This window comes from Streptomyces bathyalis (genome assembly GCF_015910445.1).
Lineage (GTDB): Bacteria > Actinomycetota > Actinomycetes > Streptomycetales > Streptomycetaceae > Streptomyces > Streptomyces bathyalis.
This window is the reverse complement of record NZ_CP048882.1, coordinates 282,590-340,260: the sequence shown is the minus strand read 5'-3', so window position 1 is coordinate 340,260 and position 57,671 is coordinate 282,590. Positions and strand designations below refer to the sequence as shown.

Here is a 57,671-nt window from a genome sequence, read left to right as displayed (position 1 = left end):
CCGTGGGGCCGGGACCGACCCCGCGGACCCGGCCCCGCGAGACCCCACGCACGACGTAACGGCCTCAGCCTGACCGGCTCCTCCCAGGAACGCGAGGAACAAAATCGACATGAGCCGCAACACTGATGTTCTCGTCATCGGCGCCGGCTTTGCCGGCCTCGTCGCAGCACGCGAGCTGACTCGCAGCGGGGTCAAGGTGGTGGTCCTCGAAGGCCGCGACCGCATCGGCGGCCGGACCTGGACCGACAGTCGACTCGGCCAGGAGCTGGAATTGGGCGGCGCCTGGGTGCACCCCCTGCAGCCGCACGTCTGGGCCGAATTGACCCGTTACGGTCTCGGAGTCGTTCCCAGTCCGGATGCCCGGCGATTCCTTGTGGCCGCCCCGGCGGGCATTCTGGAGCTCACCCGCGACACGGCACTCGAGCTCCTCGAACAGGGCCTTGGCGGGCTGGTCGCCGAGGCCAGGGACGCCTTCCCCTATGCCTTCGACCCGCTGTTCGCGCGGGACCTCGTCACCGAACTCGACTTGACCAGCGTCGCCGACCGCCTCAAGATGCTGCGCCTCGGCGAGGACGCTCGCGTGGTCATCGAGGCGTTCTGCGCCACCGGTTTCCAAGCTCGTCCGGAGGAGGTGAGCCTCGCGCACGTCGCGCGCCTGATGGCCCTGGCCCAGTGGGACGCGGCAACCGACTTGGAGGCCGCCGCCACCTTCAAGATCCAGGGTGGGACGCGGGCCCTCGCCGAGGCGATCGCCACGGACGGGACGGCGACAATCGAGCTCGACACCGAAGTCGTGGAGGTGACGTCACACGACGAGGGCGCCACGGCACGCACCGCCACCGGCGAGGTGTACCAGGCCAAGGCCGTGATCGTGACCGTCCCGCTCAACGCACTGCCGGGGATCACCTTCCTGCCCGAGCTGCCCAAGCCCAAACGGGCCGCGGTCGAACAGGGGCAACCCTCTCGCGGTATCAAGCTGTGGGCGCGGATCCGGGGCCCGGTGGAGCCGTTCACCGGCTTCGCCTCCCCGACCGCCTCTCCGCTGTCCGTCGCACAGTATGAGTACGAGGTGGAAGGCGACAGCGTTCTCGTCCTGTTCGGTGACGACGCGACGCGCATAGGGCCGGAGGACCACGAGGCCGTTCAGGCCGCGGTCCGACGCTGGCTCCCGGATGCCGAAGTGATCGCGGTCGACGGTCACGACTGGACCAACGACCGCCTCTCCCGGGGCACCTGGGCCAACCTGCGGCCGGGGCAGCTCACGAGTGTGATCCCCGAACTCCAGCAGCCGGAGGGCCCTGTGCACTTCGCGGGCAGCGACTACGCCACCGCCTGGCTCGGGTACATCGACGGCGCGATCGAGAGCGCGCTGGTCACAGCGGCCCGGATCCGCGCAGACGTGACGGGCCGCCGTACGGCGGATTAGAAGACCGGCGACAGGCTTCCGGGTGGGCTGCTCCACGCGCCGGCCCCGGGATCCGCTTCTTCCCGCGGGCTGCAGATTCACCAACCCGTGCACCCGGTGTCACCTGTCCATGCACGGGATCCCGTGGAACGGCAGAAGGCCCCTGCAAGCGTCTGGACCTGGACCATCGTCGTCCTTTTTCCTCTACGAACGTAGAAAAACGCGCCCCACAGCGCATCCCGGAGGAACGCCATGACCGCAACAGCTCACCCCCTCGACCAACTGACCGGCGACGAGATCATCCGCATCCGCTCGGTGCTGGACCGAGCCGGTCTGCTGCGGGACACCTCACGGTTCGTCTATGTGGGCCTCGAAGAGCCCACAAAGCACGAGTTGCTCACCGCCTCGGAGCGGCCCGCCCTCGACCGCCGGGCCAGGGTGCTCCTGCACGACACCGCCGGTGCCCCGGGCCAGGACGTCGTCGTCTCCCTGACCCGGCAGAACATCGTCAGCAACAGGACCCTGGACCCCGTCGCGGACGGCCAACTCCCCATCCTGGAAGAGGAGATCGCCGCCGTCGAAGAGGTGCTCGCCCAGGACGAGGAGTGGCTCGCCGCCCTGAAGAGCCGCGGTCTCGACGTGGCACAGGTCCGCGTCGCGCCGCTGTCCGCCGGCGTCTACGCCGACGAGTACCCCGAGGAGACAGGCCGCCGGATCCTGCGCGGCCTGGCCTTCGTCCAGGACCACGACCGCGACCATGCCTGGGCCCACCCCGTCGACGGCCTGGTCGCCTACGTCGACATAGCTGCCCGTACGGTCCACCGGATCGTCGACCTCGGTCCCGTCCCGGTCCCGGCCGGGTCCGGCAACTTCGACGACCCCGCGGTCACGGGCCCCGCCCGAACCACCCAGAGGCCCATAGAGATCACCCAACCCGAAGGCCCCAGCTTCGCTCTGGACGGCAACCTCCTCACCTGGGAGAACTGGTCGCTGCGCATCGGCTTCGACGCCCGCGAGGGCCTCGTCCTGCACCAACTGGCCTTCCACAACCGGGACAAGGGCCGCGAGTACCCGATCATCCATCGGGCCTCGATCGCCGAGATGGTCGTGCCCTACGCCGACCCGTCCCCGGTCCGCTCCTGGCAGAACTACTTCGACACCGGCGAATACCTGCTCGGCCGGTCGACCAACGCCCTGGAACTGGGCTGCGACTGTCTCGGCGACATCACTTACCTCGACGCGGTCATTGCCGACGAGTCGGGCCGTCCATGGACCCTGCCCAACGCCATCTGCCTGCACGAAGAGGACTACGGCATCCTCTGGAAGCACAGTGATCTGTGGACGGGCTCGCACGAGACCCGCCGCCAACGCCGCATGGTCCTCTCGTTCTTCACCACCATCGGGAACTACGACTACGGCTTCTACTGGTACCTCTACCTCGACGGCACCATCGAGTTCGAGGCCAAGGCCACCGGCGTCGTCTTCACCTCCGCCCATCCAGGAGGCAACTACCCCTACTCTGCCGAAATCGCCCCAGGCCTCGGCGCTCCTTATCACCAGCATCTGTTCTGCGCCCGCCTCGACATGGCGCTCGACGGCACGACGAACCGGGTCGAGGAAGTCGATGCGGTACGGGTTCCGATGGGCGCCGGCAACCCCCGTGGCAACGCCTTCACATACCGGCACACGCCGCTGACCCGGGAGAGCGAGGCACAGCGCTCCGCCGACATGACTGTCGACCGCGTCTGGCACATCACCAACCCCGCCTCGCTCAACGCGCTCGGCAAACCGGTCGGTTACGTGCTCCACCCGGAGGGCAAGCCGACCCTGCTCGCCGACCCGGGCTCCTCCATCGCCGCCCGCGCCGCCTTCGCCACCAAGCACCTGTGGGTCACCGCCTACGACCCCGCCGAGCGCTACCCGGCCGGCGACTTCGTCAACCAGCACCGGGGCGGTGCCGGACTGCCCGCATACGCGGCGGCCGACCGGGACATCGACGGGCAGTCGCTGGTCGTCTGGCACACCTTCGGCCTCACCCACGCACCCAGGCCGGAGGACTGGCCGGTCATGCCGGTCGACTACACCGGTTTCAAGCTGAAGCCGGTCGGCTTCTTCGACCGCAATCCGACGCTGGACGTCCCCCCGAACTCGCCCGCCTCGCACGGCGGCTGCGACAGCAAATGCCATGAGTGAACTGCTTCCGGCGGCCGGCCTGGCGGGGGCGCTTCTCTGCCTGGCCGGTCATTTGCCCGGGCCGGTGCACCGGTGGGGACCGCAACTGCTGTCAATGGGCGGCATGGCGCTGATGGCCGGCGGCAGGGTGTCTCCCGGCACCTGCGCAGCCGGGGCCGCATGCCTGTGGAGCGTCGTCCGGGCCTGTGCCGCCCGCCGAGGCTGGACCGGGTCGATCGACCTCGCCGCGATGACACTGCTCATGGCCCTCATGAGCGATGGCATCACCTCTGGCGGCTCGCATACGCACGTGGCCGCCGTGGCGGGTGACCCACCGGGCGCGGCGGCCGTGCTGACCGTCATCGTCTGGGTCACCGCCAGAGCAGGTGGGATCATGTTCCGGCGGTTGTCGAGCACTTCATCCACTGCGGAGGCGATTGCTTCGCCGGCACGCAGAGCCCGGGCGTACCGGGAGTCAGGGGCCGCACTCATGATCGTCAGCATGGCGGCCATGCTCGTCTGATCCTCGTACAACGGCGATGAGGAGAATCACCGGATGCCGAAGATCGTCGACCATGACGAACGCCGGCGGCTGATCATCGAGTCGGTCTGGGCGCTGATCAGCCGCCGCGGCCTGGCCGCCGTGACCATGCGGGAGCTGGCGGCCGAGGCCGGCTTCGCCAACGGAGGGCTCGCGCCGTACTTCCGCGACAAGGACGAGATACTGTTGGCCGCATTCCAGTACGCGTGCGCCGCCACCGAACGCCGTCTCGCGCCCGCCATCGCCGAATCCCGCGGGCTGGCCGCCCTGCGTGGCCTCTGTCACGAACTGATGCCGCTGGACGACACCCGGCTGCTCGAAGCGCGGGTCGTGATCGCGTTCTGCGACCGTGCCCTGTACGCCCCGGGCATGTCGTCGGCCTACCAGGCCACGACCGCCCGTTGGCGGACGCTGATGCACAACTGCCTCGCACAGGCCAGGCTCCTCGGCGAGGTGAGGACTTCCGTCCCTGACGAGCGCATCGTCGAGACTCTGGTCGCCGTCGTCCTGGGCTTCCAGGCCAACGCGGTGCTGACACCGGCAGCCACCACGCCCGAACGGCAACTGGAGGTTCTGGAAGGGCTGCTGGATTCATACGTCTGAACGGAAGAACAGACGGATCGTAGGGGCTTCGATCGCGGCGACGGTCGAAGCCCCTTCCTGCCCCGCGGGCTTCGTCAGCAGTAGACCGACTGGATTTGCAGGTACGACTCGAGCCCCTCGGGGCCGAGTTCGGTGCCGAGGCCACTCGCCTTGACACCGCCGAAGGGAGCGACCGGGTCGGGCAGGTAGCGGTTCACCCCGATCGTTCCGGTGCGCACCCGTCGGGCGACGGCCGCGCCTCGTTCGGGATCCGAGGTCCACACGGTTCCGCCGAGGCCGTAGTCCGAGTCGTTGGCGATCCGGACGGCGTCGTCGACATCGTCGTACGGCAGCACGCAGAGCACCGGCCCGAAGATCTCTTCCTGCGCGACGCCGAATCCGCTGCCGACGTCTGCGAAGACCGTGGGCTCGATGAACCAGCCCTTGTCCAGGCCGACGGGGCGTCCGCCGCCGGTGGTGATCCGGCCACCCTCGCTGCGTCCCTTTGCGATGTGACCCTCTACGCGCTCCCGCTGGTGTGCGGTGGTCAACGGCCCGATGAGCGTGTTCTCGTCCATCGCGTCGCCCACGGGCAGGGTGCGGGCGAGTTCGGTGACGAGGTCCACGACCTCCGCGTAGCGGCTTCGCGGTGCCAGGATGCGGGTGCTGAGGAAGCAGGTCTGGCCGTTGTTGGTGAGGGTCGCGCGGATCAAGTCCTCCCCGATCGTCGCCGGGTCCAGTTCGGCATCGTCCAGGATGATGCCCGCGGACTTGCCACCGAGCTCCAGAGTGACCGGGCGCAGCAGGCGCCCGCAGGTCTCGGCGACGACCCGGCCGGCCGGCGTGGAGCCGGTGAAGGCGACCTTGTCCACGCCGGGGTGGGCCACGAGATGTGCGCCTGCCTCCCGGCCACCCGGCACAACGTTGAGTACTCCGGCGGGAACACCCGCTGCCTCTGCCGCCTCGGCGACCAGGAACGAGTCGAACACGGCTTCCGGGGACGGCTTGAGGACCACCGTGCAACCCGCCGCCATCGCGGGTGCGATCTTGAACATGGACAGGACCTGCGGATAGTTCCACGGCACGATCGCCGCGGCGACGCCCACTGGGACGTGGCGCACTTCGATCGAGCCCCCGAGCAGCCCTCCGCGGACCTCGGAGAAGTCCGTCGTGCGAGCCAGCCCGGCGTAATAGCGCAGCACCTCGGTCGGATATCCGGCCTCCAGTTGCCGGGACATGCTGATCGGCATGCCGTTCTGAAGGCTGACGAGCTCGGCGATGCGGCCGGCCCGCGCCTCGATCTCCGTGGCGAAGCGTTCCATCACCTCGGCCCGGCGTCCTGGCTCCCAACCGGACCAGCCGCCGCGCTCGTCGAAGGCCCGGCGCGCCGCGTCGACCGCGGCATCGACGTCCGCCTCGAGCGCCTTGGGCACGCTGCCCAGTGCCACCTCGGTGCTCGGGTTGACGGGAGTGATGACGTGGCCGGTGGAGGCGCCCACCCACTCCCCGCCGATGTAGAAGTGCTCGTAGCGACATTCCTGACGACCCATCAGTACTCTCCTGCGATCCGGTGCACGCTCGGGTTCGGCACTTTGCTCGACCTTCGCCGGGCGCATCGCCCGCCGGGTGCCCTTCGGTGCACGGGCAGCCACCAGGGAATGCATGGGATCCAGGTACCGGTTCCGGCAGATCACGTCACTGGCGGTTTGCCGGCCTGATGTTGCGGTGCGGACGGCCGCCGCAAGCGTGGGGGAGTGTTGACAGGCCCAACCCGGAGCGGTCAGCCCCAGGCCCTCATCATCGTGCCACGGCCTCAACTGCCCACCGCGCTCGCCCAGAACCAGGCCCGGGAGATGGGCGCCGAACTGGCGGGACGGCCGCTCGGTGGGGCCCTGTTTACGGTCAGCCACATGCTGCCCTTCGCGGTGAACTTCCTTTCCTACGCGGTCGGATTCCTCACGAAGCTGTTCGTACGGCCCGGGTCACACGAGCGGCACGGCAAGGAACACCGCGGACTGCGGGCCGAGATCGCCGAGGGCTTCGTGTGGTTGTGGCGACAGCATCTGATGCGGGCGCTGGTCGCCCTGACCGGCGCGGTCGACCCGGTCCTGACCGCCCTGACGCTCGTACTGATCGTGCGGGCCCCAGACGAAGCCGAGCACCAGCACACAGCGCTCACCGGACCCTTTCATCAGGGTGATGGCGGCGGTCGTACTCGGCGATGCCATGCATTTTCTGGTGGCTACCTGTGCACTTTCTGGCGGCCCACGGTCGACGTCGTACGTGAGGGTTGGCGAGGTAGTCCCGCACCCGAGGCCGCCCCAGGCACCGACCAGTCCGCACATCCTGCCTTCCCAAGGGGAAACGCATGACCGTCAAGGCTGACGTCGCCCATCGCAACGCCCGCATCCACACCCTTGATCCTGCCCAGCCACTGGCCTCGGTCCTGCTCGTCGCCGACGGCACCCTCGTCGCGATCGGCGGCGAGGAGTTGCTCGAACAGGTCGAAGGCGCCCCCGAGATCGTCGACCACGGCGGCTCGGTCCTGATGCCCAGCCTGGCCGACGTCCACAACCATCACATGATCGCCGGCCGGGCTGATCTTTACGAGCTGCAACTCGATGCCAGCGCCGATCTCTCCGTGGTTCTCGATGCCATCCAGGACTGGTCAGCCGACCTCGCACCCGACGCCTGGGTCGTCGGCGGTGGCTGGGGCATCAGATTGATCCCGGAACTGTCCGACTTGAAGGCTCTCGCCGCCCTCGACGAGGCCGCGGGAGGGCGCCCCGTGCTACTCCGCGACGACAGCTGCCACAACCGCTGGGTCAGCTCGGCCGCACTTGCGCTCGCCGGCATCGACGCGGCCTTCCCCGATCCCACCGGTGGCACCATCGTCCGCGACCCCGCCACCCGTGCACCGGTCGGCTTGCTCTTCGAGTCCGCTGTCATTCCCCTCGAGCACGCCTACATCGCCTCGGCCCCCACCACCGTGGAGCAAGACGCTGCGGCATGCCGACGGGGCATCGAGATCCTGCACACGTTCGGGGTCACCGCTTTCCAGGACGCTGCCGCCTCCGCCCAGATGCTGGCGGCGCTCAAGCATCTCGACGACACCGGCCGACTCGACGCTTGGGTCGTGACCTCACTTCAGATCAACGACCATGTCCTCGGTACCACCCCGATCGGGCAAGAACTGATCGACCGACGTGAGACCTACCGCAGTCCCCACCACAGACCCGACTTCGTCAAGATCTTCCTCGATGGCGTCCCGCCCGCAAGGACCGCGTCGTTCCTCGAGTCCTACCTGCCCGACGACGTGCACGGCGGCGGATGGCGCGGCAACACCATGATGAGCCTGGCAGATCTCACCGGATGGCTCCTGCGCGTCGCCGAACAGGGGCTCTCTGCGAAGATCCACAGCACCGGCGACGGAGCGGTACGCATGAGCCTGGACGCCATCGCAGCTGTCCGTGCGGCAGGGCACGCCGAGCCCCGGTTCCAGATCGCTCACGGCCAGTACATCGCCGAGGAGGACCAGCCCCGCCTCGCCGAACTCGACGTCATCGCGGACATATCACCGCCGCTGTGGTACCCCGGCCCGATCCACCAGGCTCTCTGCAACTGCCTCCCTCGTGATCGCGCCGAGCGGCTCCATCCCAACCGGAATCTCCTCGACGCCGGTGTCCTCGTCGCCGGTGGCTCGGACTGGCCGGTCGTGCCCGCCCCGAACCCATGGCACGGCATACAGGGCTTGGTGACCCGCGCCGACCCGACCGGGACCTTCCCGGGGCACGTGTGGCCGGAACAGGCGATCACCCTCCACGAGGCCGTATACGCATACACCCTCGGCGCAGCCCGGGCGATGGGCACCGACGACGTCACGGGTTCGCTCGAAACAGGTAAGTCCGCGGAATTCATCGTCCTCGACCGAGATCCGTTCACCGTCCCCGTCGACCAGGTGGGCCGCACCACTGTGATGCAAACCTGGTTCGCTGGACGCAAGGTCTACGATCGCCTGCCTGCCGCTTGATCGTTCATCGCAGCAACCGGCCTGGCCCCCGAGTATCTACAGCAAGGACCTGCTCCGGACCGGCCCGCAGGGGCACTGCAAGTGCGCATTCCCAGTGCACTGCCCTCGAAGTCCTTGCGCCATAGGAGATTCCTTCAACCGCGCAGGACGACCCCCTCGCCGTCAGGCCGGATTGCGTTCTCTGCGTCGTTCTCTGCGTCGTGTGGGGCGTAGGTACCGGAGGGAAATCCTGCTCAGGTCAGCCCCTGACTGAGGGCTTTCTCTTTCACTGACGACAATTCGATAAGGACCCGTCCATGACCACGAACGACCCAACTTCCGCCCGGCTTACCAGCAGGGGCCGCCTCGCCTTCGCCAGCGGTGTCGGCTCCGCCGTCGAATTCTACGACTTCGCGATCTACGGAACGGCCACCGCGCTCGTCTTCACTGACACGTTCTTCCGCACCGACAACGCATGGTTGAGCACCTTTATGGGTCTTGCCACGTTCGGCATAGGATTTCTCATGGGACCGATCGGTGCGGTGCTCTTTGGCTGGGTGGGGGACCGCTACGGTCGGCGGCGCGCGCTGATGCTCACCTTCTTGGGAATGGGAGCAGCCACGGTGCTGATGGGGCTCCTGCCGACGTACGCACTGATCGGCGTCGCGGCTCCGGTCCTGCTCGTGATACTCCGGCTCATCCACGGACTCACTGCGGCAGGTGAGATCGGAGGTGCGGCGGTGTTGGCGATCGAGCACGCCCCTGCGGAAAAGCGTGCGCGGTACGGCGTATTCGTTGCGCTCGGCGCTCCCGTCGGTACGATCCTGGCGAATATCGCGTTCGCACTCGTGCTCTTGGCGCCCGCCGAGAGCGTCCAGAACTGGGTCTGGCGGTTGCCTTTCCTGTTCGGTGGAGTCGTGCTGCTGATCGGCCTCTGGCTTCGGAAGGGCGTGGCAGAGAGCCCGGTGTTCCAGGAGATGATGCGCGAAAAGAAGGGCCTGCTTCAGAAGCAGGCCCCACTGTTGCAAGTCTTCCGTGTCAATTGGCGTCGGGTACTCCTCGGCGCAGGCGTGAGCATCGGGATCAACTCCATGGCGTTCGTCATGTCCATCTACATGCTTTCGTACGCCACCGCGCCTGCGCCCGAGGGTCTCAGTCTGCCTCGCCAGCCGATCGTCATCGGGAGCATCGCCGCGCTGCTGTTGCACGCCGCGGCGAACGTCCTCTCCGCATTCCTGTCCGACCGGATCGGTCGCCGCCCGGTGATGATCGGTGGCGCGGTGGCCTCGATCGCCGCCGCGCTGTTCATCTTCCACCTCGCCGCGCACGGCACGCTGGCCTCCGTGAACGCCGCGATGGCGATCGGCTTCGCCGCAACCGGTCTGCTGTTCGGCCCGTTGTACACCTACTTCACCGAACTCTTCCCACCCGAGCAGCGACAGACGGGCCTGGGCGTCGCATTCCACGCCGGCGCGGTGCTCGGTGGGGGCATGGCACCCATGATCGCCAACCGGATCGTGGCCACCACCGGCCAGGCGGCGAATATCGGTTACTACCTCGCCGGGGTTCTCCTCGTTTCGCTGGTGTGCCTGATCGTTCTGCCGGAAACGGCACCTGCGCGGACGCGCCGGACATCGACCGGACCTTCGGCGTCGGTCACCTCGATCGACGGAGCGCCCAGGGTATGACCGGTTGGCGATCGGTACTGGACGGATTTCGCTCGCCTGGACAGAACGGGGTAAAGAGAGCAGGGCATTCGAAATCCGTTCATAAGCCTCCTGATGGGTGCAGCGGTCGTCGACCTCGAAGAACTCACCGACCACCTTGAACACCGCGACGCGGACCTCCAGTTACATGACGGCCCGTCAGGCGCGAGGCCAGGTGTGCGGTGCACGCTCAGGTAGCGGTTTCCGACACCAGGGCGGCCCCGTGTCCTCCGCCTGCCCGCCACCGGCCCCGGAGTAGCGAGGTCACGATCGCCAGCGACTTCATGGCGCACTCGTACCCCTCTGCCATACGCGAAAGTTACGGCGCGAAGAGCAGTCGAGGGCGAATCGTGACGGTCGTGACATCGATGGTTATCTGCACAGGGGGGCGGCGGGGCGGCGCCAGCGGCCTGAAATCAGCTCCAATTCTTCGGACGACGAAGGCTTCTGCCGGTGGCCGGGTCGGCCGCGGCAACTGGTACGTGACTGCGCGAGGCGTCCGCGGCCGATAGTGAAGGAATCCGGGAGGAGCCGAGAGTGCTCAGTGCGACTACGGGGCGTGTCGGTGCCACTGGTGAAGAGTCGCTGTCGGAAACAAACGGTATTCGGGGTCTCGGTACGGGTCTCCGCCACCGCCCCGAGTGTCGGTGCGGGAACGAGCAGGGGTGGACATGTGCGCGCAATGCGTCGGCAGCCAGGATGACAAATCGTTCGGTTAGCGTCGGATATCCGCGGTCATCGTCGCCCGTCCCCGTCCTGTCGCTCCTTGCTGACCGGTCGCACGAGGAGGCCCGTGTCCGTTCCGCGATTCCCTTACGCCCTGCGCCATTCCTTCGATCCCGCTCGCAGGGGCCCGCGTTCCGTGCCGACTTGGCTCATTCACCCTCTGGTTTGGCGTTCTGCCCCCGTCCCGTGGATGGCCATGCTTCGCGGTGCCTTGAGCGCAGGACCACTGCTGGCGCTGGGAGTGATCACGGAACACGTTGGTCAAGCAGTCGCGGCCGGAATCGCCGCGATGCTCGCCGGCGTCAACGACCGGCCCGGCACACGCCGAACCGGCGTCGTGCATATAGGACTGCCGGCGATGGCCGGTGCTCTTGGAATGCTGTGCGGCGGTCTGCTCGCGGAGGCGGGGAGCCACTGGGGTGCTGTGCCCGCGCTCTTCGTCGTGGGCCTGTTCTCCGGCGCGCTCAGTGTGGCCGGCCCTGTGTGGTCCGCGGCAGCCATGCAGTTGCTGGTCGCCACGGCGATCGGCGCGGGGATGCCGCTGCCTGGCCCGGCATGGCTCAATGCGGGATGCTTCCTGGGCGGCGCGGCCTGGCTTCTGTTGCTCCGGCTCCTCGTCCGCAACCCGTGGCTGCGGCAGGCGACGCCCGGTGGCGGCGAACGGGAAGCCGTCGCCGGGGTGTTCGACGCACTCGCTGATGCTCTGCACGCTCTCGGAGGGCCGGAAGCGGAAGCTGCCCGTCGCCGACTGACCGCCGCGCAGCAGCACGCGGATGAGGCACTGCGGCTGATGCGGGCGCTGTCCTGGCCGGTACGGCTCACCGGTCGGGATTCAACTCGGGCTCAGGTCCTCATTGAACGCCTCGGTGCTGCGACCGCGCTGTGCGAAGCGAGCATCGCGCTGCTGTGGGAGGGCAGGCCGGTGGCCAGTCGTGTGGCTGACGGGCCCCGTCGGCTTGCCGCGGCGGTCCGTGCTCAGACGGCACCCGGCGCGCTGGCGAGCCCGCTCGCCGATACGGCCCAGCGCGATGCCTTCGACCGTGCAGTGCTGGAGGCGGCGGTGACGTTCGACCGTACGACGCCGGGCCGAACCCCTCTTGAGTACGGGGCCGGGCCGTCCCCGGCGGGCGACTGGTCCGGGCTCGTCCGCCGCTCCCGGCGCGCGGTGGACCTCCTGTCCGGCCGAAGCACGCGCTCTGCGCCCGCCCGTCGATGGCGGGACGTCTTCGGGCCCGTCGGGCGGGAGTACGGGCTGCGCGTGGCCCTCTGCGTCGCGGTCAGCGCCACCGTCGCACTGGCACTCCACCAAACCCACTGGTACTGGCTGCCCGCGACGGCCGCCTTCCTGGTGAAGCCCGACATGGGCCCGCTCTTCTCCCGAGTGGTGAACCGCATCGCCGGCACGGCCACAGGCGTCCTGGTCTTCACGCTGACCACGGCAGGACTGTCTGGCGCGTGGTGGCCGGTCGCGGTGGCCGCGGCCGGTGGAACGCTGATCCCGGTGGCGGTCCGCAACTTCGGATTTCAGACGGCGGTGGTCACCATGCTGGTCCTGTCGTTCGTGCACTCGTTGGGGGACAGCGAGGCGGCAGCTGCCCGACTGGTGGACACGGCGCTTGCCTGCGCGATCGTGCTCTTCGTCGGCCACCTTCCGCACCTCGCGAATCCACGGCTGCGGGTAGGCCACCGCTTGGCTGTCGCGCTGCGTTGCACGGAAAGGTATCTGTGCCATGTGCTCGACGGATCAACTACCACGGGCAGCAGCCCCGTTGTCTCATCCGCGAACAGGGATCCCGCCGACGAGGGCAATCGGCTGCGGAACGCCGCATACAGGGCGCTCGCCGAGGCCCGCATCGCCGCGGAGACGGCCGCAGCTGAACTTCTCCGACCGCAGCATGGGCAAGGACACGACTGGCTTGCCGTGATGGCACGGGCAGAACGGATCGCTGATGCCGCCACCGCGTGCGCGGTGCGCCTCGAGCGCGGTGTGCCACGCCCATCCAGGGCCGAGGCACAAAAGGTGACCACTGCGCTCGCGGCCATGGCCGATGCGCTGTCGGACGGCCGCGACAGCCCAGTACTCACACTGCCCCAGGCGCCACGGGGGTGCCATTCGCTGCGCGAGGTCATTACGCAGCTGCAAGGCATCAACGAGCTGACAACGGCAGCCTGACAGCGTGTTGGCCTCCTCATCGACTTCTTCACAATGCAGAGCTCCTGCAGTTCCACGGCTGCCTCTTGCCCGGTGCCCAGCGTCGTCCATGGCATCAGATGGATCGACGGCAAAATCCGAAATTGGATTCGAGGCGGGACGTCAACCAGAGCGCACAAAGGAAGTGCTGACCGGTGGGGTCGCCGGAGAACGGGGCACCACCCCGGCGTGCGATCAGCGGGTGGCGAGGAACTCAAGCGTGTCGATCACGCGGTTCGAGAAGCCCCACTCGTTGTCGTACCAGGCGACCACCTTGACGTGGCGGCCGTCGACGCGGGTGAGGGCCGAGTCAAAGATCGATGAGGCGGGATTGCCCGTGATGTCTGACGAGACGAGCGGGTCGTCCGAGTACTCGAGGACGCCGGCGAGCGGCCCCTCCGCTGCGGCGCGGTACGCCGCCAGCACGTCGTCGCGCGTCACGTCACGGGCGACGGTCGTGTTGAGTTCGACGATCGAGCCCACCGGGACCGGTACGCGGATCGAGTCACCCGACAGCTTGCCGTCGAGGTTCGGCAGCACCAGGCCGATCGCCTTGGCGGCGCCGGTCGTGGTCGGCACGATGTTGACGCCGGCGGCTCGGGCGCGACGGGCGTCGCGGTGCGGACCGTCCTGCAGGTTCTGCTCCTGCGTGTAGGCGTGCACCGTCGTCATGAACCCGTGCTCGATACCGGCGAGTTCGTCGAGGACCGCTGCCAGCGGCGCGAGCGCGTTGGTGGTGCAGGAGGCGTTCGAGACGATCGTGTGCACGCCTGGGTCGTAGGTGTCGGTGTTGACCCCGAACGCGAGCGTGACGTCGGCGCCGTCCGACGGCGCACTGACGAGTACCTTCTTCGTGCCCGCGTCGAGGTGGGCCCGGGCGGCCTTGGCCGAGGTGAAGCGGCCGGTGGCTTCCAGGACAATGTCGACGCCGAGTTCGGCCCACGGCAGCTGCGCCGGTTCGAGCTCGGCCAGCACCGTGATCCGACGGCCGTCAACGACGAGGGCTTCCCCGTCGACTGTCACTGGGCGCCCGAGCCTGCCCGCCGTGCTGTCGTAGGCGAGCAACCGGGCGAGAGTGGCGGGCTCGGTCAGGTCGTTGACGGCGACGATTTCGAGGTCGCTGTCGCGCTCCAGCAGTGCGCGCAGCGCATGGCGTCCGATGCGGCCGAATCCGTTGATGGCGATGCGAGTCATGAGTGATGTCCCTTCCCTTCCACGCCAGGCTCGCCCGCGGCCAGCGCCGCTGACAGTGGCGGGATCGCCACGGTTCAAAAGGATCCCGCCACGCGGTGCCGGGCGGGCTACTCGCCCCGGGTGAACGTGCGCCGGTACTCGCTCGGTGTGGTGCCGAGGATGCGCTGGAAGTGCAGGCGCAGGTTCGCGCCGGTGCCGAGCCCGATGTCGGCGGCGATCTGTTCGACGCTGCGCTGCGAGCGCTCGAGCAGTTCGCGGGCCAGGTCGATACGGGCGCGCATCACCCACTGCATCGGCGTGTAGCCGGTCTCCTCGACGAAGCGCCGGGAGAACGTGCGCGGCGAGACCCCCGCCTGCCGCGCCAGTAAGTCGAGGGTGAGGGGCTCGCCGAGCCGGTGCAGCGCCCACTCTCGGGTAGCGCCGAACCGCTCGCCGAGCGGGTCTGGGACGCTGCGCGGCACGTACTGGGCCTGGCCGCCGCTGCGGTAGGGGGCCGCAACCAGACGCCGGGCCGCGTGGTTGGATGCGGCCACTCCGAGGTCCCCGCGCAGGATGTGCAGGCACAGGTCGATGCCGGAGGCGGCGCCGGCCGAGGTGAGCACGCTGCCCTCGTCGACGAACAGCACGTTCTCGTAGACCTGGACGAGCGGATACCTGGCCACGAGTGCCCGCGTGTAATGCCAGTGCGTCGTGGCGCGCCTGCTGTCGAGCAGGCCTGTGGCGGCGAGAGCGAATGCGCCTGTCGAGATGGCGGCGAGCCGCGCGCCCCGGTCGTGGGCGGCGATCAGTGCCTCGAGGACGGCCTGCGGTGGGTCGTCGCGGTCCGGGAACCGGTAGCCGGGGACGAACACGATGTCGGCCCACGCAAGCGCGTCGAGGCCGTGGGCGACGTAGTACGCGAGGCCGTCGCCGCCGGCCACGAGACCGGGTGTCGCCCCGCACACCCGCACCTCGTACGGCATGCTCGCGCGGGTGGTGAAAACCTGCGCGGGAATTCCGACATCGAGCGGCTTCGCACCCTCGAGCACAAGGACGGCGACGCGACGCAGGCGGGGTGCAGGCACAGGGAGAGGTTACGTGGGGCGTGACTTCGATACGCCCGCTGCGCGGACCCGGGCAAACGACACATCGGCCGGGCTGTCTCCCACGTCGTAGTCCACCGCGTGGGCCTCTCGAAAGTCGAGTCTGTGGCCGCCATCAGACTGCCCCCCCTGCCAGGGCGAAGCATCGAGCACGCCGAGCACGGCGCTCGTCGGTGGCGGCCTGGGCCAGCCTCCGGTCAGAGTGTTGTAGCGCCGTGCTGGGCGGCCGGATGGGGCTCAGTCTCCTGTCGGGCGGTGATCCGGCCTCGCAAGTCTTTCATCCCCCATGCTGGGTCGTCTTCGCTGAAAGCGAGCAACGCCTCCAGCACGTCAAGAGCCGTATGTGTCAGACGAATTGACATCCCGTCAGGCGGAACCCGAGCCCGAGAGATGAGTTCCCCTACCGATTGCACACTGCGCAAAGCCCGCGGCCCGGGAGTCTAATCCAGCGTCTTGACCACTAGTTCCGAGGATGGCGGAGCCAGAGGTCGTGGCCCTGTTTGCCCGTGCCGGACACCGCGACAGCCTCTGCGACCGGTGGGTAGCTGCTGGCGACGAGGGTGTACTCGCCGTCGATCAGGTCGGCGAAGTCGTACTCCCCGTCTGGGCCCGTGGTCGCGGCGCAGACCATGTTGCCGGCGGCGTCCAGCAGCGTGACCTGGGCGTCGGCGAGCGGGCGGCCCTCATTGACCCGCACGGTGCCGCTGATCCTGGCGCGAAGCTGCAGTTCGACGTCACACCAGGTGTGGCCGCCGGCGACCTCGACCGATTCGGCGGCGGGACGGAACGCGGGAGCGCTGAACGCGAGGGTGTAGTGCCCTGCGGTGAGCGCCGTGAAGGCGTACCCTCCTTCGGCGTCGGTCTTGGCGGTGGCAATCACCTTGCCGCGGGTATCGGTGGCCACGATCACGGCGTCGCCGACCGGGAGGCCGTTGGTGCCGCGTACCGTGCCGGTCAGTCCGCAGGAGCCGCTGAGCATCAGGTCGAAGTCGACCGGCCCGTCGCCAACCACCAGGCTGGCGGCCTGCGGGTCGTGGTGATCGGCGGCGGCGATCAGCACGTAACTGCCGCTCCCCGGCACCGGCAGCATGTACCGGCCGTCGGCCTCAGTGGTTGTTCTGACGAGCTGGTGCCCGCCGCCGTCGATCAGGGTCAGCGTCGCGGATGTCACTGGTGCACTGTCAGCATTCTGGACGAGGCCGCGGATCTCGCTGACGCCTTGGTGGTTTACGGCGAGGGGCAGGCCCGGTGCCTTCTCGGCGTTCGGCGCCCTGGTCTCGGCCGGATGTGGCGCGCGCCCGTTCGGATCGCCGTCCGCGGGCGTCTCGCGCAGCCCCTCGCCCTCGACATCGACGTTCGGCAGAGCACGGCCGAGCCACTTGGGCAGCCACCAGGCAGCCCTCCCGAGTAGCGCCAGGGTCGCCGGGACGATGGCCATGCGCACGATGAACGCGTCGAAGAACACGGCGACGGCGAGCCCGAAGCCGATCATCTTCACCATCGACTCGCTCGACCCTATGAAGCCCGAGAACACCGCGATCATGATGACGGCTGCGGCAGCGACCACGCGGGCCCCGTGCCGGAAACCGGTGACGACGGCCTCACGGGGCGGTTCCCCGTGGATGTACGCCTCGCGCATCCGCGTCACAAGGAAGACCTCATAGTCCATCGCAAGGCCGAAGACGACACCCACCATGAAGATCGGCATCATCGACATGATGGGACCGGTCTCCTCCACCGCCATCACATCGGCGAGCCAGCCCCACTGGAAGACAGCGACGACGGCGCCGAACGCGGCGAGCACGGAGAGCAGGAAGCCGAGCGCGGCCTTGAGCGGCACCAGGATCGAGCGGAAGACGACGATCAGGAGCAGGAAGGCGAGGCCGACGACGAGCGCCAGGTAGGGCAGCAGCGCATCGTTGAGTTTCTGCGAGACGTCGATGTTCATCGCGGTGCTGCCGGTGACCAGCACCTCCCCGCCGGTGTCGGCCTTGATGGCGCCGCCCGCGTCGCGGACGGCCTGTGTCAGGTCCTCCGTCTCGGTGGAGGAAGGCTTGGAGTCGGGCACCACCGTGATCATCGCGGTGTCGCCGGCCTTGTTGTACGTCGCCGGGGTCACGGTGACCACGTTGTCGAGGCTCTTGACGGACCGGGTCACCTCTCCGACAGCGGCTTTCGGGTTGTCGGCGGACTTCGCGTCGACGACGACCATCAGCGGACCGTTGAAGCCGGGCCCGAATCCTTCGGACAGCAGGTCGTAAGCCTTGCGCTGCGTGGTGGACGTCGGCTGCGAGCCGTCGTCGGGCAGGCCCAGTTCCAGCGAGACGGCCGGGACCGCGGTCGCACCGAGGCTCACGACGCCGAGCAGCAGCAGGGAGACGGGGTGGCGGACGACGAAACGGGCCCAGCGGGTCCCCATGTTCGGCTTCCCCGTGGCACTCGCGGCCTTCTTGCGCCCTCCGCCCAGCAGCCTGCTCTTCTTGCCGGCCGGCTGCACCTTCCGGCCCGCGAAGCCGAGCAACGCCGGGATCATGGTGAGTGCAATGAGGACGGCGATGACGACTGTGCCGGCGGCCGCGATGCCCATCTTGGTGAGCATGGGGATGTTGACGACGGCAAGGCCCACCAGCGCGATGACGACGGTGAGACCGGCGAAGACGACGGCAGAACCGGCGGTGCCAACGGCCCGGCCGGCCGCGTCCTCGCGTTCTCGGCCCTCGGCGAGCTCGGCACGGTAGCGGGAGGCGATGAACAGGGCATAGTCGATGCCGACCGCGAGGCCGATCATCATCGCCAGCGTCGAGGTGGTGGAGCCCAGGTCCAGCCTGCTGGCCAGCACGGTGATCGTGGAGATGCCTGTGCCCACCCCGATCAGCGCGGTGAGGAGCGGAAGCCCGGCCGCGATCAGCGAACCGAAGGTGATCACGAGGACGACCGCGGCGACGGAGACGCCAATGACCTCGGTGGCGCCGGTCTTGGGCACCGCCTGGAGAGCGTCACCGCCTACCTCCACCGTCAGCCCGGAGTCCCGCGCGTCCTGCGCGGCCTCCTTGAGGGCGTCCCTGGAGGAGTCCTCCAGCTCCATGCCCGAGACCTTGTACGAGACCTGCGCGTAGGCGACCGAGCCGCCCCGGCTCACGGCTTTGCTCCGGAACGGGTCGCTGACGGCGGCCACTTGGGAGTCGTCACCGAGTTCCTTGACGGTGTTCCCGACGACAGCCTTGTGGGCCGCATCCGTCATCTTCTCGCCGCCGGGTGCCTTGAAGACGACGCGTGCGGTCGCGCCGTCGGCACTGGAGCCGGGGAAACGCTGGTCCAGCAAGTCGAAGGCCTTCTGCGCCTCGGTGCCGGGGATCGAGAAGGAAGTGGAACCGGCCGCGGGCGCCTGTGCTGCGCCCACGCCCGCCAGCGCCAGCAGCGCCACCCAGAACAGGGCGACGAAGTGCCGTCGCCGGAAGGCGAATCGGCCGAGTTTGTATAGGAATGTGGCCACGAGGACGTACTCCTGGTCCAGCTCGTTGGGTCTATAAGGCAGGGGGCATGGACCCGACGGCGTGAGCGGCCGCGCGTCAGGTGAAAACGGGCAGGGGTGGGGAGTCCCCGGGTCAGGCGCCGAGTGCGGGGAGGACCACGGCGTCGATGTAGGAGATCAGAAAGGCTTGTGTGGGCGGCTGGGCATCGATCATGGTTCGGGCCGCGAACGCGCCGACCATCATGTGCAGGACATAGTCCAGGGCGGGGTTGTTCGGACGGATCTCACCCCGGTCGACCGCGCGCTGCAGCACCCCGCGGAGGTCTTCCAGCTCCGGCTCGATGAACAGTTCACGGAATGCCTGCAACAGGTCGGGATTCGCGTGCACCGCCATGGACAGTCCCCGCATCAGCGCGGAGTCGGCTTCCATCTGGCTGTCGCCTTGACACACGGCCAGCGCGTGCAGGTCGCCTCGAAGGGACCCGGTGTCGATGTCGGCGAGATGCAGCGGCTTCTGGTGTCGCAATGCCCTGACGACCAGCTCGGCCTTGCCGCCCCACTGGCGGTAGAGGGTGGCTTTGCTGGATCGGGTGCGGGCGGCGACGGCGTCCATGGTGAGGGCGTCGTAACCGACTTCCCGGAGCAGGTCGAGTACGGCCGAGTACAGCTCGCCCTCGCGCTCGGGTGTGATCCGGCTTCGGCGCACCGTTGCTGCTTCAGCCATGATCGACACTCCCCTTCGAACGAAACGGTTTCGTACACCCGGGACTGTAGCGCAAGCTCCGCTCGAAACGAAACCGTCTCGTACCGAGGTGCGGCCGGGTTTCCTGAGGCGCCGCCGGGGGCACCCCCGTCGGACCGCATCGGCTCCGAATCAAGGGCGCAGCGTCGGTGCCCTCGGGAACACCGATCGGAGCTACTCGGTTGGCGATGGCTGGAGTCCCCCGTGGGGTGCGATGCTGGATTCATGGCCGGCGTCCTTGAGCGGCACCGGGACTGGAAAACCGCCTCTCACAGGGAGGCAGCACGATGAGCCCCTCCGACAGCAGCGCCGGGCAGAGCCGCTGGAGCCTTCCGCTCGACCTGACGGGTGCCGACGCCGGTGGAAAGCCGTGGCGGGAGATCGACTGGTCGATGGCCGGGCAGTTCCTCAACCGCTTCCCCGTGGGCATCGCGGTGATGAGCCCCGACCTCAGGTACCTGTGGATCAACGACGCCCTGGAACGCATCGGTGGGGTCCCCCGTGCGGAACGGCTGGGGAAGCGGCTCAGCGACGTACTGCCAGGGTTGGACACGGAGCCGATCGAGGGCCGGATGCGGAAGGTGCTCGAGACGGGACGGGCCGTGACCGATTACGAGTACCGGGGCCGGACCCAGGCCGACCCGGACCGCGAGCACGCCTATTCGACCTCGTTCTTCCGTCTCGATGACGACTCAGGCCGGGCACTGGGCGTCTGCTACATGGTCTTGGACGTCACTGACCGCTGGCGAGCCCGGGAACGGCTCGCCCTCCTGAATGAGGCCGGAGCGCGAATCGGCAGCACTCTGGACGTGACGCGCACCGCCCAGGACATGGCCGATATCTGCGTGCCGTGGCTGGCCGACTTCACCGTCGTGGACCTACTGAGCCCAGTACTGAGAGGTGAGGCTCCGAGCCCCGGTACCCCCCTCGGTACTCGACTGCTGCACCGCTCGGGCCGGGCGACAGTGGCCGAGGACCGCCACAAGGCAAGAGGGGAAGTCGGAGAGACCGTCGAGTTTCCACCGTTCTCACCGGGCGCACGCTCCCTGGCCGATGGCACCTCCTACTTCTGTCCCGTCCTGGAGGACGAGCACAATGACGCCGTCGCAGCCGAGCCCCCCGGCGCCGGGACGGGCGCCGGCCTTGGCGCTTGCTCCTTGATGCTGGTCCCGGTCGGCACGCGCGAAACCACTCTCGGTGTCGCCACGTTCATTCGCTGGCGCCCTCACGACCCCTTCGAGCGGGACGACCTGCTCCTTGCCGAAGAGATCGCCGCCCGGGCCGCCGTCTACATCGAAAACGCCAGTCAGTACGCCCGGGAGCACAGCACGGCGCTCGCCCTCCAGCAGGAGCTGCTTCCTCACATGCTGGCCACCCACCCAACCCTGGAGTTCGCGTCGCGCTACCTTCCCGCTGACGCCGGCGCCGGGGTGGGCGGCGACTGGTTCGACGTGATCCCGCTGTCGGGGGCGCGAGTCGCACTCGTGGTCGGGGACGTGGTCGGGCACGGGATCAATGCCGCCGTCTCCATGGGCCGTATCCGCACTGCGGTGCGCACGCTGGCAGACATGGATCTCCCTCCCGAGGAACTCCTGGCTCACCTGGATGACTTGTTGCTCAAGTTCCTGAGGGAGGAGCCCGCGAGGGAGAAGAGCCGGAGCCAAGCAGCCTCAGTGCTCGGGGCGAGCTGCCTCTATCTCGTCTACGATCCGGTGCTTCGCACATGCGCCATGGCCCGATCCGGCCACCCGCCACCCGGAATCGTCACCCCGGACGGGTCGGTGACCTTCCCCGACCTGCCCCCAGGGCCCCCGCTCGGCCTGGGCGGATTGCCATTCGAGTCCGCCGAATTCGAACTCGCGGATGGGAGCGTCCTCGCCCTTTACACCGACGGCCTCATCGAAAGCCGTGACCGGGACGTGGACTCGGGGCTGGCGCGGCTGCGCACCGCCCTGTCAAGTCCCGGTCTTCCGCTGGAAGAACAGTGCACAGCCGTCCTGGACTCTGTGCTCGCCGACCGCGGTCCCGAGGACGATGTCGCGCTCCTTCTCGCGCGCACCCACGCTCTCGCCGCGGACCAGGTGGCGACCTGGGACCTTCCCGCCGACCCGGCGGTCGTGACCCACGCCCGCGCACTGGCCAGCCACTGCCTCGACCAGTGGGACCTGAGCGATGCGGCCTTCAACGTCGAACTGATCGTCAGCGAGCTGGTCACCAACGCAATCCGGCACGCCTCCGGACCGCTCCGGCTGAGACTGATCCGGCACACCGCACTGATCTGCGAGGTTTACGACGCGAGCAGCACATCGCCGCGACTGCACCACGCGCGCACCACTGACGAGGGAGGACGCGGTCTGTTCCTGGTGGCGCAGATCGCCGAGCGCTGGGGCACCCGCTACACCGGCGAGGGAAAGATCATCTGGGCCGAATACGACCTCCCGACCGCCGACGGAAGTGACCGCACTCCCGGGGGACCTGTACAACCGAGCTGATCACATCCCGCCACCCACTACGCCCGTCGATCCGGAATCATGACCGGCCGAGATCCTCGGGAACTGAATGTGCCCCCCTCCAGACAAGTTGAGGTGCACCCCCAACCGCTGTACAAGCCACTCGGGCACTGACCAACGGGTAGTTTGCATGACGAGGTGAGCTGTGACCCTGCAGCTTGGGACAGAGCCTCAAGCGTGGTAGCCGACGGCAAAGAGGTCACGGCAAGCAGACCTCAGACCGTCTTCAGTCTCCCAGTGAGCGCTCGAAGGCCTCAGCATGGTCGCCCAGGATCTGCGAGGGTGGGGCCGTCTCATCGGCACGCCGACAGGGAAGTCCGCACCCCTCCGGACCACGGCGGCATCCGGGCGTTCATCGTCTCGTGCGCCGGCAGCCTGCGTGACGCACCGCCGGGGAGACCGGCTCGCACGTCAAGGGCCGTACGCATCAGGTGAGGTGACATGTTGTCAGGCGCAAACCTGAGTTCGGCAAGTGGGTTTGCTGCCCATCGACGGCACACTGCGCAAAGCCGACGGATGGCCGACACTCCTCACCTGCCGCCACCTCTGCCACTACCGAGGAGCTTCGCGCTCCGCTGGGCTGCGAGGCGCCGGATGGTCCGCCGAAGCGGTGTGCAGGTGTGGGCATCTCCTCAGGGCGTTCCCGCCAGTGCATCCTCGGCCCCTCCCTCCAGCCACACCAGCAGGTGGGAGGGGCGCTCGGCGTCCATGTACACGGTGTTCGCGGCCACTGCGGTTCTGCGGGCGCGGGCCTCCGGTTCGCCGGTGTTGGTGTTGACGTCGAATCGAGGGAAGTTGCTGGAGGAGATGTCGAGCCGGATACGGTGACCGGCGGCGAAGAGGTTCGCCGTGTCCGGGGCGGTCACTTCGATCTCGTAGATCTCGCCCGGGGTGAGCAACTCCGGCCTCTCGTTGGAGCGGTGGAAGCGGCAGCGGACGATGCCGTCGGTCAGCAGCATGGCGAAGCCGTGCGGGTAGTCGTCGTTCGGCGGGTGGACGTCGAGGAGCTTGACGGTGAAGTCGGTGTCCGGGGCTGTGCTGGATATGTAGAGCCTGGCCGACACCGGACCGGCCAGCACCACGTCGCGCTCCAGCGGTGCCGTCGCCAGACTGACCACGTCGGGGCGGGAGTTCAGCGGCAGATACGGCTCGCGTGCCCCGTAGACCCGGGCGTCGGGTGCGTTCTGGTCGTATGCTCCGCCCGTCATCACCGGCTCGCCCGATGTGATTTGGCCGCCCATGGTCGGTACCGGGTTGCGCGGGTCGAAGTCGTAGGTCACCGACGCGGAGGAAGCCGTAGGCGGGGCGGTGGTGATCTCGCCGTCGGCCGTGAGGTAGAGCGTGATGGGTTCGGCCGACGTCGGCGGCCACTGGGTGTCGGTGCGCCACACGCCGCCGTGCCGCATCCGTCCGGCGGCATCCCGCCCGCCGTCGGAGCCGCCCATCAGGAAGTACTGGACGGTGGGCATCTCCTCGTCGTCCGGGTTCCCGGCGCCTGCCCGGCCCAGCGCGCGGTCGAACCATCGGCGGCGGAACTCCAGATACGACGGCGCGAGGTTGCCGTCCAGCGTCGCTTGCGGGCCGAAGTCCACGTCCCCGGCGTACGTCTCGCATCGATGTCCGTGCGTCCACGGGCCCATCACCAGGTACGCGGGCGCCGACTTCAGCTCCTGAAGTGCGGTGAAGTTCTCGATGGTGGAGCGGACGTACGGGTCGTACCAGCTGCCCATGTGCAGGCTCGGTGCGTCGGGGAAGCGGTCGTAGAAGCCGCGGCCGTAGATCGCGGGGTTGCGGTAGTAATCCCCGAACGTGTCCTGCCGCCACTGCTCCAGCAGGAAGTCCTCGTAGGCGGGCAGGTGCCGCAGCGGCGAGCAGCCCGGCCGCCACGGCATCGCACCGAACCAGCCCGCCACGTCCACCCGTCGCAGCTCCTCGGCAAGCACCCCGTCGGCCGCCGCTTCGGGGCTGTTCGTGGCGTGCCGCAGCGCCCACGTCACCTGCTTCAGCTCGAAGGCTCCGCCCATCCGCATCCCCGCGTCGTAGCCGGAAGAGAAGCCCCCCGAGTCCTGGAACATGGCTGCCAGGCCGGTCACCCCCTCCGCGGCCGCGGCAGCCTGGACGTGCGCGGAGTAGGAAACCCCCGTCATCACGACCCTGCCGTCGCACCACGGCTGGTCCCTGAGCCACGCGATCGTGTCGGCTCCGTCCGGGCCCTCGCCGAGGTACTTCACGAAGGTCCCCTCGGAGTCGCCCCGTCCCCGGCAGTCCTGCCGAACGACGTGGTAGCGGGCGTCAGTGAAGTACCGAGCGGTGTCCTGCGGCTGCGGTACCGGTGCATCACTGCGGTCCTGATCCGACCCGCGCCGCGCGCGCCGGCCGTACGGAGTGCGTTCCAGAAGCACGGGGAGCGGGGTCGCCTCCGGCGCCGGTGAGGCGGAGTAGAGGTCTGCGGCGAGGAGAATGCCGTCACGCATCGGGATGTGCACCGTGCGGCGCCACAGCGCGCCTTGGTGGAGGGGCTCGGGCCTGCGGGCAGGGGTGTCGTACGTGGTCACACCCGGGACGGTAAGCGGTGGACACGACCATGGCGATCACTTGACGTCATCAGGTCAACTGTTCCGCCGGGACGGTGACGGGCCCGGATGCGGGACCTACTGTGCAGCGCAACCCAGGAGGCCCCTCGCCACCGAGACGGCTCTCTCGTACCGATCCTGCTCGGCCCGGGCTTGCCCGGCCCTGAGTTCACTCCCCCCATGTTGATCCGCACGCCGCCGGCTGAGGAGCCGCGCCGTGCCCGCATTCCCGCCGTCCCAGTGGAGATCGCCGTGAAGACAACCGACAATCGCAGCCAGGAGGCACCGGCCGCCGAGTCCGACGAGGGCAGCCGCGGTCTGCGGCTTCTCGACAAGGTCGAGCGGGCGGGGAACGCACTGCCCCATCCGTTCTGGCTGTTCTGGATCCTGTGCGGGATCGTCGCCGTCACCAGTTTCGCGCTGAACGCCGCGGACCTGAAGGTCGAGGACCCGTCCTCGGGCGACCCGGTAGGCGTCCGCAGTGCCCTGTCGGCGGACGCAGTACGGGACCTGATCAGCGGTGCCCAGGAGTCCTTCGTCACCTTCGGCCCGCTCGGCACCGTGCTGATGGTGATGCTCGGTGTCGCCGTCGCCGAGCGGTCGGGACTCTTCGAAGCGCTCGCACGCCGCATGCTGTCCGGTCTGTCCCCGCGCACTGTTGTCCTGGGCGTCGCCTTGGGCGGCGTGCTGGGGAAGTTCCTTTCCGACTCCGCGTACGTCGTTCTCATACCACTCGGGGCGGTGGCATTCCGCGCCGTGGGGCGCTCCCCGATGCTCGGCATGATCGTCGCCTTCGTCTCAATCAACGCGGCAGGCGACGCCAACCCGCTGATCGCCCCCGGCGACGCACTCTTCGCCTCGGTGGCCACCGAGGCCGCCCAGCTCGTCGACCCGGACGTGGTGGTCCGCGCGACGGACAACATGTACTTCACGACGGTGTCCGCGTTCGTGCTCGCCGGAACCATCGCCCTCGTCGTGGACAAGATCCTCGCCAAGCGCGAGCACCATCTGACGCCGGACCCGGACCTGGAGGCAGCCGCTGCACAGCAGGTGGTCGCCGCGAAGGTGGACGACGCCACCGAGGTGCGGGCCCTGAAGCTGACGGGGCTGGCCGTGCTCTGCTACGCCGCACTGATCGTTTCTGCGATGCTGCCCGCCAGCTCGCCGCTCCGTGGCAAGGGGGGCGCTATCGTGGAGTCCACCTTCATGGAGGCCATCTCGGTCTTCCTCACCGTCTTCTTCCTGCTCATCGGCGCGGTGTACGGGCGGCTCACGGGGCGGATACGCGGGAGCCGCGGGATACCGGAAGCCATGGCGGAGGGTGTGCGTTCCATCGCGCCGCTCCTGGTGCTCTTCTTCGCCGTCGCCCAGTTCGTGGCGTTGTTCCAGTGGACCAACATCGCCACGGTAGTCGCGGTCGAAGGCGCCGGCTTCCTCAAGCAGCTCGGCGCGCCAGCTCTGGTGCTGTTCACCGTGCTGATCATCGCGGTCGCCCTGATGAACCTCGTCATCACCTCCGGCTCGGCCCTGTGGGCCCTGATCGCGCCTGCGCTGGTGCCGATGCTGTTGCTGCTAGGCACCAACCCAGCCACCACCATGGCCCTCTACCGCATCGCCGACTCCTGCACCAACTCCATCACCCCGATGAGCACTTCGTTCATGCTGTGCATCGGCTACCTGCAGACCCTCCACCGCAAGGCCGGCATCGGAACCCTGGTCTCCTTCACCCTGCCTGTCGCCATGATCATGCTGGTGGTCTGGGTGCTGCTGTTCTTCGCGTGGTATCTGATCGGGATCCCGCTCGGTCCGGGAGCTCCGGTGCGATGAGCGGCGCCGTAGGCTGAGGCCGTGAGCATCGTCCTCGACCTCGGAGGGCTCGACAGCGCCGATCTGGCGGTCGGGCCGTCCGCGCTGTCGGAACTCATGGCGAGTCTGCACGTGCTCGCCGAACCCGAGCACCACCCGGAGGCCGCCGGCTGGGCGGCCCGCGCGGTCGCGGCGGAACCCGGACTGTGGGACGAGCTGTCGGTGTTCGCGCCCCTGTGGGCACGCTTTCGCTGCCGCCTCTTCTTTCCTCGTACGCTGCCGCTCGCCGCGGGTCTGAACGAGGAACTGGCCGGGATAGCGGCGCTGCCGACGGAGGACTTCACGGCACTGGTGGCCCCGGGGGTGCTCGGCACCCGCGGGGCCGTGCCGTCGATCGGCGAACTGCGTGCCGGCACCTCTGCCGCGGAGGATTACGTGCGCCGTTGTCTGCGCCGCTCGTACGCCCGCGGTGAGCTGGCACGGCAGTTGGTGGCGTCGCCGACGGACATGCGGGACCGGCTGCTGGCGGTGCTGCGCGTCGCCGACGGCGCGTTCTTCGCCGAGGACTGGCGCTCCCTGCGTCCAGCCCTGGAGCACCATGCCCGGGAGGTACGACGCCGACTGGCGGCCCGGCCACCGGCGGCGGTGCTCACCAATCTGCTGCCGACGGCCGCCCGGTTCGGGCCGGGGGAACGGGTGCGGTTGGACAAGCTGCAGATCGACGAGGTCAAGGTGTCTCCGCGCTCGCTCGTCCTGGTGCCGTCTGCCCGGGTGTGGCCGCACTTGACCGTCAAGAACGAGCACTCGTCGTGCGTCGTGGTGCAGTACGCAGCATGCGGCACCACCCCGGCCGGGCAGCTGACCGTGCGGGACCTGCATGACCGGCTGATGGCGCTGGGGTCGCCGGCCCGGATGGAGCTGTGCCGTCATCTGCTGGGCGAGCCCATCACCACCTCAGAGCTGGCAGCCCGGCTCGGGTCCAGCGAACCGCAGGTCTCGCGCACGCTCCGGACGCTGCGCGACGCGGGTCTGGTCCGCTCCACCCGGGACGGCAAGCTGGTGCGGCACCGGCTGGCGACGGACGTCATACGGCGCCTGGGAGACGACGTCCTCGCAACCGTCGCGCGGTGAACCCCGTCCGCAGAAGCACACCAGGGGCGTCGACAGAGACCTCGGCGGAGCTCAGAGGGCGCATGCCACGCGGGTCAAGAGAGCCGGTCGGGTACGGGGGGATGCAGTGTGTCGCCTTAGAGCTCGTCTCTATTGGGGCTGACGTCCGGTGACCTGCGGCTGTGGGGTCATGAAGTGCATGGTGTCGGATGAGCTGTCGGAGTTCTTTCAACGCGTGGTGCTCGAGGACGCAGGGGCCGGGCGGCGCCGGTTCGGCCAGAGCATTGGTCGGCAGTGAGGCCGTTCCCCGACGTCACCAGAGCAACTCACGCTGACGGAGAGGCGGCACCAACCGGTAACGTCACAGGGCTGCGAGCGCCCCGTCCTCGTCGCCCGGAGTTCGAGGGCGCTCTCCGCTTGACTCGGACGGCGTGTCAGAGCGCGTCAGGGGCCGTACGCATCAGGGCGAAGTGACAGGTTGTCAGGCGCCAACCTGACTCCGAGAGATGGGTGCGTACACCGACTGAACACTGCCAAAGCCCGCAACCGCTGGCGAGTTCCACTGCATCTTCGTGCCGACCCGTTCAGGGAGTACTGCCGGAGCAGCACTGGCCGGAGGGCGGCCGACGCTGGGCCGGGGCCACGATACGGGGGATCCGTATCGGATGATCGGCGGCGAGGTCGTCGCGATTGAGATGAGCGTGGCCGGCGCTGATACAAGCTCGCCTTGATGCGAGAGCTAGCCGCTTAGCACACCACCACGTAACTCGGCGTGTCCTGCTTTCGATCTTCGACCGGCGATCAAGCTCGGGCAGGTGACCTACGAGTTACGGTGCCGAGTGAAGGTGACGCTGACGGTCGCGCGAGTACTGCCGGTGTTCCATGAGGATTCGCCGCTTCTCGCTACGGACTGGAATTGATGAAGGAAACGGGCCTGCCGTCAGGTTCGCTTTATCCGGTCCTTGCTCGCTTGGAGCGGGCTGGATGGCTGCGATCCTGCCGCGAAGCCATCGATCCTGGTGCCGAAGGACGGCCTCAGCGGAGGTATTACGAACTGACTCCGGATGGCTTGGTAGAGGCCCGCCGGGAACTCGCCGTTCTTTCTGAGCAGCTACGTCCACCCGGCGGACTGATCGACAAGGGCACCAAGGGGAAGAGACGGCGCTTCGTTCCAAGCATCCCCGAGATCCGCCCCTTGGTCGCGAGTCGACTTGAGGCAGTAGGCCGGGATCCGATGGCGCGGCTGTTCACCGGACCGCGAGGCGGCCGGATATCGACCGCCGTACTGCGTGACGCCACGCACTGGGACGAGGTCGTGGTCCGGCTCGGGTACGAGCACTTGCGTCGACACGATCTGCGGCACACAGGACTGACGTGGATGGCAGATGCGGGCGTTCCCCTCCACGTGCTCAGAAAGATCGCCAGACATGGCTCCCTGAGCACCACCCAGCGCTACCTGCACCCTGATCACCAGTCTGTCGAACTGGCGGGTGCCGCGCTCAACACCCATCTCCTCGCCGGGCGCACAGCTTCTGGTCCCCAAGTGGTCCCCAAGCCGCCTCCACAGCAGCATCTGCGGATCGTGCGCTGATCCCGGAGGAGGCACAGACGAAAGCCCGCTGACCTGGAGATTCGTTCTCCGTCAGCGGGCTTTACCGTGTTGTCGGGACGGCGGGATTTGAACCCACGACCCCTTGACCCCCAGTCAAGTGCGCTACCAAACTGCGCCACGTCCCGGTGCCCGACTCGGCTCGGGACCCGTGCCCCGCGCCGCTCGCGCACGAAGAACAATACATGACGTGCCGAGGTGCTCGCGCACCCATATGGGGCCGGCATAGGGCGGTGGCCTGGGTTTGGGCCGGAGGGCCGAGGGAACTGCGGGCAGGGTCCGCGAAGGTACACCCGAGGTCTGGAGCGCCCACCAGTGAGCCGGTCCCGCATAGTCATCGTCGGAGCTGGATTCGCCGGATACCAGGCAGCGAGGCGGCTCTCACGCAAGTTCCGCGGGGCTGCGGAGATCGTTCTCGTCAACCCGAACGACTACTTCCTCTACCTGCCCATGCTTCCGGAGGTCTCCGCCGGCGTGCTGGAGCCCCGTCGGGTGTCGGTTTCTCTGGCGGGCACCCTGCGCGGGGTGCGGCTGGTGCTCGGTGAGGTGGACGGGGTCGACCTGGCATCCAGGAAGATCACCTACGTGGACCCCGAGGGCAACGGGGGAGAGCTGCGTTACGACCGGCTCGTACTGACTGTGGGCAGTGTGAACAAGTTGTTGCCCATTCCCGGGGTCGCCGAGTACGCCCATGGTTTCCGGGGCATGCCCGAGGCCCTGTATCTGCGTGATCACATCACGCGGCAGATCGCGATGGCGACATCGGAGGAGGACCCGGCCGAGAGCGACGCGCGCTGCACCTTCGTGGTTGTCGGCGCCGGCTACACGGGTACTGAAGTCGCGGCTCACGGGAAGCTGTTCACCGATTCGCTCGCCAAGCAGCACCGCAAGGCCGGCAACGGGCTGCGAGGTGACAGTCTGCCCCGCTGGATGCTGCTCGACATCGCTCCCCGTGTGCTGCCGGAGCTGGACGAGCGCCTGTCGAAGACGGCGCACCGCGTGCTGACCAAGCGGGGCGTGGAGGTCCGGACGGGCATGTCGGTGAAGGAGGCGACAAACGAGGGAGTCCTCCTGGACGACGGCGAGTTCGTCAGGACGCGGTCACTGATCTGGTGCGTAGGCGTGCGCCCCGACCCGTTGGTGGAAGAGATGGGCCTGCCCACGGAGAAGGGCAGGCTGTGCGTCGACAAGTATCTGCAGGTGCCTGGTTATCCGGAGGTCTTCTCGTGCGGTGACGCTGCCGCGGTTCCGGATCTGACGCGGCCGGGCGAGTACACGCCGATGACCGGGCAGCACGCCGTGCGGCAGGGGAAGACGGTGGCGGACAACGTAGCCGCTTCCTACGGATACGGTCAGCGCCGCCCGTACAAGCACAACGACTTGGGCTTCACCGTGGACTTGGGCGGGGTGCAGGCGGCGGCAAATCCGCTGGGGGTGCCGCTGTCCGGGCCGCTCGCCAACGCGGTGACGCGCGCCTATCACTTGGCTGCGCTGCCCGGGAACCGCGTGCGTGTGGCTGCCGACTGGCTGCTCGACGCGCTGCTGCCGAGGCAGGCTGCCCAGCTGGGCCTCGTGAGGTCCTGGTCGGTGCCGCTGGAGTCGTCCTCGCCGGAGTTGGCGCACTCCCCACGGCGGTATCAGGGACCCGAGGGCCGGCGGACAGACAGCCGCAACGCCGGCGGCAACTCCGCTCAGGGGTGAGCGAGATGTCCACAATCGGCGCCTCGTCCACAGAAAGTAGTGACTCAGAACTCTGAGTGACCATCGCGGGCTAGCTTGTCTTCCGTGCCCGGCGAGAGCCGCCGGGTCATACGCGAAGAGGAGGGGCCCATGCACGGGGGGCTGCCGTTCATCGGTGTCAGCGTGCTGGTGTACGGGGTGGTCGGAGCCGTCGTGATAGCGGGCAAGGCCCTGCGGCGCTGCCGGCGGGCACGTCCTGCAGCAACCGCGGCGGCGCAGGGGGTGAGCACGTGGTCCGCAGCGTCACGGTGATCATCCCGGCGCACGACGAGGAAGAGGGCCTGCCCGCCACCCTGGAGTCGGTGCTCAGCCAGTCGGTGCCGCCGGAGCAAGTCATCGTCGTCGATGACGCCTCGCGGGACCGGACCGGAGACGTGGCGCGCCGTTACGGTGTTTCCGTGCTGCGCCCGCCGCAGAATCTGGGCAGCAAGGCACGGGCGCAGAACTACGCACTCCCGCACTGCTCAGGGGAGTTGGTGCTTGCGGTCGACGCCGACACGGTACTGGCGAGGGACTACATCGAGCGGATCCTTCCCGCCTTCGACGACCCTGAGGTCGTCGTCGCCGCGGGCAACGTGCAGACGCGGTTTGCCCGGACGGTCTGGGAGCGCGGCCGTTCGGTGGAATACCTCTTCGGCTTCCACTGGCACGCGAACTTTGGGCCGGTTGGGGCCGCTGGCGATAACCAGCGTCTTCGGAGGTCAGATGCCCTGTGGTGTCATTTCAGTGATGTGCAGGTGCGACCAAGTGTTGCCAGTCTCAACCGGCCTCATGCTGACTTGATGCTGACTTTCCTGATGGATCGTCAGCTTCTCGGTCCACGGCCGAATCGACCGTTGAGCGGAAGAACGGGGGAGTGCTTAGAGGCGCTTGGTCGGATACCTGGCCTCGATGACGTGACCTGGAAGAATGAACGTCCAGGCCACATCGCGTCGGTGGTCGTGGGACGCATGTGGGATCTGCTGGCTGCTTCCAGCGCCAGTCGGATCACGCCTCCCGGTCCGGGCTGAGCAAGATCGTCCCTGTTGGTTACGTGATTGGTCACGAGACACGGAGACAGAGAGAAAGCCCCAGATCATCCCGCACTTATCCGAGCGCCTTCCCCTCGACCGCACGTGCCACTACAGCCAGACCGAGGAAGCGCAGAGGCGTGGCGAGGGATCCGTCCGGGACACCGGCGCGGTCATCCCCGGCTTCACACCCGCCCCGCCGGCGGCTGCCGATCCTCCACCGAACAGAATCACGCCCTCCCGGACCGTCGAGTTGCGGCAGCGCACCTGGACTGCAGAGCCCACCAGGTCGGCCCGTGCGCCTCCTCCCACGAACCCAGACACCGGTACGGCACCGGCGGAAATCCGCTGTGCAGGACATGCAGAGAACGTCGCACACCCCCGCCGACCCCTTCAGCCCCAGACAGCGTGTGACTGAAACGGCACGCAGACCGCGTTTCGCGCGCGTAGCACTGTCATGAGGCCACCTCAATGGAAGTGACAGCCTGTCAGGTGTCACCATGAGTGAGAGAGATGGGTTATCTGAGTGACCGCGCGTTGCGCCGGCCGCTCCTCATGTCCCTGAACTGCGATTACCCGCACGAGATGCTGCCAATGGGCAGACCAGGCTCCTGTGACGACTGCAGTACTCAAGAGCTCGCAACGGATGAAAGTTGGCCCGACATTGTGAAGCGGCGCTAGCCTTATGGCGGCTGGAGCACGGGGCCTTGAGTACAAGGGATCGGGGGACGTCCGCAGTGACACTGCCAGAGGTGAGAGTGGAGACGGTCGCGCTCGATGCCAGCGGCTCACGCCAGATTGGCAACAGGACACGCACCTCTGCGTTACTCGGAGAGCGTGCGGCTGAGGTGCAGGAAGCCATAGCTCAGGCGTCGGCTATCGCTCAGCAGTCGCTTGCGCAAGCGCCGCAACATCAAGGCTGGGGTATCGCCAGTGCAGAGGTGACCTTCGGGCTTGCTCTTGGAGCGGAGGCAGGCGTCATCCTCTCCAAGGCGTCTGCAGAGGCCTCGTTCGAGGTCACCCTCACGTTGGAGCGAACTCCGACAACGTCATGACATCTAAGGGCTATTGGGTGGACCTCTCCCAAGCGGATCGTCGTCTGGGGGCCGGCTTTCTGCTCACACGTAGGTACGTGCTCACAGCCTTGCACTGCTTGTCCAGGCTGGATCCTCTCGACGACAAGGTCGAAATCAAGTTCGCGGATGGGCAACAGGTGAGCGGCCACGTGTGCCGACTGGCCCAGGAAGCTGATCTAGCGCTGGTCGAGATCGCTGAGGTGGACCAAGTCCGCCATCCCCTCCCCGCTGCCGGCATTGCCTCTCCCGGCGACCGGTGGCAAGGCCCGTATCGTCCGGCCCCTGACGACGCCAGACTCAGCGGCATTGTCGATCACGGTCGGACATCTCACAAGTGCGAGCGGGGCGGAGTCATCGAGGCGTTACAGTTGACCGCCGACCAGCATCTCGGGGACTACTCCGGCTACTCAGGAGGTCCTGTTGAGGGCACCGTTGAAGGACGGGACCCTGTTGTGCTCGGCATACTCTTGGAACAGGTTCTCGACCGGTGTTCCAGTGACGGCCGAGCCGCCAACGTACTGATTGCGGCCACTGTGGCCGAAGCTCTACGTCGCTTTGACCAGTTCCACGTGGGGCATCTGATCGACGTTATCCGGCCGCCATCGGGCGCGCCTTCAGTCTCCGGGCCGGGGAATCCAAACGGTGGTACCCAGGAGTACATCAACAAGGGTGAGGCGTTTCTCGTCGCACTGCAGCAGTGGGCGGACCGTGGGCTCATTGACACTGGACAGGCGACCGAGCTCCGGTTTCGCGCGATGCAACGGCTGATCGATGGTGAACTGTGAGGGGCGGCAATGCGTGAGCCTCTGTCTTCGAATGCGGCCGATGGTTGTGAGTCGTGGTCAGACATCATCCCAGCCGGAGAGAGCGCCGCTTGTGGGGATGAGGATGCCAGGAGACTGCTCGCACTCCTCGTTCCGGCCTTTGTAAGCCGCGAAGCGATGGCGTTGGATCCCACGACGCCTGAGCATGCCGCCTACTTTGTTTCGCTGCTGGATGCGGCGGGCCTTCACGACCTCTCCTGCACTGTCATCGATGCCCTGACGCGCTGGACTCGGTCAAACGTTGTTCCGCCTCATCAACGCGGCGCAATAAGCAGCAAGTTGATTATCCTTCTCGTCGACCGTGATGAAACGGACATGGCGCTGAGGCTACTCCCGCTCAGTAGCCTTCCCACCGGTGAGGAGTTGCCGGACCGCCTGGCCGAGGCACGGGCGCTGGCCAACCAGGCAGCGATCATGCTGCGCACAGACAACGCTGCCGCAGCCCACGACCTCGCGACAGCTGCCCGGTCCCGCCTAGGTCAGGACGTGGCCGCCGATAGGGCAGCCCTTGAGACCCGGTTGCTCGCGCTGTCTGTCCTCCTGGAGTCCGGACGGGAGATTCACAGCGCTCCGGATGTGGACGCTGGCGAGGCATTCGTCCGTGAACTGGAAGCGACCGCACGAGCCATCGTTGGGCTTCTGGGGAACGAACACCCCCAGGCACTCGCCGCATTGATCACGTTGGCTTCGGCAGAACTGGGCGTGGCTGACGTAGTCGGTTCGGCTGAGCGTATGGAACGGGCCTCGGACGTACTAGCAGTCGCTGCCCAGAAGGCCTTCGCCAACTACGGCGCGAGACACCCACTCGCCAAGACTGCCCTAGCCGGTCTCGCTCACGCGGCGTACGTAACGGCCATGGCTGTGGACCCCGATGGCGAACGAGTTCGCCAGGCGAAGGAGTTCGTCGAGGCTGCTGCGGCCCGGACTCGTAACGACCTGGCCGGGACACGTGCAGCTGATGTACCTGCTCGCACGGCGGCGCCAGGGGGACTTGGCCCCTTGGCACGTACACGAACAGAACAATTGGTCTCCCCACCTCGCTCAGCAGCTGCGAGTCAAGGGCGGCAGGAGCACCAGTTGTGCTTCACCGTGCTGGGACCGGTCCGTGCCCGCCGCGGCGACCAGGAGATCCCCATGGGCTCGCCGCAGCAGCGCGCTCTGCTCGCCGCGCTGCTGCTGCGCGGCGGTCACACCGCGACGGCCGAGGAGCTGATCGACGCCATCTGGGGCGAGGAGCCTCCGGACCAGGCGAAGGCCGCGCTGCGCACCTACGCGTCCCGCATCCGCAAGGCTCTCGGCGACGACGCGGAGCTGTTGGTCAGCGAGTCCGGCGGATACGCGATACGTCCCGGACGCGCGTACTCCGAGGTGGTCCTGGACCTGGACGTGGCCACCGCGCATGTCTCGGACGCGGAGAAGTCCACGGCGAGCGGCGACCGCCCGGGTGCGCACGAGAGCTACACGGCTGCGCTCGCCCAGTGGAGCGGTGAGGCTCTGGCACATGTGCCGGGGCCCTTCGCGGAGCGGCACCGCAGCCGCCTGACCGAGTGGCAGCTCTCTCTCCAGGAACACGGCATCGACCTGGGCCTGCAACTGGGCTGTCACACCGAGGCAGTCAGTGAACTGACAGCTCTGACAGCCGCGCACCCGTTGCGGGAGCGGCTGCGGGAGCTGCTGATGCTGGCGCTCTATCGCAGCGGCAGGCAGGCCGAGGCACTGGCGGTCTTCGCCGACACGCGGCGGATGCTCGCGGACGAACTCGGCGTCGATCCCTGCGCCGAGCTCATCGCACTTCACCAGCGCATCCTGGAGGCCGACGACGGCCTCGCACTGGCCCCCGACGAACCGGCGGGCCCCGCCACGGCCAAGCCCGCACAGCCCGCTCAACTTCCCGCCACCGTCGCGGACTTCACCGGCCGCGAGGCGTTCGTCGCGGAGCTGAAGGACCAACTCGCCCAGGCGGAGGGCACGGTGATGGCGGTCTCCGCGGTGGCGGGCATCGGCGGGGTCGGCAAGACGACGCTCGCGGTGCACGTCGCGCACGCCGCGGCCGAGTACTTCCCGGACGGTCAGCTGTATGTGGACCTCCAGGGCGCGGGCCCGTCGGCGTCCGAACCGGAGGCGGTGCTGGGGGCGTTCCTGCGCTCGCTGGGTGTGGACGACGCGACGGTGCCGGAGGGGCTGGAGGAGAGATCCGCGCTCTTCCGGTCGCTTCTGTCGGGGCGCCGCGTGCTGACCCTGCTGGACAACGCGCGGGACGCGGCGCAGGTCCGCCCGCTCCTGGCCGGGACGGCGGGCTGCGCGGCGCTGGTCACCAGCCGGGTGCGCATGGTCGACCTCGCGGGCGCGCACCTCATCGACCTGGACGTGATGAGCCCCGAGGAGGCGATGACGCTCTTCACGCGCATCGTCGGCAAGGAGCGCGTGACCGCGGAGCGCCAGGCGGCCATGGCGGTGGTCGGCGCCTGCGGGTTCCTGCCGCTGGCCATCCGCATCGCGGCGGCCAGGCTCGCCTCCCGCCGCACCTGGACCGTCGCCACGCTCGCCGAGAAGCTCGCCGACGAACGCCGGCGCCTCGACGAACTCCAGGTCGGCGATCAGGCCGTCAAGGCCACCTTCGAACTCGGCTACGGACAGCTCGACGCCGAACCGGCCCGCGGTTTCCGCCTTTTGGGCCTTGCCGACGGCCCCGACATCTCCCTCGAGGCCGCAGCGGCGCTGCTCGACCGCCCGGTCGCGACGACGGAGTCCCTGCTGGAGTCGCTGGTCGACGCGTCCCTGCTGGAGTCGGCGGCGCCCGGCCGCTACCGCTTCCACGACCTGGTGCGCCTCTTCGCCCGTGCCTGCGCCGAGCGCGACGAACAGCCGCCGTCCGAGCGGGAGGCTGCCTTCTCCCGGCTGCTGGACTTCTACCTCGCCACGGCCTCCAAGGTCTTCGCCATCGAACGCCCGGGTGAGCGCGCCGTCGACCATCTCGTGCAGCCGCTCACCGACGGCATGTACTTCGCCGACCGGGACGTCGCACTGGCGTGGCTGTTCTCGGAGGCCGACTGCGTGCTCTCCTGCGTTCAGCAGGCCGCCGAGCGCGGCATGCTCCGCCACGCCGCGGACCTGCTGATCGCCATCAAGGACTGCGCCGACTCCGGTGTCCACTCGCTGCGTTACGAGCGCGCAGCCGCGACCGTACGGGACGCGGCCCGCGCGGCGGACGACGTACTGGCCGAGGCCCGCACCCAGATCATGCTCACGCACGTCCACATCGTCGCGGGACGGTTCGACCAGGCCGACGAGGAGGCAGAGCGCGCCACGCTCCTGGCGGAGGCGTCCGGTGACACTCTCGCGGGCTGCTGGTCGCTCAACGACCGCGGCATCATCGCCAATTGCCAGAGCCGCTTCACCGACGGAGAGGCCCATCTGCTCCGCGCGATCGAGGCGTTCCGCGCGGACGGCAACCGTCCCAGCGAAGCGAGCGCGCTGTGCAACCTGTCGCACATCGTCCTCTCCCTCGGCCGCAAGGACGACGCCGTCGAACTGGCACGGCAAGGACTCGGGGTCTACGAACTCCTCGGCCATACGATGCGCATCGCCAACGGAAAGTACATGCTCGGGCGCGCGCTGACGCTCGCTGGACGCAATGCTGAGGGACTGGACGAACTGGACCAGGCCGCAGCGCTCTTCCGTCAGAGCCGTCAGCCACTGTGGGAAGGCGTCACCCATTTCCGCATGGCCGAGGCATACCTGGCTGCCGACCGACCGAGACAGGCAGCAGCTCACGCCGAACAGGCTCTGGCACTGCGGGGTATCGGCGGCGAGTGGATGCGCGGCAGGATGCTCACGGTCCTGGGCAGGGCACTAGTGACGCTAGGACAGCGGGATCGCGCACGTGTGTGCTGGCAGGAGGCGCTGGAAATCTTCGAGGAGATGGGAGCCGCCGAGGCGAGCGAGCCAGGTGGCCTCCTAGAACGGCGCATCCTGACGGGCCACACTGGCGCGGTGGCGTCGGTGGCGATCAGCCCGGACGGCACCTGGTTGGCGACGACGAGCGATGACAACACCGTTCGGATCTGGGACGCAGTCACCGGAGAAGAACGGCGCATTCTGACGGGCCACACTGGCGCGGTGGTGTCGGTGGCGATCAGCCCGGACGGCACCTGGTTGGCGACGACGAGCGATGACAACACCGTTCGGATCTGGGACGCAGTCACCGGAGAAGAACGGCGCATTCTGACGGGCCACACTGGCGCGGTGGTGTCGGTGGCGATCAGCCCGGACGGCACCTGGTTGGCGACGACGAGCGATGACAACACCGTTCGGATCTGGGACGCAGTCACCGGAGAAGAACGGCGCATTCTGACGGGCCACACTGGCGCGGTGGTGTCGGTGGCGATCAGCCCGGACGGCACCTGGTTGGCGACGACGAGCGATGACAACACCGTTCGGATCTGGGACGCAGTCACCGGAGAAGAACGGCGCATTCTGACGGGCCACACTGGCGCGGTGGTGTCGGTGGCGATCAGCCCGGACGGCACCTGGTTGGCGACGACGAGCGATGACAACACCGTTCGGATCTGGGACGCAGTCACCGGGCAAGAGCACGGGAACCAGACCGGCCCCGCCCCCGCGCAGACGGTGGCGATCAGCCCGGACGGCACCTGGTTGGCGACGACGAGCGATGACAACACCGTTCGGATCTGGGACGCAGCCACCGGGCAAGAGCACGGGAACCAGACCGGCCCCGCCCCCGCGCAGACCGTGGCGATCAGCCCGGACGGCACCTGGTTGGCGACGACGAGCGATGACAACACCGTTCGGATCTGGGACGCAGCAGCCACGACCTTGCCTATTCTCATGACAAGGCCCGACGGAGTAGCAGCGAATGCACATGGACGCCCCAGCAGCAAAGCTCAGGTGTCTTGACCAATGTAAACGGCTGATCCGTGGTTGCCGTGCACGTCGTGTCGACGCGGAACAAGTGTGACCGAGCATTACGCCGCAGTCGACGCACGCTTGCGGAATTGGCCGGGCTCGCGTGCCGACGAGCCGCCGTGGCCTCAGACGGATGTGCAGGACATCGCGACAGGCCCTGGCAAAGGAACAGCACTGGGGAGTCGCCCAGGACCGGCCCGAGAACGGCTGAGAGCCGATCGCCACCTGGTTGCCCTGTTGGAGCCGGCGGCCCTGGCACCCGTCTACCGGGAGCTGCGCAAAGCTTCGAGGACGCGAAGAATGAGTCCGGCGCGGCGGACTTCTACTACGGCGAGATGGAGATGCGCCGCCATGACCGGCACAGACCCTGGCACGAGCGGCTGCGCCTGTGGTTGTACTGGGCCGCTCCGCTACGGCCAGCGCGCCCCTTGCGCATTGGGCTGGTTGCTGGGCGCGATGGCCGTCACCGTGCTGCTGATGATGCTGTGAGGCCTGCCGCAGCACACCCCGAAGCAGACGAGCGCCGGCACCCTCGACGGCCGGCGGATCACGATGACCACCGATACCCCAACCCCATCGCCCCGAGCGGTCCGCTGCTTGAGCGGCTCTCCGACAACCGCTTCGAACCCGCCCCGTAGTGATCACCTCGACCGTGTTCCGCTCGAGCAGTAATGAACTGACCACGGTCGGCACCTGCACCGAGATGGCCTCCCGCTTACCCGGCGGGCGGAGGGAGAGAGGGGTTGCTCCTGGTGACTCCAGGGCGTTGACCACGATCCCGTCCTGTCCCATGAGTTCGGTGGACGGTGCGTGACTGCCGCCTGAATGCGACGGCATCCATCATGCCGTGCTCGGTATCGCCCGCCTGCACAACCTCACGTCGGGATGACCACTCAACGAGCAGAGTCATCCGGCACGTCGAGGATGAATTGCGGGGCAGCCCTTAGGAGGGTTGCGTACGTTGGTTAGCGGCCCCATCTTTGAGCCTCCGCGGTGTGACATAGGTCCGCAATCGCTTCGGCCAGGTCAGGTAGGTCACCAAGGTCAATGTTCCGGGGGTAGTTGGCGTAGGTGATGAGTCCCAGTAGGCGGTGGACGATGTCTGCTTCCTGTTCCCGTCTGTTGGAGCGGTGGGAGGCGACCTCCTCTGTCTTGCTCACGTCGGTGCGGAACGGTGCGTCCTCTCGGAGGCACTCCTTGAGGGCCGTCGGCCATCGCAACTGCACTGTTTCGGTCGTCTTCCGGCCTTTCCGGGCTTCGCCGTCCTTATGAATGGTGGAGATGATTCGGGCTTCGTCGGAGCGCCCCACACGCTGTTGCAGATTGGGGATTGCTGCGAGCTGGTCTGCGATGCGCCGGATGGTCCTCGCATGCTGGAGTGCCCACCGACGCTCGGCGCGGCGGCTACGTAGATCACGAGCTTGTTCCACGCGCTCGCTCTGTGTGTGTGGCAGGCGCCCATCGGGGTGGGTGTAAGCGCGGCTGAGTTGAAGATACCGGCGCTCGGCCGACTGCCGGCCGCTCATCTCCGATGCGGTGGCGATGCGTGACCAGGTGATGCGTTTCTCGCGTGCCAACTTCATGAACTGCAGTTCGTCGGCCTCTAGCTTTTCACGGAGTTCCCGGATGACGAGGAGGGACGCGAGGATGTCTGTCTCGGTGGCGTCTGGCTGCCGGAAGCCGCTGGCTCGCGCGCGAAGCGAGTCGTATCGGCGGGCGATCTCGGAGAGTTGCGGTGTCCCGTCGAGATCTTGCCGCGAGCGGTACCGGATCCCGTCCGGGTTCTCCAGCAGGTGGGCCCATGCACGTTCCCGATCCCATTCCGCCTCGGGGCGTTCTGCGCGTGATCGTCGCATCATGACTCCTGTCGTCCTTCAGGCGACGATTCTTGTCGTCCATCGGACGACGTTCTTCGCTCAGCCCGAATCTCGGAGGGAGCGATGGTTGCCCGGCCGCCGGAAGGCTGCTGTTTGACGTCGGCGCAGCCTCCACGCTGGAGACGCCAGTACCGGAGCGCTCGTCGCAGCCCCCACAGGGTCGCTGCGACCGCGATTGCAGCTGCGTACTGCGTGATCGCTGACATGATGGGATCGGACATAAGGCATCGGCACACGCCAGCGGCGTGCATCCCGCTCCTCACATGGAGTTGGTCGGATTCGGCACGGCAGGGTGCACCGGCCAGGCGCCGTTGCAGTGAGCGACGGCCCCGGGCCACAGAGTGTGCCCCGCCCCATTCGGGCATCCATCACATATCAACCATGGCGGGGGACTTCGCTACCCTTCGCCAGACCACACATCATGCGATTCCTGTATGAAATGACCCGGCGGAATGTCGTGTTCGAGATGCTGCACCCATGTGCGTGGCCGTGGGTCAGTAGACCCAGCCGATGTCGCCCAAGATCACTTACGGGACAGGCCTTAGGCGTGAGTGGTCGTCGCACTTGATGGGCTTGTCCTCGCCGTTCTTCGATGCCTCTTCCGAGCACACATGTGGGCAGTTCGTCGATCAGTAGTCGGGTACAAGAACGGGGATGCGCGGCAGCCGGGAGCCCAGCGAGGTCGCGGTGGATCGGGTGCCATCGAGGGTTGTGGTGCGTGATGCCTGTGCTCTTGCACGGGCCCGTCGTTGGACATACGAGAGGCGAAGTGCAGCTGGATGGAGGACTGTCACAGCGGGCAGGATGTTCGCCACTCAACTGAGGTATAGAACCGATGTGTTGGCCATGCCAAGGTGGTGCTGTGTCCACCACGATGCGGTGCCTCGCAGCCCTCCTTCCCGTCGTTGTGCTGGCTTCGGCTTGCTCGGCGACAGCAAGCCCGGATGGGAAGCGACAGCCTCGGGCGGCAAGCTCGCCGGTAGCCTCGACCTCCGGCGGGCTGAGGCTGAGCGCGGCCGTCCAGCAGTTGCCCTTGAAGGCTGCGAGGCCCGGCGGGTACGACCGGGGCAAGTTCAATCTGTGGGTCGACGCGGACCACGATGGCTGCGACACCCGCAAAGAAGTCCTGCTTCAGGAGGCGATCACCAAGCCGCGGCAGGGCGATGACTGCAAGCTGTCGGGCGGCAGGTGGACCAGCTACTACGACGGGAAGACCGTCACACGCGACCGACAGTTGGACATCGACCACGTGGTTCCCCTCGGCGAAGCCTGGGCGTCCGGTGCGTCGAAGTGGTCTGCCGGCCAGCGGGAGCAGTACGCCAACGACCTGGGCGCCCGGGCGACCCTCGTCGCGGTGTCTCTCGGGCCCAACAGGTCGAAGGGCGACCGGGGCCCGGCCGAGTGGATGCCGCCGGCGCAGTCCGCGGCCTGCAGGTACGCGACCGACTGGGTCGCGACGAAGCTCCGCTGGAAGCTGACCGTCGACAGCGCCGAGAAGGCCAAGCTCAAACAGCTCGCCGACGGGTGCCCCGGCGCCAGGATCCGCTTCAAGCCCGCGAACTAAGGCAATTCGTTCGGATCAGAGCGCGGTCCAGATGAAGATGCCGGCGATGTGGAGTGCAGTCGCCCTGCAGGCCAAGATGTCACCAGTCCGTGCAGCAGTCCCAGTTGCCCCGTCGTCGCGACATCCCCACCCGGCGAGCTCTTGCCTCACACGTCGCACGCGCCTGATGATCAGCGAAGCTGGAGACGGGCCATGCCGTGTTGGGTGCCTGCGATTAGCGTGCTGGCTGTGGTGGTCAGAGCTGTTACGGGGGCGTCGAGGTCGATGTCGAAGGCGGGCAGCCAGTCTGTGGCGGGGTCGAGTGCATCGAGTCTCCAGACTTGGAGGACCTTGCCGCCAGTGACGAGGACGGGTGAGCCGTCCGGCGTTGTCGTACAGACGGCATGACTTATCCAGCCGGTGGGGGTAGCGGTGGCTGCGATCATCCTGCAGGTTGCTAGATCCCAGACTGCGACGGTGGCTGAAGTGGTGTCTTCGCTACCCGCTATTGCCACGGCGCGGCCGTCGAGGAGGCGGGTGCCGACGAGGGCGGTAACGGAGGCCGGGCTGAGCTGGTGTGCGTCACGGCAGTTCATGCTGGTGCCGACGCGTCGCCCGTTCGCCAGGTCCCAAATCCTGATGGTTCCGTCGGTGCCGCCGGTGACCACGACTCGTCGTCCGTCAGTCAGCGTGGCGGTGGTGATCGCTGAGACGCCCGGCCGACGCCACGCGCTGCGATGCTCCCACTTCGTTCGTTCCCGGGTTCGCTTGCGCCAGAGTCGGCGACCGTCCGGCAGTCGTACGGCCTCCACAACGTTCTCGTCGCCACCGATGATTGCCACCGTCGTGTCGTCTACTTTGGTGGCGCAGGCCACCCACCCCGTGGCAGGGAGGCGCCGTGCGGGGTTCGCCTTCCCTTCTGAGGTCAGGGTACGTACCCACAGGCCACGACCTGGCGTAGCGATGACGAAACCGTCGTGGCATGTCAACACCTTGTAGCCGGGCTCCAACTCAGCGATCTGTTCTCTTGGAGTCCACACTCGGAGTGTTCCGTCACGATGGCCGCTGACCACGAGGTTCCCGGCAACGACCGCACTGGTCGGGGCTGGTAGCCCTGTCGCGCGGTCGGATTCGCTACCGAATGCTCTCATTTCCCACAATCGTGCTGTGTTCTCGTTCCCTCCAGTCATCACAACCGCTCGCCCATCAGGTAGTTCGGCATAAGCGAGTGACCGCACGGAGTCTGGGTGAGCGGTGAGCGGCCCCTCCCGACAATCTCCCGTCAGCGCGTCCCACACGCGGACTTTGCCAGAGTCATCGCCGCTGATCACGACCTCACCGTCTGACGTGGGTGCGCAGATGAGAGCCGAGAGGGGTGTGTCGTGTCCCGCGAGATCGCTGCCTGCCGCTCGTCCGGTAGCAGGTTCCCACCGCCTGATGAGGCCGGAGTCGCCGCCAGTGAACAATGCGTTCTTTCCCCAGGCGAGATGCATCGTCCGGCGGGGGTCGCCGGGAAGGGTGTGGGGGAGTTGTTGGCCTGTCTCAATGTCCCAAAGCTGGACCGGTTGGCTCTCGTTAGCGATGGCCACCGCCACGTGACCGTTTGGTAGAGAACCTGCCGCGATCGTCCAGAAATTGGTTCCGCCACCGACTTTGAAGTTGACCTTTTCGCCGACCAGACGGCCGGTCGTCCCATCCCAGGCACGGATTGTTTTTTCCCAGTCCGCAACGAGCACGACCAAGCGGCTCTGGTCTTCTGTCCAGACAATTTCTGCGGGTTTGGTGACGGTTTCCTGGTCCTCGAAGGCAACGGCGTCTCCAGAGACGGGGTCCCAGATTCTCAGTCCCTCCCCCCAGGCGTGAGCGAACATGAGGTGGCCGCCGTGGGGCAGGCGGACGCACTGCACGCACCGCGTGCCCAACACGCCGTGATTCGGCAGTAGCCCTGGCAGTTCGACGCTCTCGTTGCTCACAACGTCGACCACACGTGTCTCGCCGTCGATGTCGTTGCTGACGGCCCAGGTCCTGCCGTTCGACAGAGACGCAACGGAGACGTTGAGGACGGCGGATCGATGCCGGGCCAGGGTCGTGTGTTCGGGCTCTGAATTCCACAACGCCCACGAGCTGGACCACGATGCCAACTGTCCACGCTCGTCGGAAGCGTAGGCGAGTTCCGTGGCGCCGAGTCGCCGCGCGGCGAGCGCGAGATAGGCGGGCCGATCAGCCATACGGCGGTCTCGAAGGTGGTGTGCCGCACGCCGGTAGGCGGCGGCGGCGGTCTGAGCGTCGTCACCCCGGGCCGCATCCAGGCAAGCAAGCAGGTCCGGCTGACTTGCGGCGAGCAGGAAGCCAGCGTCAAGCAGCAGCGGGTCCAGTAGCCCGGCGCTGGCCGCATGCCCAGCGAGATACTTGCGGGTGTAGGGAGAAGCCGACGCCCATTCGGCAGGATCTGCCGCCCGTAACGCATTGACCAGGGTGGCGTTTAGTTCGATGAGGCCGCAGGGGCCGAGGAGGCGTCGGAGGTACGTTCGCAGGACATCATGAATACGTATGGCTCCGTCGGACAGGGAGACCAGCGACAAGTCCGCGAGTTGCCTGATCAGGCGTCTGATCCTTGCGGCACTAAGAGCGTTCGCCGCCCAGAGTGAGCCAACCACCTCGACTGGGACGGCGATGTCCTCGGGGAAGACTCCCAGCTCAGCAAAGCGATTCCGGTCATCGGAGGCCAAACGCCGCAAGCTCGCCTCGACGGTTGCTGCGACCGCCTGGTCCCGTCGGTCGGCGCTCTCGAGATCGAGGCTGTCTGGTCCGTCCTGGACGAGCTGTTGCTCGATCAAATCGGCGGCCTCGTCCGGGGTCGCCCCTTCCTCGACGTACTCCCGGATGGCACCGTTGACCAGTGAAAGCAGGAGCGCCCACCCGCCCGTGAGCCGGGTGAGGCCCTCGATACACGTCAGGCCCGGCAGACCGTTCGAGAGCATTGAGCCGCTCTCGCTGAGGCTCATCTGACCGATCTTCAGAATTTCGCAGGTCATCGGAAGTGTGCCGCGCATCCTGCTAGTCACGAGTCGTGCCACGTTCGGACCGGTGGGGAAGGGAGCCAGTCTGCTCGCCGCCCACAGATCATCGATGACCAGCAGGGTCGGTTCTCGGTCCCGAAGCAGCTCACCCAGCCGGTACCCAGCCATGCGGGGGTCGGTCAGCGCTGGCCGCTGACCAATCAGGAGTTCACTTAGATCGTTGATCTTGTCGGCCAGCACCGGCTCGGAGACGTTCTCGCCCAGCGTGACCCACAGGACCCCGCCCGGAAACATGTGACGTACGCGGTGACAAACCTGCGCTGACAGCGTCGTCTTACCGAAGCCACCGTTGCCGACTACGCCTACGTCCGCCCCGCCCGGCGAGAGCAGTTCAGCCAACCGCTCGGTCAAGTCGACACGGGCGACGAGAACCTGTGTCGGAGTCGGCACCATCCAGACCGCGCCTCGTCGAGCCTCTCGTTCATGGCTAACGCTGACGCTGTTGGCCTGGATGACGTTCCCGTACACCGTCCCGCTGAGGTCATTACGCGTCCCGGCTGCGTCCTTCATCCGCCCATTATCGCGCCGTCCGGTCCGGGAGAGTCTGCTGATCCCCGACGCGGCGTCGCGACGCTCGGGCGGAAGAAGCCAGCGGCCTACATGACGAAGAGCTTTGACTCAGTGGTGTTAAGCCCTCGACCGCATCACTACGGCGCGACCGGGACTCGCGCCCCTCAGCGCGCACGTAAAAAAGGCCCCAACTAGCAGAGGAGGTGACGGGTTTGTCAGGCGCCAACATTGACCCCGAGAGATGGGTTCGATTCCCTCCGCCGATTGCCCCCTGCGCAGCGCTCGAGGGCCGCTCCATGTCTGCCGCTACCGCGGTACCGACCGGACGCGGACCTGTAAGTCCGCCGCTGACCTGTGCCTTGACGGCGCCGGCTTCGACAAGCTGTGGCGGTTCCTCTTCGCCGTCGTACTTGTCGGCACGTTCGGCCGCATCGTGACCCTCGCGCCCACGGTCGAACTGCCCGCAACGCTGGCGTGGCTCGTCCTATCGTGGCGCGCCGGACACCGCGAAGCCGCCGACGCGACGGCGAAGGACGCGGAGCCGGCCAGGCCTGCCGCTCCTTACCGGCCGACGCCCAAGGAGATGGCCACCGCCCTCCACAAGTTTGCCGACTCTCACGTCCACCTCGTCCCCATCGCGGTCGCTCTGCGCACCACCACGGGTGTCGTGCGCGAGGTGCTGACGGAGATGGGATGCCGATTGCGGGTGGTGTCCGCCTGCGTGGGCGGTGCGCCTCACCCGGTGAGGCGCACCGATCTGCCGCCCCTTCCCGCCCCGTTGGCCACTCCCTCTGTTGTTGATGTTGTTGCAGGTCACGCCAGCAACAACAACCGGAGCAACGCACTCGTGAGCAGGACGCAATGGGGTTGTGATCATCCAGAATCCCGACGCTCCGCGCGAGTTCCACGGCACGAGGTCGGTGGGCAGCGGCGCTGAGCGGGCGCCGACACGGCCGACGCATAAGCCCCCGGAGCGGCTTTCAGCTTGCCGGTATCGCGACCACCCCGGGTCCCCCATCCCGCAGCGCAGAGACAGGACTCAGAGACATGCCCGGATTCCGCAGACCATGCCCACATCGGAGCTGCGCGAGAAGCACCTCGCCAGCCGTCGGGAGCGCGCCGTCGAGAAGCGCCGCGAGCAGGAAGGCACCGTCGGCCAGCATGCGCCCAAGCGGTCCCGCACGTGGTGAAGTTGAACACGAAACCGTCACAACCTCACACGTCGACTGTCGGGCGGATAGAGTCATCAATCTATCCAAAGGGGGGGATCTTATGAAGATCCGTACAGTCACCGCGGTCGCCACGATAGCCGTCGCTCTCCCGCTCACGGCCGCATGCGGCGCCAGCGCCGGCCACACCACCGGCACACCCGCCGCCTGCAAGAAGGAAATGCAGCGCCTCTTCGACAAGGCCATGGACGACCCGGACGCCCCCACCCCCGAGACAACTCCGCCCGCCTGCCGCGGCCTCAGCGAGAAGCAGCTGAAGAAGTACGTCGGCGAGATCACGGAGAAGGCCATAAAGGAAGGCGTCGACGACGCCTTCGACGACGCGGTCAACGACATGGACGACAGCGCAGGCGACGCCGACGAGGCCAACACCGAGCTGAAGGTTGGCGACACCTTCACCTACGAGGACGGCGTGAACGTCACCGTCGCCAGCATCAACGAGTTCACGGCATTCGAGGAGTACGGCGACACAGCGGAGCCGAACCAGACTCCGTTCCGTATCGACGTCAAGTTCGAGAACGGCAGCGGGAAGCCCGTCAACCTCGACGATTTCATGGTTAACGGGCAGGGCGCCACCAAGGGCGGCGACGCCGAGTTCACCTCCTGGACGGAGGACGTCAAGGACATCACGGGCCGCCTCGCCGCCGGCCAGTCCGACACCAAGAACAGCGACGGCGTCCTCGACAAGAAGTACGGCACGAAGATGGTTGTCACCGTGACCCGCGTGTCCGACGACGTCGACGTGATGATGGAAGTCCCGACTTGGACCGGCAGCATCCGCTGAGGCAGGAAACGCATGCTGGAGGCCTCGCCCCTGGGCGGGGCCTCACTGCGTTCGGACACACGGCGCTGACCAGGGAGGGCGCTGAGGCTGACACGTAAGACTTGACGGATGACCCAAGCGGGTTCGGGCGCTAGTCTTTATCGAGATATGCAACATCACGTTGCAACTCGTGGTTGCACTGCCATGGGCAGCCACGACGCAGGGAGACCCGCCTCGCCCTTGGAAGCGGGCGGGTCCCGCAGGCAGCGGCCCCGGCTAGGCTGACGTTAGCCGGGCCCGCTGCTTGCACAGCAAGTCCAGCGCCCCAGCCGGTCGCATCCTGCATCCCTGCTACCTGCCAGCCGTCAAACCAGCAGGCCGATGATCATGGTCAGGACAGTCGCGAGTCCGATGGCGACCTGCCACCAAGCAGGATTGGACCACCACCGGTTTCGCGGTCGCTCACCGTTTTCATCGTCCACCAGCATCACCACCTTTCAGGCCCCGCTCGGGGACCCGCAGACCGCCGGCTTATCCGACGGAGATCAATTCGATCAGTGGTGATGCTGGCTCAACATCGTAGCCGCGCAGGCGCCTTGAATCCCGAGCGCGCCACACGTCGTCCCGTGAGGCGAGACTTCGAATTCGCGTCACCTGATGACGCGAGGACTGACCAGCACAGCCATCACAGCGGGACTAGACCACAACACCTGGCCGGCCCCCGCCCGAGCCGGGCGGGGGCCTCGACGCGTTCCGGTACGCAGAGCAGCCAACTACCCTCAACACATGGACATACGGGGTGCGGTCAACACGGTCCTCTATGGCCCGGCCGATGAGCTCGATGCAGCACTCGCCGCCATCCGGGCAGCGGGCATCGTCGCCCACCCCGACGCCTACGAGGCTGGCGCCATCTGCGCCACCCATCACGACGGCACCCACCAGCCAACACCGGAGTACGTCGAGGAGTGCGAGGAGCGAGTGCGGACCGCTGCCGTCGGCACCGACTTCACAGTCGACCGCACCAGCGTGTGGGACGGCAGTAGCATCACGAGCAGGAAGCTGCCGTATGACCGACACACAGGAGAGTGGCTTGAGGAACTCTTCGACACTGACGCCCCGGTGTGGCTGCGCGAGGAGCAGCTGGCACGACTGGCGGCACGGAAAGGCATCACGGTCGCCGACATTGAACTGCGGGACTCTGGGAACCCGACGACCCGGACGAGGAGGAACCGAGCAGCGCGACCGGTGCCACGATGAGCCGATGCGTTCTTCCCACAGCTCCTGGCGTCGATGAGCTCGTCGCTTCTTGAACCGGATCGAAGACCAGCCGGATGTGCTGGCGAGGTGGGCCGAGACCCCCGTAGGGCAAGCGCTCGCCGGACCAGACTTCGTTGCCACCCACGGCCGCGAGGAGTGAGCTGACTCGGCGCAGGTGATGTAATCCCGCGCGTCCGAATGCGCCCTCACATGGCGATAGAGCTCAGCCCGTGCCGCATCGGCGACATTGCGCGCGCCGCACTCGTCCTCAACGGAACCTGGAAGTAATCACCGTTGAGAATAACCTCAGTGCCGGTTGCCTACCCAAGCCAAGTGCGGAGACGAGACGCTCCGAGGCGAGGGCTAAGACTTTTCGGCGTTTTCGTGGTCGCGGTCTATTTCGGCCAGTGCCTTGAGGCTCCTTGCTTCTTCAGACGGAGCGTCGATGCGTTGGCTGATAACCAGGCTGGCTGTGAGGTGTGATCTTGCTTGGGAAAGTCGGCCCGTCGCATGTTCTGCTGCAGCGAGACCGTGAAGCGCTTCCACTTCCTCGCGGGCGGCGTGGATGCGGCGGGCAAGGGCCAGCGCAGCAGTGTGGTGCGGAAGCGCTTCTTCGCTGCGGCCGGAGGAGTGTAATGCGTTGCCGATGCCGATCAGCGCAATCGTTTCACTGCGCTTGTCGCCTGTGCTTCGCAGGGCAGGCAGCGCTGTGCGGTAGAGGTCCAGGGCCTCTCCGGTCCTTCCACTGGCGTGGAGGGTGTTGGCCAGGTTCATCTGAATGATTCCGTGTTGCCCCTTGCCACCCATAGCTTGCGAGAAGGCGATGGCCTGTCTGTAGGCGCGTTCGGCCTGCTCAAGATTCCCGGTCTTCTGGTAGAGCTCGGCAAGGTTGTTGAGAGTGACGTACTGGCCGCGCTGGTCCTCGACCTCGCGGAATCGAGACAGTGCCTCGAGGAAGTGCTTCAGTGCGTCCTTGTGCTGATCGAGGTGTAGGTAGGTCATGCCGAGCAGATTGAAGCTGCGCGCCTGCTGTAGGCGGTCGGTCGATTGCAACCGCAGCTGGAGGGCGCGTTGTTGGTAGGGGAGTGCCTCGCGAAAGCGCGCGGTGTGCCAGTACGGGATGGACATCTGGTGGAGTGCTTCCACCTCGAGCGTGGTGTCGTGGTTGGCGCGCGCGATGTCCAGCGCGGTTTGTGCAGATTGCATTGTGTCGCTGTAGTTCCCGGTGCGCGTGGAGATGCTGCTCAGGTCGAGCAGGGCGCGGGCATGTGCGCTGCCTTCGTCATCGGTGTTCTTCCAGTAGCTCACGGCGTGCTTGAGGAGGGGCTCGGCGGTGGTGAGGTAGCCCTCGGACTCGAGGAACCCGGCAAGGGTGTGTGTGAGCATGGCGAGTTCGTGTGGTGTCCCGCGGACGCGGGTGTACTCCAAGGCGGCTAGCAGGTTGGGACCTTCAGTGGTGAACCACTGGTGTGGGTCGCTCTCTTGCGAGGAGGCATCCAGCGTGGGGCGGCGCAAGGTGATCCGCAGCCGGTGCGGATAGGCATGACGATCAGCTCGGTCCGCAGCCAGGAGGTAGTGCTCTCCGAGGCGTTGGAGGGCGCCTTGGCAGACGCCTTCGGTGTCTTCGTCCATGGCGCGGGCACGGGCGTACTCGCGCACGAGATCGTGGAGTCGGTACCGATGCGGGGCAGGCTCTGAGATCAGGTGACAGGTGAGCAGGTCCTCCAGGACACGCTCGACTTCACCGAGAGGGAGCCCGGTGAGCGCGGCGGCCGCCGGAGGCCCGAATTCGGTGCCGAAGTGGAGGCCAAGGCGGCGGAAGACCAGCTGCTGCGTGGGTGTCAGGGCGCGGTAGGAGATCTCGAATGCGCTGATCACTTCTCGGTGGCCGTCACGGAGTTCAGGGAGCCGGGCGCTTCCGTGGTTCAGCTGTTTGAGGAGGTCTGAGAGGGACCACGAAGGGCGGGCTAGTAAGCGGCTGGCTGCGATATCGATGGCCAGGGGGAGGTACCCGCACAGCCGGACCAGCGAAGCTGCCTCGTGCATGCTGGTGGCGTCCTCTTCCAGGAGGTGCCGGACGAGAGCGATCGCGTCGGGGCGGGGCAGGACGTCCAGGGCGATCGGTCGTACGCCGCGCAGGCCTCTTAGCCGGTGTCGACTGGTGATGATGACGGCCCCGGGGGAGGCGTCCGGGAGGAAGGGTTGCACCTGGGTGGTGCTTGCCGCGTCGTCAAGAATGAGCATGAGGCGGCGCTTTCGCAGGATCGTGCGCCAGCGGAGGCTCAACTCATCTGCGTCCTGGGGCAGTTCTTGTGCAGGGACGCCCAGTCGGCGCAGCACCTGGGTGAGCCCGGTGACGGGGTCCAGGGGTGCTTGAGCGGCTTCGTGGCCACGGAGATTCAGTAAGAGGCGGCCTTCAGGAAAGAGCTCTCGTAGCTGATGAGCGGCATGAACCGCCAATGAGGTCTTGCCGCTGCCGGCCATGCCGTCGATGGCTGCAACCGCCGGGCCAGTGGATTCACCTGCAGCTTCTGTGAGTTCGGTGGTGATGCGGGCCAGTTCTTCTTGGCGTCCGACCCATCTCACGTCGGGCGGCAACTCCTCGGGCGGAGGCATGGAGACCTCCGTCTCCGCACGGGGAGCAGGCGACAGCAACGTGGTAGCAGGGACTTGGTCGAGGATGGCTCGGTGAATGCGCCGGAGAGGCTCGCCGGGTTCGGTGCCGAGCTCGCGTAAGAGGTGGTGGCTGGTGTGGTGCAAGAGGCGGGTCGCCTCTGAGGTGCGGCCACAGGCGTAGAGCGCGAGAACGAGATGTTCGATCAATGATTCATCCGCGGGGTGCTCCCGGCACAGGGGGCGCAGATCGGCGATCACCTCGGCGTAATGCCCGAGTCTGAGAGCGATCTTGGATCGCATCAGCACGGCCGCCAGGTTCTTCTCTTCCACCATGCGCCGCAGATCTGCTGCCCAGGTGCCTGGCATCCCGGTGACGGGTTCACCGCCCCATTGCCGGGCTGCTTCATCCAGGGTGTGGAGCGCCTCTGAGTAGTTGCCACTGTCCGCAAGTGAGCGCGCCTGGTCGATGAGTGCTAGGTACCGGCGTAGGTCGACCTGGTCGGGGTCCACCTCCAACATGTACGCGTTCGTGCTCCGGAGCACATGGGGGGCGTGCGGACCCGCAAGCTCGTCCATGGCGGTTCGGATGCGCGAGATGTGTCCCGATATGATGCCACGAGCCGTGGGCGGTGGGTCGTCCTCCCAAATGCGGTGGATGAGGGTGTCGACGCTTACCGTGCGACTCGCATCCCGGGCGAGACTTGCCAGCGTAAGACGCTCTTTCGCGGAACCCAGGCCGTTGGTTTGGTCCCCGACGCGAAGCCCGACGGTTCCGAGTAGCTGTATGTGGAGCTCCACCAGCGTCCTCCCGCCGGTACGGCTCGTCCCTACCCTCCGAGAATGACAGGCCTTAACTTCGGTGACCACCTGCGCTCGAGTGGAGGTCCGAAACTGCCCCTCAGTGAATGAAAGGCGATCAGCGGTGGGTGCGGTGGCCCGTGTCACCTGAAGGTGGCGCGTACGGGCAGAGAGGCCCTGGGTATGCCCGCACTGGCGGGTTCAGTACCCAACGACGGGGCTGCGGTGAGGAAATGGGGGAAGTGGTGCAGGCGACAGCACTCTTATCGGCCATGATTCCTTGGTCCGCCCACCCTGACTCACAGGCATGGAGCGACCTGACACGAGTGGTGCACACGACAGTTCAAGGGGACGCTGAACTCGCGGAAGCCTGGGCCGCAGTGAACGACATGGGTGACCCCTCCAGCGGCCTGCCCCGTCTGGCCCATGCACTCATTCAACGTGCAACCCAGCGCCCTGAGTTCGAAACCGCGCTGATGTGCTGGCTCCGCGAACACGGGACATCGGACAGAACACGAAGACAGAGCGCGAACACCATCAGCGGGTCAGCGCAACTGCACGGGCCGACCGTGCAAGCCGGTCAGGTGCATGGCGGTATCCACTTCCACACCACCCCGGACCGGCAGCAGCAGCCCATACCCCATGAACTACCCCCGTTCCGTGCGCACTTCGTGGACCGCGACCAAGATCTCGCAGCGCTGAACGAACTCCGCGCCTCTCACCCGGCATCTGCCGTCCAGCTACTGGTCGTCACCGGGCTTCCCGGTGTTGGCAAGACCGCGCTTGTCTCGCGGTGGTTGCACCAGCGGGCACGCCAAGACTTCGGCGATGGCGAGTTGTACGTCGACCTGGGCGGCTACTCTCCCACAGGACCTGTCTCCCCCGGCGACGTGCTGGAGCACCTGCTACGCGCTGTCGGTGCTACTGCGCTGCCCCCCGAGACTTCCGAACGGGCAGCGCTGTGGCGGTCGCTGACGTCCGGACTGCGACTGGCAGTCATGCTGGACAACGCAGTTACCGCAGCGCAGGTACGACCGTTGCTGCCTGCAGGCCCCGGGAGCCTTGTGGCTGTCACCAGCCGCAGCCATCTCTCCGGTCTCCTCGTGGACGGCGCCTCGCTTCACCAGTTGGAGGCGCTGGTTCCCGAAGCTGGCGTCGAGCTGCTGACTCAATCGGGCGGAGGGCCACGGATCGGTCAAGATCCCGGGGCAGCGCAAGCCATTGTGACGTTGTGTGCAGGACTGCCGCTGGCGCTGTGTCTGGCGGCGGCCCAACTGGCCATCCACCCCCGGCGATCCTTATCTACGCTGGTGACTGCCCTCTCCCAAGGAGACGGGCCACTTGAGGCGCTACGCGTGGATGGCCAAGCTGCAGTGCGCGCCGCTTTGGATGAGTCCTACCGGCTCCTGCCCTCAGCCGTCGCAGAAATCTATCGGTGCCTGGGCGTTCTACCTGCCCGCCACTATGACCAGGAGCTGGTCGCTGCGGCCTGCGCCCAGCCCGTACACGAGGTTGAGCGGGCCCTCCAGAACTTAGTCGAGAGCAACCTGTTGGAAGAAGCCGGCGACAACGGCAGCTACCGCTTCCACGACCTCGTTCTGCCGCATGCCCAGCAGCGCGGCGAAGCAGAGGAGACAACCGCGGCGCGCCAGGAGATACTCCGCCGCTATGTCGACTGGTGCCTCGACGCCGCGACCACTGCGGAAGGCATTCTCACGCCCAGCCACCGGAACCTGGCTCGCAGCTACTCCCGTCAGCCCGCTGAGCCGATCGGCTTCTCCGAACCAGCTGCCGCGCTGGAGTGGCTGGACAGCCACCGGGCCAGCCTCATGGCGGCTGTGCGGCACAGCGCCGACGCAGGATGGCACGCGAGTTGCTGGCAACTGGTAGACGCCATGTGGCCGCTCTTTCTCCGCCTGAGGCCCACAGAGATGTGGATAGAGGCGCACACCGTCGGATTGACCGCCGCACAACGAGACGGAGACCGCCAAGCAGTCGGACGCATGCTGACCTCGGGCGGCAACGGACTCCGAAACGCCGGCCGCCACCGAGAAGCAGTCGACTGGTACACACAAGCCCTCTGTCACGCCGAAGAGGACAACGACCCACGCCAGCAGGCCCAAGCGCTGAACGGACTCGGCAACGCCCACCTGGCGCTGCACCAACTCAGAGAGGCAGAAGAACACTTCGTCCGCGCCCTGGCACTGCGCGAAGAGATCGGGTACCGGCGGGGTGCGGCCCTCTCCCGCGTCTGCCTGGCGGAGACCGCATTGGAACGAGGAGACCACCAGCGGGCCCTCCAGTACCTGACTCGAGCACACACCGACCTTGTCGCCGAAGAAGACACCTACGATGCCGCTCGTTCACTCGCCCTCCTGGGACACACCACGGCTCTCCACGCCACGTATGAGCAGGGTGTTGGTCATCTCCTGGAAGCCCTGGAGGACTTTCACCTCTCCGGGTCGCTGCACTGGCAGGGCCGGACCCTGGAAATGCTGGGAGAAGCAGCTGAACATCACGGTGACGCGCAGGAGGCGCGCAGGTACTACTCACAGGCGCGGGAGGTGTACCTCCCGATCAGCCCGACGGACACGAACCGCCTGGAAGGGCGGCTGCGGCACCTGAAGCCGCCGCAGCCACCTCCAACAACCCCCCTACTGGCAGAAGTTGAGTCGGGTTGAGCCCGCAGGTAGGACCAGGACCGCCTCCAGCAAGTCTGCCGGCGCCTGGCCGACGACCAACCACGCGTGGAGGAACGAGGCCAGCACTTTGTGCCAGCCGGTTCCTCGGGCTGTATGGGCCGGCACCGGCAGCGCGGTGATAGCAACACCGGAGCGTGTCGCCAGCACACACCCACCGTCTGTGAGTGGCACCGCCACAACCAGACATCCCGAGTATCGGCTCAAGAGGTCGGCCAGGCGAGATCGTGCACCGACCGCAGAATGGGCAACCGACGGAACAAGCACATCCGCACACTCCGCCCACGCGGCGAGCTCCGGCGACTCCGGATCCAGGCAGAGGTGCCGATCTTCGCATGCTTGGCCCCCGGTCACCTCGCTCTCAACCACAACGCGCGAATTCGCCGGGGAGGATGCAGCGGGCGACTCGATGCAGCGCATGACCCCGGGCTTAACGCCCTTGGACGCCGTTGCGGGACCGAGCACCTCCCACCGGTGTGCCCGGTACACGATGAGAACCGGGGAACGCGTCACCACCTCCGCCTGAGTGTTCACGCGGCGACACCGTCCTCTGGCCAGTCCCAGCTGTCCAGGCTTGGCGGCAGAGGGGCGATCGGTGTAGTCGGCTCCCAGGCAGGTTCACCCAGCCCGAGCATCCGATACATCAACCCCCGCATCCGCCGGTGGAAACGGCCTGGTTCGGATGACAAGGTCTCCGCTACCTGCCGATGTCCGTCAGCCCAATACTGCGCCGCCGCATAGCGCAGCTGCTCCGCCAGCGAATGCGCAGGTGACACCACAGGAGCGGCGGAGGCCAACACTGCGGCGGGAGACGTACCGGCAACCTCACGGTCCGGACTGTCCGTCAGCAAGATCGGAATGCCGGCTGCTGTGGAGTACGCCGTCAGGGACCCGTGATCGCCGATGACGTAGTCCGCTGCGACGAGCAACGCTTCCCAGTCCGCCTCCGGGGGAAGCACCGCGAGACCTTGTCCGCGGCAGCTGGCCAGCCAGCTGTTGACCTGCCAACTACCGTGACCTGCCCAGACGTTCGGATGCACCAGCAGCGCCACGCGAAATCGATCCTGCGGCAGCTGACTTAACAGCTGCGGGAGCAAGACCTCGAACCGCCCAAACGTTGAGGATGGACCCCACGTGGAAGAAACCACTACAAGCCGACGGTCGTCTTCCACGCCCAATGCGCGGCGATACGCCGCCCGGTGAGGCAGGCTTTTCGTGATGCGGTCAAGGCAGGGATCGCCGACGATGGTAGCCGCCTCCAGCGCCTCAGGACATGAGCGCTTCAGTTCCTCCAGGTCCCTCTCGTGTGCGAATGCCACAGCTGTCGGCACAACACGACCGTTATGGAGCAGATGCTGGCGGCTCAACATTCCTGCCGTCCGCGAGGATTGCCTGGACGGATCCCCCACCTCTCGCAGCAGCTTGATGTGTCCTGCACCATGCGAGAGACGGATGAGCGGAGCCCGGAGTTGATGAACGCCACGCGATCCAGCAGCAAGTGCCAGATCGAACTGAGCGCTCACAGCTTGATTCCAGGGAACCGTCGAGATTCCTAGCTGTCGAAGATACTCCGCTATCCCGTCACCGAGCGGGTGCGGAGCCACGGTGAAAACCACCTGGATCCGGAAGTCGGATTCCAGAAGTCGGAAGACATCGCGTAGGCGCTGTGCGTACGGAATCGTATGCACGACGACAAGCACGGTCTTGCAGTTCCGAATGGTTAACCACTGTCCCCGCTGTAGAACCGCGGGCATGGTTCGCCCACCGATTGCCGACATGCGCATCCCCCTGAGTGTCGACTTCATCCTCAGAAAGGCCTGCCCTCGCGCACCGGCAGGTTGTTGGCAACGGCCTTGCAAGATGCTTGCAGACGCCAGCTGCCTGCAAGGATGCATCCAAGGTGACCGCTGCCTCCGCCGGCGAGGCTCGGCGTATTGATCACCTCGGTGTCTGACAACGTTCTCATCGACCACCTGCGCAATGAGGCACACGTGCAGCTCTAAATATTCAAGATCATTGGGCCTTGAGGTCTAATGCCCGAAATAGGCATGTCTCCATGGTGGGGTGACGCGTCCAGCATGAGGCTCTTAAACTGGGCATTGCAGGCCATAATTCGACAATCCCTTCTCTTGTCCATGATCGGTGTGGCAAGGCATACGCTTGTCCCGGCACCTATCTATGGGTGCAATTCGGCCACCGTTGGCCAGGACTTGATGCTCGTGAATAAAAGTGGCAGCATCCCAGTCCTGGAGAGTCACAGCAGGGTCGACTCCGAACAGCGGGCAACTATGTC

General features: G+C 67.1%; 35 protein-coding genes, 1 tRNA gene and 2 pseudogenes (1 of these 38 cut by a window edge). 25 read left to right on the top strand and 13 right to left on the bottom strand.

Annotated features, from left to right (window positions below; genetic code table 11):
• From G4Z16_RS01555 to G4Z16_RS01535, 5 genes are all read left to right on the top strand, one after another.
• Window positions 1-73, top strand: the 3' end of a protein-coding gene (locus tag G4Z16_RS01555) for an APC family permease (RefSeq protein ID WP_246530618.1). 1,352 nt of this gene lie to the left of the window's left edge; 73 of the gene's 1,425 nt are visible here — the last part of the coding sequence; its start codon lies beyond the left edge, outside the window; it ends in the stop codon at window positions 71-73.
• Between the two features lie 36 nt (window positions 74-109).
• Window positions 110-1,426, top strand: coding sequence for a flavin monoamine oxidase family protein (locus G4Z16_RS01550; RefSeq protein ID WP_197348792.1), 1,317 nt, complete (start codon window positions 110-112; stop codon window positions 1,424-1,426).
• A gap of 231 nt (window positions 1,427-1,657) precedes the next feature.
• Window positions 1,658-3,598: a primary-amine oxidase gene (locus G4Z16_RS01545; protein WP_197348791.1), complete on the top strand. Its 1,941-nt coding sequence runs from the start codon at window positions 1,658-1,660 to the stop codon at window positions 3,596-3,598.
• A complete protein-coding gene (locus G4Z16_RS01540) occupies window positions 3,591-4,100 on the top strand; it encodes a hypothetical protein (RefSeq protein WP_197348790.1) in 510 nt (169 codons plus the stop codon). Before G4Z16_RS01545 ends, G4Z16_RS01540 begins: the two co-directional genes overlap by 8 nt.
• 33 nt (window positions 4,101-4,133) lie before the next feature.
• On the top strand, window positions 4,134-4,721 hold the full coding sequence (locus G4Z16_RS01535) for a TetR/AcrR family transcriptional regulator (protein ID WP_197348789.1): 588 nt from the start codon (window positions 4,134-4,136) through the stop codon (window positions 4,719-4,721).
• Window positions 4,722-4,795: 74 nt separating this feature from the next.
• On the opposite strand, the gene G4Z16_RS01530 is transcribed toward G4Z16_RS01535, so the two are convergent.
• Both G4Z16_RS01530 and G4Z16_RS01525 read right to left on the bottom strand, forming a co-directional pair.
• On the bottom strand, window positions 4,796-6,250 hold the full coding sequence (locus G4Z16_RS01530) for an aldehyde dehydrogenase (RefSeq protein ID WP_197348788.1): 1,455 nt from the start codon (window positions 6,248-6,250) through the stop codon (window positions 4,796-4,798).
• Window positions 6,251-6,682: 432 nt separating this feature from the next.
• The gene (locus G4Z16_RS01525; protein WP_197348787.1) at window positions 6,683-6,928 is read right to left on the bottom strand and encodes a hypothetical protein; all 246 of its coding nucleotides are present in this window, start codon (window positions 6,926-6,928) and stop codon (window positions 6,683-6,685) included.
• A gap of 140 nt (window positions 6,929-7,068) precedes the next feature.
• Between G4Z16_RS01525 and G4Z16_RS01520 the strand changes: the two genes are divergently transcribed.
• The 3 genes from G4Z16_RS01520 to G4Z16_RS01510 all read left to right on the top strand — a co-directional run bounded on the left by G4Z16_RS01520 (window position 7,069) and on the right by G4Z16_RS01510 (window position 13,314).
• Window positions 7,069-8,730: an amidohydrolase gene (locus G4Z16_RS01520; protein ID WP_197348786.1), complete on the top strand. Its 1,662-nt coding sequence runs from the start codon at window positions 7,069-7,071 to the stop codon at window positions 8,728-8,730.
• 296 nt (window positions 8,731-9,026) lie between these two features.
• Window positions 9,027-10,397, top strand: coding sequence for an MFS transporter (locus G4Z16_RS01515; RefSeq protein ID WP_197348785.1), 1,371 nt, complete (start codon window positions 9,027-9,029; stop codon window positions 10,395-10,397).
• Window positions 10,398-11,352: 955 nt separating this feature from the next.
• Window positions 11,353-13,314, top strand: a complete 1,962-nt coding sequence (locus G4Z16_RS01510; protein ID WP_246530617.1) for an FUSC family protein — start codon at window positions 11,353-11,355, stop codon at window positions 13,312-13,314.
• Between the two features lie 213 nt (window positions 13,315-13,527).
• Here the strand turns inward: G4Z16_RS01510 and gap are convergent, their stop codons facing one another.
• From gap to G4Z16_RS01490, 5 genes and pseudogenes are all read right to left on the bottom strand, one after another.
• Entirely contained in the window at window positions 13,528-14,526 is a 999-nt protein-coding gene (gene gap / locus G4Z16_RS01505) for a type I glyceraldehyde-3-phosphate dehydrogenase (protein WP_197348783.1), read from the bottom strand.
• A gap of 107 nt (window positions 14,527-14,633) precedes the next feature.
• Window positions 14,634-15,590, bottom strand: a complete 957-nt coding sequence (locus G4Z16_RS01500; RefSeq protein ID WP_197348782.1) for a GlxA family transcriptional regulator — start codon at window positions 15,588-15,590, stop codon at window positions 14,634-14,636.
• Between the two features lie 478 nt (window positions 15,591-16,068).
• On the bottom strand, window positions 16,069-16,815 hold the full coding sequence (locus tag G4Z16_RS32260; protein WP_281393774.1) for an MSCRAMM family protein: 747 nt from the start codon (window positions 16,813-16,815) through the stop codon (window positions 16,069-16,071).
• Window positions 16,816-16,914: 99 nt separating this feature from the next.
• Window positions 16,915-19,101, bottom strand: a pseudogene (locus G4Z16_RS01495) (MMPL family transporter); the annotation flags it as partial.
• A 112-nt stretch (window positions 19,102-19,213) separates the two neighbouring features.
• Complete coding sequence (locus G4Z16_RS01490; protein WP_197348780.1) at window positions 19,214-19,804, bottom strand: TetR/AcrR family transcriptional regulator; 591 nt, start codon at window positions 19,802-19,804, stop codon at window positions 19,214-19,216.
• Between the two features lie 305 nt (window positions 19,805-20,109).
• Between G4Z16_RS01490 and G4Z16_RS01485 the strand changes: the two genes are divergently transcribed.
• Entirely contained in the window at window positions 20,110-22,314 is a 2,205-nt protein-coding gene (locus tag G4Z16_RS01485) for a SpoIIE family protein phosphatase (RefSeq protein ID WP_197348779.1), read from the top strand.
• A 650-nt stretch (window positions 22,315-22,964) separates the two neighbouring features.
• On the opposite strand, the gene G4Z16_RS01480 is transcribed toward G4Z16_RS01485, so the two are convergent.
• On the bottom strand, window positions 22,965-24,887 hold the full coding sequence (locus tag G4Z16_RS01480; protein ID WP_197348778.1) for a CocE/NonD family hydrolase: 1,923 nt from the start codon (window positions 24,885-24,887) through the stop codon (window positions 22,965-22,967).
• Between the two features lie 270 nt (window positions 24,888-25,157).
• Here G4Z16_RS01480 and G4Z16_RS01475 point away from each other — a divergent pair, with 270 nt between their 5' ends.
• The 3 genes from G4Z16_RS01475 to G4Z16_RS01460 all read left to right on the top strand — a co-directional run bounded on the left by G4Z16_RS01475 (window position 25,158) and on the right by G4Z16_RS01460 (window position 29,412).
• Window positions 25,158-26,732 (top strand): AbgT family transporter, encoded by a 1,575-nt coding sequence (locus G4Z16_RS01475; protein ID WP_246530616.1) that lies wholly within the window; start codon window positions 25,158-25,160, stop codon window positions 26,730-26,732.
• A 21-nt stretch (window positions 26,733-26,753) separates the two neighbouring features.
• Entirely contained in the window at window positions 26,754-27,842 is a 1,089-nt protein-coding gene (locus tag G4Z16_RS01470; RefSeq protein ID WP_197348776.1) for an ArsR/SmtB family transcription factor, read from the top strand.
• Window positions 27,843-28,740: 898 nt separating this feature from the next.
• On the top strand, window positions 28,741-29,412 hold the full coding sequence (locus G4Z16_RS01460; RefSeq protein WP_246530615.1) for a tyrosine-type recombinase/integrase: 672 nt from the start codon (window positions 28,741-28,743) through the stop codon (window positions 29,410-29,412).
• Between the two features lie 72 nt (window positions 29,413-29,484).
• Here the strand turns inward: G4Z16_RS01460 and G4Z16_RS01455 are convergent.
• Window positions 29,485-29,558: transfer RNA gene (locus G4Z16_RS01455), tRNA-Pro, on the bottom strand.
• Window positions 29,559-29,745: 187 nt separating this feature from the next.
• On the opposite strand from G4Z16_RS01455, the gene G4Z16_RS01450 reads away from it, so the two are divergent.
• The 7 genes and pseudogenes from G4Z16_RS01450 (at window position 29,746) to G4Z16_RS01430 (ending at window position 39,495) form a co-directional block, all read left to right on the top strand.
• The gene (locus G4Z16_RS01450; protein WP_197348775.1) at window positions 29,746-31,131 is read left to right on the top strand and encodes an NAD(P)/FAD-dependent oxidoreductase; all 1,386 of its coding nucleotides are present in this window, start codon (window positions 29,746-29,748) and stop codon (window positions 31,129-31,131) included.
• 269 nt (window positions 31,132-31,400) lie between these two features.
• Window positions 31,401-32,180, top strand: coding sequence for a glycosyltransferase family 2 protein (locus G4Z16_RS01445; RefSeq protein ID WP_197348774.1), 780 nt, complete (start codon window positions 31,401-31,403; stop codon window positions 32,178-32,180).
• A gap of 737 nt (window positions 32,181-32,917) precedes the next feature.
• Complete coding sequence (locus G4Z16_RS32255) at window positions 32,918-33,235, top strand: CU044_2847 family protein (RefSeq protein WP_343070602.1); 318 nt, start codon at window positions 32,918-32,920, stop codon at window positions 33,233-33,235.
• Window positions 33,232-34,041 carry a S1 family peptidase gene (locus G4Z16_RS01440; RefSeq protein WP_197348773.1) on the top strand — a complete coding sequence of 270 codons (810 nt, stop codon included), beginning with the start codon at window positions 33,232-33,234 and terminating at the stop codon, window positions 34,039-34,041. Before G4Z16_RS32255 ends, G4Z16_RS01440 begins: the two co-directional genes overlap by 4 nt.
• 894 nt (window positions 34,042-34,935) lie before the next feature.
• A pseudogene (gene afsR / locus G4Z16_RS01435) lies at window positions 34,936-38,139 on the top strand (SARP-family global regulator AfsR); the annotation flags it as partial.
• A gap of 3 nt (window positions 38,140-38,142) precedes the next feature.
• Entirely contained in the window at window positions 38,143-38,997 is an 855-nt protein-coding gene (locus tag G4Z16_RS32250) for a WD40 repeat domain-containing protein (RefSeq protein WP_425508144.1), read from the top strand.
• 360 nt (window positions 38,998-39,357) lie between these two features.
• Window positions 39,358-39,495: a hypothetical protein gene (locus G4Z16_RS01430; protein WP_197348771.1), complete on the top strand. Its 138-nt coding sequence runs from the start codon at window positions 39,358-39,360 to the stop codon at window positions 39,493-39,495.
• A gap of 476 nt (window positions 39,496-39,971) precedes the next feature.
• On the opposite strand, the gene G4Z16_RS01425 is transcribed toward G4Z16_RS01430, so the two are convergent.
• A complete protein-coding gene (locus G4Z16_RS01425) occupies window positions 39,972-40,862 on the bottom strand; it encodes a hypothetical protein (protein ID WP_197348770.1) in 891 nt (296 codons plus the stop codon).
• A 1,054-nt stretch (window positions 40,863-41,916) separates the two neighbouring features.
• Here G4Z16_RS01425 and G4Z16_RS01420 point away from each other — a divergent pair.
• Complete coding sequence (locus G4Z16_RS01420; protein ID WP_246530613.1) at window positions 41,917-42,447, top strand: HNH endonuclease family protein; 531 nt, start codon at window positions 41,917-41,919, stop codon at window positions 42,445-42,447.
• A gap of 170 nt (window positions 42,448-42,617) precedes the next feature.
• On the opposite strand, the gene G4Z16_RS01415 is transcribed toward G4Z16_RS01420, so the two are convergent.
• Window positions 42,618-46,016 (bottom strand): NB-ARC domain-containing protein, encoded by a 3,399-nt coding sequence (locus G4Z16_RS01415; RefSeq protein WP_197348769.1) that lies wholly within the window; start codon window positions 46,014-46,016, stop codon window positions 42,618-42,620.
• A gap of 241 nt (window positions 46,017-46,257) precedes the next feature.
• Between G4Z16_RS01415 and G4Z16_RS01410 the strand changes: the two genes are divergently transcribed.
• The 4 genes from G4Z16_RS01410 (at window position 46,258) to G4Z16_RS01400 (ending at window position 49,265) form a co-directional block, all read left to right on the top strand.
• A complete protein-coding gene (locus tag G4Z16_RS01410; protein WP_197348768.1) occupies window positions 46,258-46,953 on the top strand; it encodes a hypothetical protein in 696 nt (231 codons plus the stop codon).
• A 130-nt stretch (window positions 46,954-47,083) separates the two neighbouring features.
• Window positions 47,084-47,206 (top strand): hypothetical protein, encoded by a 123-nt coding sequence (locus tag G4Z16_RS32875; RefSeq protein ID WP_281393641.1) that lies wholly within the window; start codon window positions 47,084-47,086, stop codon window positions 47,204-47,206.
• A gap of 82 nt (window positions 47,207-47,288) precedes the next feature.
• A complete protein-coding gene (locus tag G4Z16_RS01405; RefSeq protein WP_197348767.1) occupies window positions 47,289-48,029 on the top strand; it encodes a hypothetical protein in 741 nt (246 codons plus the stop codon).
• A 765-nt stretch (window positions 48,030-48,794) separates the two neighbouring features.
• Complete coding sequence (locus tag G4Z16_RS01400) at window positions 48,795-49,265, top strand: hypothetical protein (RefSeq protein WP_197348766.1); 471 nt, start codon at window positions 48,795-48,797, stop codon at window positions 49,263-49,265.
• Window positions 49,266-49,628: 363 nt separating this feature from the next.
• Here the strand turns inward: G4Z16_RS01400 and G4Z16_RS01395 are convergent, their stop codons facing one another.
• Window positions 49,629-52,400: an ATP-binding protein gene (locus tag G4Z16_RS01395; protein WP_246530612.1), complete on the bottom strand. Its 2,772-nt coding sequence runs from the start codon at window positions 52,398-52,400 to the stop codon at window positions 49,629-49,631.
• A gap of 605 nt (window positions 52,401-53,005) precedes the next feature.
• Here G4Z16_RS01395 and G4Z16_RS01390 point away from each other — a divergent pair.
• Window positions 53,006-55,360, top strand: a complete 2,355-nt coding sequence (locus G4Z16_RS01390; RefSeq protein WP_246530611.1) for a tetratricopeptide repeat protein — start codon at window positions 53,006-53,008, stop codon at window positions 55,358-55,360.
• A 548-nt stretch (window positions 55,361-55,908) separates the two neighbouring features.
• Here G4Z16_RS01390 and G4Z16_RS01385 read toward each other — a convergent pair.
• Window positions 55,909-57,162, bottom strand: a complete 1,254-nt coding sequence (locus tag G4Z16_RS01385) for a hypothetical protein (protein ID WP_343070601.1) — start codon at window positions 57,160-57,162, stop codon at window positions 55,909-55,911.
• Window positions 57,163-57,671 lie beyond the last annotated feature (509 nt).

Bases quoted from the DNA above. Each gene is read 5' to 3' on its own strand.
- G4Z16_RS01535 (WP_197348789.1), top strand. From the start codon at position 4,134: ATGCCGAAGATCGTCGACCATGACGAACGCCGGCGGCTGATCATCGAG.
- G4Z16_RS01540 (WP_197348790.1), top strand. From the start codon at position 3,591: ATGAGTGAACTGCTTCCGGCGGCCGGCCTGGCGGGGGCGCTTCTCTGC.
- G4Z16_RS32875 (WP_281393641.1), top strand. From the start codon at position 47,084: ATGCCCACATCGGAGCTGCGCGAGAAGCACCTCGCCAGCCGTCGGGAG.
- G4Z16_RS01460 (WP_246530615.1), top strand. From the start codon at position 28,741: ATGAAGGAAACGGGCCTGCCGTCAGGTTCGCTTTATCCGGTCCTTGCT.
- gap (WP_197348783.1), bottom strand. From the start codon at position 14,526: ATGACTCGCATCGCCATCAACGGATTCGGCCGCATCGGACGCCATGCG.
- G4Z16_RS01515 (WP_197348785.1), top strand. From the start codon at position 9,027: ATGACCACGAACGACCCAACTTCCGCCCGGCTTACCAGCAGGGGCCGC.
- G4Z16_RS01440 (WP_197348773.1), top strand. From the start codon at position 33,232: ATGACATCTAAGGGCTATTGGGTGGACCTCTCCCAAGCGGATCGTCGT.
- G4Z16_RS01425 (WP_197348770.1), bottom strand. From the start codon at position 40,862: ATGCGACGATCACGCGCAGAACGCCCCGAGGCGGAATGGGATCGGGAA.
- G4Z16_RS01490 (WP_197348780.1), bottom strand. From the start codon at position 19,804: ATGGCTGAAGCAGCAACGGTGCGCCGAAGCCGGATCACACCCGAGCGC.
- G4Z16_RS01400 (WP_197348766.1), top strand. From the start codon at position 48,795: ATGGACATACGGGGTGCGGTCAACACGGTCCTCTATGGCCCGGCCGAT.
- G4Z16_RS01430 (WP_197348771.1), top strand. From the start codon at position 39,358: ATGACCGGCACAGACCCTGGCACGAGCGGCTGCGCCTGTGGTTGTACT.
- G4Z16_RS01520 (WP_197348786.1), top strand. From the start codon at position 7,069: ATGACCGTCAAGGCTGACGTCGCCCATCGCAACGCCCGCATCCACACC.
- G4Z16_RS01405 (WP_197348767.1), top strand. From the start codon at position 47,289: ATGAAGATCCGTACAGTCACCGCGGTCGCCACGATAGCCGTCGCTCTC.
- G4Z16_RS01385 (WP_343070601.1), bottom strand. From the start codon at position 57,162: ATGCGCATGTCGGCAATCGGTGGGCGAACCATGCCCGCGGTTCTACAG.
- G4Z16_RS01415 (WP_197348769.1), bottom strand. From the start codon at position 46,016: ATGAAGGACGCAGCCGGGACGCGTAATGACCTCAGCGGGACGGTGTAC.
- G4Z16_RS01530 (WP_197348788.1), bottom strand. From the start codon at position 6,250: ATGGGTCGTCAGGAATGTCGCTACGAGCACTTCTACATCGGCGGGGAG.
- G4Z16_RS01525 (WP_197348787.1), bottom strand. From the start codon at position 6,928: ATGGCATCGCCGAGTACGACCGCCGCCATCACCCTGATGAAAGGGTCC.
- G4Z16_RS01395 (WP_246530612.1), bottom strand. From the start codon at position 52,400: ATGTTGGAGGTGGACCCCGACCAGGTCGACCTACGCCGGTACCTAGCA.
- G4Z16_RS01410 (WP_197348768.1), top strand. From the start codon at position 46,258: ATGGGTTCGATTCCCTCCGCCGATTGCCCCCTGCGCAGCGCTCGAGGG.
- G4Z16_RS01485 (WP_197348779.1), top strand. From the start codon at position 20,110: ATGAGCCCCTCCGACAGCAGCGCCGGGCAGAGCCGCTGGAGCCTTCCG.
- G4Z16_RS01550 (WP_197348792.1), top strand. From the start codon at position 110: ATGAGCCGCAACACTGATGTTCTCGTCATCGGCGCCGGCTTTGCCGGC.
- G4Z16_RS01545 (WP_197348791.1), top strand. From the start codon at position 1,658: ATGACCGCAACAGCTCACCCCCTCGACCAACTGACCGGCGACGAGATC.